Origin of the sequence: Streptomyces sp. CB02261 (genome assembly GCF_001905665.1) — a bacterium.
Classification (GTDB): Bacteria; Actinomycetota; Actinomycetes; order Streptomycetales; family Streptomycetaceae; genus Streptomyces.
The window spans coordinates 1143702-1201372 of the sequence record NZ_LIVX01000001.1 but is presented as its reverse complement, the minus strand read 5'-3'; the positions used below and the strand labels follow the sequence as shown (position 1 = coordinate 1201372).

43 protein-coding genes, 1 other RNA gene and 1 pseudogene (2 of these 45 cut by a window edge) are annotated in these 57671 nt (G+C 72.3%); 29 read left to right on the top strand and 16 right to left on the bottom strand.

Features of this window, described 5'->3' with window-relative positions:
* The 5 genes from mtrB to AMK29_RS05380 form a co-directional block, all read left to right on the top strand.
* Positions 1–1280, top strand: the 3' portion of a protein-coding gene (gene mtrB, locus AMK29_RS05400; protein WP_198942174.1) for an MtrAB system histidine kinase MtrB. The gene continues 709 nt to the left of window position 1, outside the view; only the last 1280 of its 1989 coding nucleotides appear in the window; its start codon lies off the left edge, out of view; its stop codon occupies positions 1278–1280.
* Positions 1281–1398: 118 nt separating this feature from the next.
* Complete coding sequence (locus AMK29_RS05395) at positions 1399–3180, top strand: LpqB family beta-propeller domain-containing protein (RefSeq protein ID WP_107422530.1); 1782 nt, start codon at positions 1399–1401, stop codon at positions 3178–3180.
* Positions 3181–3346: 166 nt separating this feature from the next.
* A complete protein-coding gene (locus AMK29_RS05390; protein WP_073808062.1) occupies positions 3347–4156 on the top strand; it encodes a ComF family protein in 810 nt (269 codons plus the stop codon).
* Between the two features lie 294 nt (positions 4157–4450).
* Positions 4451–5131 (top strand): ribosome hibernation-promoting factor, HPF/YfiA family, encoded by a 681-nt coding sequence (gene hpf, locus AMK29_RS05385; RefSeq protein WP_374423466.1) that lies wholly within the window; start codon positions 4451–4453, stop codon positions 5129–5131.
* 210 nt (positions 5132–5341) lie between these two features.
* Positions 5342–6094 (top strand): response regulator, encoded by a 753-nt coding sequence (locus AMK29_RS05380; RefSeq protein ID WP_073808056.1) that lies wholly within the window; start codon positions 5342–5344, stop codon positions 6092–6094.
* A gap of 16 nt (positions 6095–6110) precedes the next feature.
* Here the strand turns inward: AMK29_RS05380 and AMK29_RS05375 are convergent, their stop codons facing one another.
* Positions 6111–7307 (bottom strand): winged helix-turn-helix domain-containing protein, encoded by a 1197-nt coding sequence (locus AMK29_RS05375; protein WP_073808053.1) that lies wholly within the window; start codon positions 7305–7307, stop codon positions 6111–6113.
* A gap of 109 nt (positions 7308–7416) precedes the next feature.
* Complete coding sequence (locus AMK29_RS05370; RefSeq protein WP_073808050.1) at positions 7417–8004, bottom strand: GNAT family N-acetyltransferase; 588 nt, start codon at positions 8002–8004, stop codon at positions 7417–7419.
* 239 nt (positions 8005–8243) lie between these two features.
* On the opposite strand from AMK29_RS05370, the gene secA reads away from it, so the two are divergent.
* On the top strand, positions 8244–11054 hold the full coding sequence (gene secA, locus AMK29_RS05365) for a preprotein translocase subunit SecA (protein WP_073808047.1): 2811 nt from the start codon (positions 8244–8246) through the stop codon (positions 11052–11054).
* Between the two features lie 168 nt (positions 11055–11222).
* On the opposite strand, the gene AMK29_RS36940 is transcribed toward secA, so the two are convergent.
* Positions 11223–11753: an Rv3235 family protein gene (locus AMK29_RS36940; protein WP_221746305.1), complete on the bottom strand. Its 531-nt coding sequence runs from the start codon at positions 11751–11753 to the stop codon at positions 11223–11225.
* A gap of 276 nt (positions 11754–12029) precedes the next feature.
* Here AMK29_RS36940 and AMK29_RS05355 point away from each other — a divergent pair, with 276 nt between their 5' ends.
* Both AMK29_RS05355 and AMK29_RS05350 read left to right on the top strand, forming a co-directional pair.
* The gene (locus tag AMK29_RS05355) at positions 12030–12536 is read left to right on the top strand and encodes a DUF6912 family protein (protein WP_073808044.1); all 507 of its coding nucleotides are present in this window, start codon (positions 12030–12032) and stop codon (positions 12534–12536) included.
* Between the two features lie 57 nt (positions 12537–12593).
* The gene (locus AMK29_RS05350; RefSeq protein ID WP_073808041.1) at positions 12594–13265 is read left to right on the top strand and encodes an HAD family hydrolase; all 672 of its coding nucleotides are present in this window, start codon (positions 12594–12596) and stop codon (positions 13263–13265) included.
* A 34-nt stretch (positions 13266–13299) separates the two neighbouring features.
* Here AMK29_RS05350 and AMK29_RS05345 read toward each other — a convergent pair whose 3' ends face one another.
* Entirely contained in the window at positions 13300–13854 is a 555-nt protein-coding gene (locus AMK29_RS05345; protein ID WP_073808038.1) for a DJ-1/PfpI family protein, read from the bottom strand.
* A gap of 431 nt (positions 13855–14285) precedes the next feature.
* Between AMK29_RS05345 and AMK29_RS05340 the strand changes: the two genes are divergently transcribed.
* Positions 14286–19256: an NAD-glutamate dehydrogenase gene (locus AMK29_RS05340; protein WP_073808035.1), complete on the top strand. Its 4971-nt coding sequence runs from the start codon at positions 14286–14288 to the stop codon at positions 19254–19256.
* A 59-nt stretch (positions 19257–19315) separates the two neighbouring features.
* Here the strand turns inward: AMK29_RS05340 and AMK29_RS05335 are convergent, their stop codons facing one another.
* The 6 genes and pseudogenes from AMK29_RS05335 to AMK29_RS35500 all read right to left on the bottom strand — a co-directional run bounded on the left by AMK29_RS05335 (position 19316) and on the right by AMK29_RS35500 (position 29180).
* Complete coding sequence (locus AMK29_RS05335) at positions 19316–20755, bottom strand: glycosyltransferase 87 family protein (RefSeq protein WP_443334050.1); 1440 nt, start codon at positions 20753–20755, stop codon at positions 19316–19318.
* 30 nt (positions 20756–20785) lie between these two features.
* Positions 20786–20944: pseudogene (locus AMK29_RS35505) on the bottom strand (ABC transporter ATP-binding protein); the annotation flags it as partial.
* A 14-nt stretch (positions 20945–20958) separates the two neighbouring features.
* On the bottom strand, positions 20959–21834 hold the full coding sequence (locus tag AMK29_RS05330) for a carbohydrate ABC transporter permease (protein WP_073808033.1): 876 nt from the start codon (positions 21832–21834) through the stop codon (positions 20959–20961).
* Positions 21831–23201, bottom strand: a complete 1371-nt coding sequence (locus AMK29_RS05325) for a carbohydrate ABC transporter permease (RefSeq protein ID WP_079196753.1) — start codon at positions 23199–23201, stop codon at positions 21831–21833. The genes AMK29_RS05330 and AMK29_RS05325 overlap by 4 nt, the downstream gene beginning before the upstream one ends.
* Positions 23202–23210: 9 nt before the next feature.
* Positions 23211–24575: an ABC transporter substrate-binding protein gene (locus AMK29_RS05320; protein WP_198942173.1), complete on the bottom strand. Its 1365-nt coding sequence runs from the start codon at positions 24573–24575 to the stop codon at positions 23211–23213.
* Between the two features lie 123 nt (positions 24576–24698).
* Positions 24699–29180: an FtsK/SpoIIIE domain-containing protein gene (locus AMK29_RS35500; protein ID WP_107422519.1), complete on the bottom strand. Its 4482-nt coding sequence runs from the start codon at positions 29178–29180 to the stop codon at positions 24699–24701.
* A 534-nt stretch (positions 29181–29714) separates the two neighbouring features.
* Here AMK29_RS35500 and AMK29_RS05310 point away from each other — a divergent pair.
* The 4 genes from AMK29_RS05310 to AMK29_RS05295 all read left to right on the top strand — a co-directional run bounded on the left by AMK29_RS05310 (position 29715) and on the right by AMK29_RS05295 (position 35194).
* A complete protein-coding gene (locus AMK29_RS05310; protein WP_073808029.1) occupies positions 29715–31460 on the top strand; it encodes a serine/threonine-protein kinase in 1746 nt (581 codons plus the stop codon).
* Positions 31461–31568: 108 nt separating this feature from the next.
* Complete coding sequence (locus AMK29_RS05305; RefSeq protein ID WP_073808027.1) at positions 31569–32813, top strand: serine/threonine-protein kinase; 1245 nt, start codon at positions 31569–31571, stop codon at positions 32811–32813.
* A 60-nt stretch (positions 32814–32873) separates the two neighbouring features.
* A complete protein-coding gene (gene prfB, locus AMK29_RS05300; protein ID WP_073808025.1) occupies positions 32874–33977 on the top strand; it encodes a peptide chain release factor 2 in 1104 nt (367 codons plus the stop codon).
* A 407-nt stretch (positions 33978–34384) separates the two neighbouring features.
* Positions 34385–35194: an LPXTG cell wall anchor domain-containing protein gene (locus AMK29_RS05295; protein WP_443334049.1), complete on the top strand. Its 810-nt coding sequence runs from the start codon at positions 34385–34387 to the stop codon at positions 35192–35194.
* A gap of 118 nt (positions 35195–35312) precedes the next feature.
* On the opposite strand, the gene AMK29_RS05290 is transcribed toward AMK29_RS05295, so the two are convergent.
* Positions 35313–35495, bottom strand: coding sequence for a hypothetical protein (locus AMK29_RS05290; RefSeq protein WP_030209918.1), 183 nt, complete (start codon positions 35493–35495; stop codon positions 35313–35315).
* 237 nt (positions 35496–35732) lie between these two features.
* Here AMK29_RS05290 and ftsE point away from each other — a divergent pair, with 237 nt between their 5' ends.
* The 5 genes from ftsE to ssrA all read left to right on the top strand — a co-directional run bounded on the left by ftsE (position 35733) and on the right by ssrA (position 39689).
* Positions 35733–36422: a cell division ATP-binding protein FtsE gene (gene ftsE / locus AMK29_RS05285; protein WP_053648390.1), complete on the top strand. Its 690-nt coding sequence runs from the start codon at positions 35733–35735 to the stop codon at positions 36420–36422.
* A gap of 29 nt (positions 36423–36451) precedes the next feature.
* Positions 36452–37372: a permease-like cell division protein FtsX gene (gene ftsX / locus AMK29_RS05280; RefSeq protein WP_073808021.1), complete on the top strand. Its 921-nt coding sequence runs from the start codon at positions 36452–36454 to the stop codon at positions 37370–37372.
* A 78-nt stretch (positions 37373–37450) separates the two neighbouring features.
* Positions 37451–38638, top strand: a complete 1188-nt coding sequence (locus AMK29_RS05275) for a S41 family peptidase (protein WP_073808019.1) — start codon at positions 37451–37453, stop codon at positions 38636–38638.
* A gap of 18 nt (positions 38639–38656) precedes the next feature.
* A complete protein-coding gene (smpB, locus tag AMK29_RS05270; protein WP_073808017.1) occupies positions 38657–39196 on the top strand; it encodes an SsrA-binding protein SmpB in 540 nt (179 codons plus the stop codon).
* 100 nt (positions 39197–39296) lie between these two features.
* Positions 39297–39689, top strand: a transfer-messenger RNA (tmRNA) gene (gene ssrA / locus AMK29_RS05265).
* Between the two features lie 95 nt (positions 39690–39784).
* Here the strand turns inward: ssrA and AMK29_RS05260 are convergent.
* Positions 39785–41098 (bottom strand): MFS transporter, encoded by a 1314-nt coding sequence (locus AMK29_RS05260; protein WP_079196752.1) that lies wholly within the window; start codon positions 41096–41098, stop codon positions 39785–39787.
* An 83-nt stretch (positions 41099–41181) separates the two neighbouring features.
* On the opposite strand from AMK29_RS05260, the gene AMK29_RS05255 reads away from it, so the two are divergent.
* The 3 genes from AMK29_RS05255 (at position 41182) to AMK29_RS05245 (ending at position 44891) form a co-directional block, all read left to right on the top strand.
* Positions 41182–42150 carry a LysR family transcriptional regulator gene (locus AMK29_RS05255; RefSeq protein ID WP_073808015.1) on the top strand — a complete coding sequence of 323 codons (969 nt, stop codon included), beginning with the start codon at positions 41182–41184 and terminating at the stop codon, positions 42148–42150.
* Between the two features lie 161 nt (positions 42151–42311).
* Complete coding sequence (locus tag AMK29_RS05250; protein ID WP_073808013.1) at positions 42312–43670, top strand: nitrate/nitrite transporter; 1359 nt, start codon at positions 42312–42314, stop codon at positions 43668–43670.
* Between the two features lie 84 nt (positions 43671–43754).
* Positions 43755–44891 carry a uroporphyrinogen-III synthase gene (locus tag AMK29_RS05245; RefSeq protein ID WP_073808011.1) on the top strand — a complete coding sequence of 379 codons (1137 nt, stop codon included), beginning with the start codon at positions 43755–43757 and terminating at the stop codon, positions 44889–44891.
* 83 nt (positions 44892–44974) lie between these two features.
* Here AMK29_RS05245 and AMK29_RS05240 read toward each other — a convergent pair whose 3' ends face one another.
* From AMK29_RS05240 to AMK29_RS05230, 3 genes are read right to left on the bottom strand one after another with little or no spacing between them, the layout of a single operon-like run.
* Positions 44975–45313, bottom strand: a complete 339-nt coding sequence (locus AMK29_RS05240; protein ID WP_073808008.1) for an STAS domain-containing protein — start codon at positions 45311–45313, stop codon at positions 44975–44977.
* Positions 45310–46584: a PP2C family protein-serine/threonine phosphatase gene (locus tag AMK29_RS05235; protein ID WP_073808005.1), complete on the bottom strand. Its 1275-nt coding sequence runs from the start codon at positions 46582–46584 to the stop codon at positions 45310–45312. The genes AMK29_RS05240 and AMK29_RS05235 overlap by 4 nt, the downstream gene beginning before the upstream one ends.
* Positions 46584–47387, bottom strand: a complete 804-nt coding sequence (locus AMK29_RS05230) for an alpha/beta fold hydrolase (RefSeq protein ID WP_073808004.1) — start codon at positions 47385–47387, stop codon at positions 46584–46586. The genes AMK29_RS05235 and AMK29_RS05230 overlap by 1 nt, the downstream gene beginning before the upstream one ends.
* Positions 47388–47450: 63 nt before the next feature.
* On the opposite strand from AMK29_RS05230, the gene AMK29_RS05225 reads away from it, so the two are divergent.
* The 4 genes from AMK29_RS05225 (at position 47451) to AMK29_RS05210 (ending at position 52801) form a co-directional block, all read left to right on the top strand.
* Positions 47451–47972 carry a GNAT family N-acetyltransferase gene (locus AMK29_RS05225; protein ID WP_073808003.1) on the top strand — a complete coding sequence of 174 codons (522 nt, stop codon included), beginning with the start codon at positions 47451–47453 and terminating at the stop codon, positions 47970–47972.
* 73 nt (positions 47973–48045) lie between these two features.
* Complete coding sequence (locus AMK29_RS05220) at positions 48046–50385, top strand: HelD family protein (protein ID WP_073808002.1); 2340 nt, start codon at positions 48046–48048, stop codon at positions 50383–50385.
* 391 nt (positions 50386–50776) lie between these two features.
* On the top strand, positions 50777–52207 hold the full coding sequence (locus AMK29_RS05215) for an NAD-dependent malic enzyme (protein WP_073808001.1): 1431 nt from the start codon (positions 50777–50779) through the stop codon (positions 52205–52207).
* 312 nt (positions 52208–52519) lie between these two features.
* A complete protein-coding gene (locus AMK29_RS05210; protein WP_015033921.1) occupies positions 52520–52801 on the top strand; it encodes an HU family DNA-binding protein in 282 nt (93 codons plus the stop codon).
* A gap of 185 nt (positions 52802–52986) precedes the next feature.
* On the opposite strand, the gene murA is transcribed toward AMK29_RS05210, so the two are convergent.
* Positions 52987–54333 carry a UDP-N-acetylglucosamine 1-carboxyvinyltransferase gene (gene murA, locus AMK29_RS05205; protein ID WP_030324469.1) on the bottom strand — a complete coding sequence of 449 codons (1347 nt, stop codon included), beginning with the start codon at positions 54331–54333 and terminating at the stop codon, positions 52987–52989.
* Positions 54334–54632: 299 nt separating this feature from the next.
* Here murA and AMK29_RS05200 point away from each other — a divergent pair, with 299 nt between their 5' ends.
* From AMK29_RS05200 to AMK29_RS05185, 4 genes are all read left to right on the top strand, one after another.
* The gene (locus AMK29_RS05200; protein ID WP_073808000.1) at positions 54633–55193 is read left to right on the top strand and encodes a YqgE/AlgH family protein; all 561 of its coding nucleotides are present in this window, start codon (positions 54633–54635) and stop codon (positions 55191–55193) included.
* 30 nt (positions 55194–55223) lie between these two features.
* On the top strand, positions 55224–55511 hold the full coding sequence (locus AMK29_RS05195; RefSeq protein WP_024761666.1) for a DUF3039 domain-containing protein: 288 nt from the start codon (positions 55224–55226) through the stop codon (positions 55509–55511).
* A gap of 244 nt (positions 55512–55755) precedes the next feature.
* A complete protein-coding gene (locus tag AMK29_RS05190) occupies positions 55756–57060 on the top strand; it encodes an extracellular solute-binding protein (RefSeq protein WP_073807998.1) in 1305 nt (434 codons plus the stop codon).
* A gap of 5 nt (positions 57061–57065) precedes the next feature.
* Positions 57066–57671 carry the 5' portion of a carbohydrate ABC transporter permease gene (locus AMK29_RS05185; RefSeq protein WP_073807996.1) on the top strand. Its footprint extends 363 nt past the window's final position, so the window shows 606 of its 969 coding nt (coding positions 1–606); its start codon is at positions 57066–57068; its stop codon lies off the right edge, out of view.

The following is a 57671-nucleotide window of genomic DNA, read 5'->3' as shown; positions in this document are numbered from 1 at the left end:
CCCAGTACGAGCTGTACTACCTGTTTCCGCTGACCCAGGAGGAGGACTCCCTCACCCTGGTCAAGGGCACTCTGGCGACCGCGGGCCTGTTCGTCGTGGTGCTGCTCGGGGCCATCGCCTGGCTCATGGTGCGCCAGGTCGTCACGCCGGTGCGGATGGCCGCCGGGATCGCCGAGCGGCTCTCGGCCGGCCGGCTCCAGGAACGGATGAAGGTCACCGGCGAGGACGACATCGCCCGCCTGGGTGAGGCCTTCAACAAGATGGCGCAGAACCTCCAGCTCAAGATCCAGCAGCTGGAGGAGTTGTCGCGGATGCAGCGGCGGTTCGTCTCGGACGTCTCGCACGAGCTGCGCACCCCGCTCACCACGGTCCGGATGGCCGCCGACGTCATCCACGAGGCACGGGTCGACTTCGACCCCGTGACCGCCCGTTCCGCCGAACTCCTCGGCGATCAGCTCGACCGCTTCGAGTCGCTGCTCTCCGACCTCCTGGAGATCAGCCGCTTCGACGCGGGCGCGGCGGCCCTGGAAGCCGAGCCGATAGACCTGCGGCAGGTCGTGCGCCGGGTGATCGGCGGTGCCGAACCCCTGGCCGAGCGCAAGGGGACCCGGATCGTGGTCGTCGGGGACCAGCAGCCCGTGGTGGCCGAGGCGGATGCACGCCGGGTCGAGCGGGTGCTGCGCAACCTCGTCGTCAACGCCGTCGAGCACGGCGAGGGCCGGGACGTGGTGGTGAAACTGGCCGCCGCGGGCGGAGCCGTCGCCGTCGCGGTGCGCGACTACGGCGTCGGACTGAAGCCGGGCGAGGCGACCCGGGTGTTCAACCGGTTCTGGCGGGCCGATCCCGCGCGGGCGAGGACCACGGGCGGCACCGGCCTCGGGCTGTCCATCGCGGTCGAGGACGCCCGGCTGCACGGTGGCTGGCTCCAGGCCTGGGGCGAGGCCGGTGGCGGCTCGCAGTTCCGGCTCACCCTGCCGCGTACGGCGGACGAGCCGCTGCGGGGCTCCCCGATCCCCCTGGAGCCCGAGGACTCGCGTCGCAACCGGGAGCAGACGGCCGTCGCGCACACGCAGGAGGGCGCACGCCGCACGGCGGTGCCGGCGCAGTCCGTCGGCGACCGGACGCAGCTGTCCGTACCGCCGAGGCTGCCGGTGCCGGCGGCGTCCGTCGACCCGACGGCCCTGCCCGGCAGCGGTGCCCGGGTGGTGGCGCGCGCGGCGACGGACGGCGACGGCGGTAACGGGAACGTGGAGCGGGAGGACGGGACACGTGGGCGTTGACTCCCGAGTGGGGCACGCGGGGTGGGACTTCCGAGAAGGACGGGCGGTACGGGCGCGGAGCACGCGCGTCCTGGTGCTGGCCGCGTGCGGCGGGCTGCTTGCGACCGGCTGCGCGACGATGCCCGACAGCGGCGAGGTGCAGACGGTCAAGGGCGCCAACCAGGGTGACTCGCAGGTGCGGGTCTACGCCGTGGCGCCCCGGGAGAACGCGGACCCGGACGAGATCGTGGACGGCTTCCTCGAAGCCATGACCAGTGACGACCCCGGCTTCGCCACCGCCCGCAAGTACCTGACGAAGCAGGCCGCGCGGACCTGGAAGCCGGAGGAGAGCATCACCGTGCTCACCACCGCGCCCGCCCGCGACGCGGCCGACCGCAATGCCGACCCCGACAACGAGGGCCGCGCCTACCCGCTCTCCGGCCGCAAGATCGCGACCGTGGACGCCCGTCACGCGTACCAGCCGAACAGCCCCGCGCCCTACCTGCAGTCGATCCATGTCGTGCAGCAGCCCGCCGCCGACGGCAAGGGCAAGGAGTGGCGCATCGACAGCCTGCCGCCCGGCCTGGTGCTCGGCGAGGCCGACTTCCTGCGCAACTACCGGTCGGTCAACAAGTACTACTTCGCCTCCGGGGAGGACTGGGTCGTCGCCGACCCCGTCTACATCCGGCAGCGGCAGGACCCCGTCACCCGGATGGACTCGGTGACGCAGACGGTCAAGGCGCTCCTCGAAGGCCCCACGAACTGGCTGAAGCCGGCCGTGGACTCCCGCTTCCCGTCCGGTACGGAGCTGGCGAAGGGCGTCACGACGCTGACGACCGACGACCAGTCCACGCTGAAGGTGCCCCTGAACGCCAGGGCGGACCAGGTCGGCGGCGAGGCGTGTCGGCGGATGGCGGCGCAGCTGCTGTTCACGCTGGGCGACCTGACCTCCGTACGCGTCGAGCAGGTGGAGCTCGTGGGGTCGAAGGGCCAGTCGCTGTGCCGCCTCGGCAAGGGGCAGAAGTCCGAGTTCGCCGCCGTCCGGAACACGGAACGGCAGGAGAACCCGTACTTCGTCGACGACCACAACAGGCTGATGATGCTGATCGTCGGCGCCAAGGAGGCGAACACACCCGTCGAGGTGCCCGGTCCGCTCGGCAAGGGCACGACGCCGCTCCGGTCGGTCGCCGTCGACCGGGGCGAGACCCGCGCCGCCGCCGTCGGGGAGAGCGGCCGGGACCTGTTCGTCTCGTCCATCACCACGGAGCAGGACTCCCTGCCCGCGGTCCTGACCAGCAAGGCCGCCCGACCCGCCGACCGGCTGTCCGCGCCCAGCTGGGACGGTCGGGGCGACCTGTGGGTCGCCGACCGCGATCCCGCCGCGCCGCAGCTGTGGATGGTGCCCGACGGCACCGGTGAGCCCGTCAAGGTGCGGACGCCGTGGCTGGGGGACGACGCCAGGATCGAGTCGCTGCGGGTCTCCGCCGACGGGGTCCGGATCGCTCTGCTCGTCACCCGCGACGGGCGTACGACCCTGCAGATCGGCCGGATCCAGCGGCAGACGACGGGTGAGAACCCGGTCGTCTCGGTGCTCGACCTCCAGCCCGCCGCGCCCCGGATGGAGTCGGTGACGGCCGTCTCCTGGGCCGGGCCGAGCCGGCTCGTGGTCGTCGGCAGGGAAGCCGGCGGGGTCCAGCAGATCCGCTATCTGCAGACGGACGGCTCGACCTCGGCGACCTCGGTGCTCCCCGGTCTGAACGGGGTGACGTCGGTCGCGGCGCCGCACGGCGACTCGGTGCCGCACGACGATTCCGCGCCGGTGGTCGCCGACTCCGGCGACGACGGCATCGTCCGGCTCGCCCCGGGCACGAACTGGCAGCCGGTGGTCAAGGACGGCAGCTCGCCCGTCTACCCGGGATAGCGGGAGCGCGCCGCAGGGTCACCGGGGCAGCGGGCGCGCCCCGAGCCGGAGGACCTGACGTATTCGGGCGCCTCCGCGAGGTCCCTCGGACGCCCCGGCGGAAGCCGGGTTCGCGGGGTTTTCCACAGGGGTGGCCCGGGGGCCGTGCAGGGCGCAGAGTGGAGCCATGCGGGGGTGGTGGCGCGAGATCGCCGGGCTGGTGCTGCCGGTCGCCTGCGGAGGCTGCGGCAGGCCGCGTACGGAGCTGTGCGCCTCCTGCGCGGCCGTCCTGGTCGGGGCGGAGCCGGGGCCGCGCCGGGTGCGGCCCTCGCCCGAACCCGCCGGGCTGCCCGTGGTCCACGCCGTCGCGCCGTACGCCGACGCCGTGCGGGAACTGCTCCTCGCCCACAAGGAACGCGGGGCGCTCGCCCTGGCCCGGCCCCTGGGTGGCGCGCTGGCCCGCGCCGTGGAGGCCGCCGACGGGGGCACAGGCGGCTCTTCACCGGTTCCGCTGTTCCTCGTACCGGTGCCGTCCTCGCGGCGCTCCGTGCGGGCGCGTGGCCATGATCCGACGCGACGGATCGCGCTGGCGGCGGCGGCCCGGCTGCGGTCGGCGGGGCGGCGGGCGCGGGTCGTGCCCGTGCTGCGTCAGCGGCGGTACGTGGCGGACCAGGCGGGTCTCCGGGCACACGGACGGCTCGCGAACCTCTCCGGCGCACTGGAGGTCGCGCCGGGCGGGGGACGGCTGCTGACGACGGGAAAGGTGGTGCTCGTGGACGACCTGATGACCACGGGCGCCTCGCTGGCGGAGGCGGCGCGCGCCCTCGGAGCCGTACACCATCCGTTCGTTCCTGAATTACCGCACGGTTTACCGGGCGGTCCGGCGCAGCATGGATTCGAACAGCGGGCGGCGGCCGTGATCGCATCCTCTCCCGCTTCGTTCGAATTAAACCGGAACTCGTCGGGGAGTTGGATCGTTGCAGGTGGTGAGAGGTGAAAGCACCCGTACGGAGGTATGTCGCGGTAGCGGGTGCCGACACCCGTCCGAAGGGGCTATGTTCGGTTGTGAGGAATGGTGGAAGCCACCGCCTCGACGAATAATGGTTGCGCCTGCAGGACAGGAGTTCAGAGCGAATTAACCTCTTGTCGATGGGGTGGGGATCTTGTCGGCTGGGGAGGAGGAGGTGAAAGTCGCCTAGTCCGAGCTCCGGTAATCCACCGGAGTCTGGTGCAAAGGGAGATGCCCGGCGGCCGAGGAGCCGATCAGGGCGATCCGGGAACGGAGTTCTGCGTGGACATCGTCGTCAAGGGCCGCAAGACCGAGGTGCCCGAGCGGTTCCGCAAGCACGTGGCCGAGAAGCTGAAGCTGGAGAAGATCCAGAAGCTCGACGGCAAGGTGATCAGCCTCGACGTCGAGGTGTCCAAGGAACACAACCCGCGGCAGGCCGACAGGTCCGACCGCGTCGAGATCACCCTCCACTCCCGAGGCCCGGTGATCCGGGCGGAAGCGGCGGCAGGCGACCCGTACGCAGCGCTCGACCTCGCGAGCGACAAGCTCGAGGCGCGACTGCGCAAGCAGCACGACAAGCGGTACACCCGCCGTGGAAACGGCAGGCTTTCGGCGGCGGAGGTCGGGGACGTGGTGCCCGGCGCCGCCCAGCTCAACGGAGACGGCCAGCTCGTCGCCGACGAGTCCGACAAGGTGCCCACCACGATGATGGGCTCGATCGAAGTGCAGGGCGAGGGCCCGCTGGTGGTCCGCGAGAAGACCCACAAGGCCGCCCCCATGACGCTGGACCAGGCGCTCTACGAGATGGAGCTGGTCGGACACGACTTCTATCTCTTCGTCGACTCCGACACCAAGCAGCCGAGCGTCGTCTACCGGCGACACGCCTACGACTACGGCGTCATCCATCTGGAGAGCGACCCGCTCGCCGAGGGCCGCGGCGCAGGCGGCGCGCTCGGCGGCTGACGGCCGGCCCCGCGCACCTCACCCTCCTCGGTCGTCCCTCACGGTGCCCCTGGAGCGCTCTCGGCGCCCCCAGGGGCACCCCCGTGCGTCCGTGGATCACGCCGTCGCCGCCCGGGCATGAAATCATGGCGTGCACGCCAACCGGTGCTCTCCGAGTACCGGTTGGGGACCGGAAACGAATTCAGGCCACGGCCTTCAGGGGGAGGAACGATGGCGGACAGCTTCGGGCCGGTGCTCAGCGGGCGCGAGCACGGTAATGCGGTCCCGGAGGGATCGGATTCGGACAGTGGCACATTCCGCAAGGAGCCCATCCGGGTCCTTGTCGTGGACGACCACGCCCTCTTCCGCCGCGGACTGGAGATCGTCCTCGCGCAGGAGGAGGACATCCAGGTCGTCGGAGAGGCCGGCGACGGGGCGGAGGCGGTCGACAAGGCCGCCGATCTGCTGCCCGACATCGTCCTGATGGACGTACGGATGCCCCGGCGCGGCGGCATCGAGGCGTGCACCTCCATCAAGGAGGTGGCCCCCAGCGCGAAGATCATCATGCTGACGATCAGTGACGAGGAGGCCGACCTCTACGACGCGATCAAGGCGGGCGCCACCGGCTACCTCCTCAAGGAGATCTCCACCGACGAGGTGGCGACGGCCATCCGGGCGGTCGCGGACGGGCAGTCGCAGATCAGCCCCTCGATGGCGTCGAAGCTCCTCACCGAGTTCAAGTCGATGATCCAGCGCACCGACGAGCGCCGGCTCGTGCCCGCGCCCCGGCTGACCGACCGTGAGCTGGAGGTGCTCAAGCTCGTCGCGACCGGGATGAACAACCGGGACATCGCCAAGGAGCTGTTCATCTCGGAGAACACCGTGAAGAACCACGTCCGGAACATCCTGGAGAAGCTCCAGCTCCACTCCCGGATGGAGGCCGTGGTCTACGCGATGCGGGAGAAGATCCTCGAGATCCGCTGACCGCCCCTCCGGGCGCTCAGGCCAGGGCCCGGACCAGCTCCGGCGCCAGGCCGGGGTGGTTCATCCGGTCCGGCACCACCGACACCGCGTCGCAGCCGACCCACGCGGCCGCCTCGCGCAGCGCCGCCGCCACCGCCGGCACGGCCTTCGGGCCGTCCAGCGTCACCTGCCGGGCGACGAGCGTCCTGCCCTCGCGCGCGGGGTCCACGCGGCCGACCAGCCGGCCCCCGGCGAGGACCGGCATCGCGAAGTAGCCGTGCACCCGCTTCTGCTTCGGCACGTAGGCCTCCAGGCGGTGGGTGAAGCCGAAGATCCGCTCCGTGCGGGCCCGCTCCCAGATCAGCGAGTCGAACGGCGAGAGCAGGGTCGTACGGTGCCGGCCCCGGGGCTCCGAGGCCAGCGCCGCCGGGTCCGCCCAGGCGGGCTTCCCCCAGCCCGCCACCGTGACGGGGACCAGCCCCGCTGCCTCGACCACGGCGTCGAACTGCTCGCCCTTGATCCGGTGGTAGTCGGCGATGTCCGCGCGCGTGCCCACCCCCAGCGCCTCCCCGGCCTGCCGCACCAGGCGCCGCACGCACTCGGCGTCGTCCAGGTCGTCGTGGAGGAGGTCCTGCGGGATCGCCCGCTCGGCCAGGTCGTAGACCCGCTTCCAGCCGCGCCGCTCGACCACCACCACCTCGCCGTGCATCAGGGCGCGCTCGACGGCGATCTTGGCGTCGGACCAGTCCCACCACTCGCCCTTGTTCTTGGCGCCGCCCAGCTCGGTCGCCGTCTGCGGCCCCTCGGTGCGCAGCTGGTCGATCACCTTGTCGTACGCGCCCGCCGACAGCTCGTGGTGCCAGTGCGGGCGGTCGCGGTAGGCGCGGCGGCGGAAGGCGAAGTGCGGCCACTCCTCGACGGGCAGGATGCAGGCCGCGTGCGACCAGTACTCGAAGGCGTGGGGCCGTGTCGCGGACGCGCCGCCGGGCGCGCCGGACCAGTAGGCCTGCTCGACCGTCGTACGGCCGACGGCGCCCAGGCGCGCGTACGGAATGAGCTCGTGCGAACGGGCGAGGACGGAGATGGTGTCGAGCTGGACCTGGCCGAGGCCGCGCAGCACCCCGCGCACCCCGGCGCGACGGTCGGGCGCGCCCAGGAAGCCCTGGGCGCGCAACGCGATCCGGCGGGCTTCGTCGGCGGACAGTTCGGCGGCGGGGCGCGGCACAGTCGTCATGCACCGCACCCTAGGCCCCGGCACTGACAACCGGCCCCGGGCCGAACGTCCGGGCCAGGTGGGCAGGTCGGGGGCCGGGGGCCGGGCGGACGCAGGCCCCGGGCGGGCGTCAGGCCTCGGCGGGCTGGTCGCGGGCCGCGAGGTACGGCAGCGGGCTCGGGAGGCCGAAGTCGGAGGGGAGCAGGGCGCCGACCCAGGCGTCCCTGAGCGTGCCCTTGTTGGTGAGGCCGGCGCGCTGGGCGCCCTCCATCACGAAGCCGACGCGCTCGGCCACCGCGCGCGAGCCGGTGTTGCCCACCTCGGCGCGCCACACCAGGCGGGTGCAGCCGAGCGCGGTGAAGGCCCAGTGGGCGAGGGCCCGGACGGTCTCCGTCATGTAGCCGCTGCCCCGGTGCTCCCTGCCCAGCCAGTAGCCGACCTCCCAGACGCCCGTGCCGCGATCGGTCAGGGAGACGGCGGCGAGCAGCGGGCCGCCGGCCAGCGGTTCGACGACGAAGGAGTAGTCGGTGTCCTCGCGCCAGCCGTCGGGCACGAGCCGGTTCAGGAAGAACTCGGCGTCCTGACGCGTGTAGGGGTCGGGGACGACGGTCCAGCGCCGGATGGCAGGGTCCTGACAGATGGCGTACACCGCGTCGGCGTCCTCCGGAACGGGGTTCCGCAGCCGCAGGCGGTCGGTGGTGAGGGTGATCGGCTCCATGACTGGATTGTGGTGAGACCCCGGACCGGAAGCGAACACTTTTCGGATGGGGCGGCACCTTCCGCCCACCTCGTGCGTTCTCTTTCCGGGCGGCAGTACGGCTCCGGCACTGTGGGCCTCCCTTCGCGAGGGCGGTCTCGCTTACGATGGCCGTTGCGGTGGGGACCACCTGCCGTGCCCGCGCTCGCGTCCATGACAAGACCCAGTGCCAGGCCCGACCGGCAAGGAGACCAGCCTCAGTGTCCGTCTTCAACAAGCTCATGCGTGCAGGCGAAGGAAAGATCCTGCGCAAACTGCACCGCATCGCGGACCAGGTCAACTCCATCGAAGAGGACTTCGTCAACCTCTCCGACGCCGAGTTGCGGGCGCTCACCGATGAGTACAAGCAGCGGTACGCCGACGGCGAGAGCCTCGACGACCTGATGCCCGAGGCCTTCGCGACGGTGCGCGAGGCCGCCAAGCGTGTCCTCGGTCAGCGCCACTACGACGTCCAGATCATGGGCGGCGCCGCCCTCCACCTCGGCTACGTCGCCGAGATGAAGACCGGTGAGGGCAAGACCCTCGTCGGCACCCTCCCGGCGTACCTCAACGCGCTCTCCGGCAAGGGCGTCCACCTGATCACGGTGAACGACTACCTGGCCGAGCGCGACTCCGAGCTCATGGGCCGGGTGCACCGCTTCCTCGGCCTGAGCATCGGCTGCATCCTCGCCAACATGACGCCGGCCCAGCGCCGTGAGCAGTACAACTGCGACATCACGTACGGCACGAACAACGAGTTCGGCTTCGACTACCTGCGCGACAACATGGCGTGGTCCAAGGACGAGCTCGTCCAGCGCGGCCACAACTTCGCCTGTGTCGACGAGGTCGACTCCATCCTCGTCGACGAGGCCCGTACGCCGCTGATCATCTCCGGCCCGGCCGACCAGGCGACGAAGTGGTACGGCGACTTCGCCAAGCTCGTCACCCGCCTCTCCAAGGGCGAGCCCGGCAACCAGCTCAAGGGCATCGAGGAGACCGGCGACTACGAGGTCGACGAGAAGAAGCGGACCGTCGCCATCCACGAGGCCGGTGTCGCCAAGGTCGAGGACTGGCTGGGCATCGACAACCTCTACGAGTCGGTGAACACCCCGCTCGTCGGTTACCTGAACAACGCCATCAAGGCGAAGGAACTGTTCAAGAAGGACAAGGACTACGTCGTCATGGACGGCGAAGTCATGATCGTCGACGAGCACACCGGCCGTATCCTCGCCGGCCGCCGCTACAACGAGGGCATGCACCAGGCGATCGAGGCGAAGGAGGGGGTGGCGATCAAGGACGAGAACCAGACCCTCGCCACCATCACCCTGCAGAACTTCTTCCGTCTGTACTCGAAGCTCTCCGGCATGACCGGTACGGCCATGACCGAGGCCGCCGAGTTCCACCAGATCTACAAGCTGGGCGTCGTCCCGATCCCCACGAACAGGCCGATGATCCGCAAGGACCAGTCGGACCTGATCTACCGGACCGAGGTCGCCAAGTTCGCCGCCGTCGTCGACGACATCGCGGAGAAGCACGAGAAGGGTCAGCCGATCCTCGTCGGCACGACCTCCGTCGAGAAGTCCGAGTACCTCTCGCAGCAGCTCTCCAAGCGCGGTGTGCAGCACGAGGTGCTCAACGCCAAGCACCACGAGCGCGAGGCGAGCATCGTCGCCCAGGCCGGCCGCCGCGGCGCGGTCACCGTCGCCACGAACATGGCCGGCCGCGGTACGGACATCAAGCTCGGCGGCAACCCGGACGACCTCGCCGAGGCCGAGCTGCGCCAGGCCGGTCTCGACCCGGTCGAGCACGTCGAGGAGTGGGCCGCCGCCCTCCCCGCCGCCCTTGAGCGCGCCGAGAAGGCCGTGAAGGCGGAGTTCGAGGAGGTCAAGGAGCTCGGCGGGCTGTACGTGCTCGGCACCGAGCGCCACGAGTCGCGCCGCATCGACAACCAGCTGCGCGGTCGTTCCGGCCGTCAGGGCGACCCGGGCGAGTCCCGTTTCTACCTGTCGCTCGGCGACGACCTGATGCGTCTGTTCAAGGCGCAGATGGTCGAGCGCGTGATGGCCATGGCCAACGTGCCGGACGACGTGCCGATCGAGAACAAGATGGTCACCCGTGCCATCGCCTCCGCGCAGTCGCAGGTCGAGACCCAGAACTTCGAGACGCGCAAGAACGTCCTGAAGTACGACGAGGTCCTCAACCGCCAGCGCGAGGTCATCTACGGCGAGCGCCGCCGCGTCCTGGAGGGCGAGGACCTGCACGAGCAGATCAAGCACTTCATGGACGACACGATCGACGACTACATCCGCCAGGAGACCGCCGAGGGCTTCGCGGAGGAGTGGGACCTCGACCGCCTGTGGAACGCCTTCAAGCAGCTCTACCCGGTGAAGGTCACCGTGGAGGAGCTGGAGGACGCGGCCGGGGACCGGGCCGGCATCACCGCCGAGTTCATCGCCGAGTCCATCAAGGGCGACATCCACGAGCAGTACGACGCGCGGGAGAAGCAGCTCGGCTCGGAGATCATGCGTGAGCTGGAGCGGCGCGTGGTCCTCTCGGTCCTGGACCGCAAGTGGCGCGAGCACCTCTACGAGATGGACTACCTCCAGGAGGGCATCGGCCTGCGCGCCATGGCGCAGAAGGACCCGCTGGTCGAGTACCAGCGCGAGGGCTTCGACATGTTCACCGCCATGATGGAGGGCATCAAGGAGGAGTCCGTCGGCTACCTGTTCAACCTGGAGGTCCAGGTCGAGCAGCAGGTCGAGGAGGTCCCGGTGCAGGCGACCGCTCCCTCGCTCGACAAGCAGGACGCCGTGCCGGCCGCCTCCGGGCGTCCGGAGATCCGCGCCAAGGGCCTTGAGGCCCCGCAGCGTCCGGACCGGCTGCACTTCTCCGCGCCGACCGTGGACGGCGACGGCGGTGTCGTCGAGGGCGACTTCGCCTCCGACGACGTGGACGGCGGTGACGGGATGACCCGGGCGGAGCGCCGCAAGGCGCAGAAGAACGCGGGTGGTGGGCGCCGCCGCAAGAAGTGACCTCGCGTCGCTGAGACGGTGGCCTCGGGCCGCTGAGGGGTCGGTCGCCCGTGAGGGCGGCCGGCCCCTTCGCCGTGCCGGGGTCATGCGTGGCGGGGGGTCGGTCGCCCGGGTGGCGGCCGACCCCCTTCGCCGTGCCGGGCGGGTCGCTCCGGGCCGGCTGCCTCGTCATGCGTGGCGGGGTGGCGCGGGGGTGGGGCCGAGGCCGTCGAGTTCGACCGCGGCGCAGCGCCAGCGCCGGTCGGCGCCGCGCTCCAGACGGAAGGCCAGGGCGCGTACGCGGGACCCGGTGGCGATCGTCGCGAAGGCCTCGACCACCGCCCGTCCGGCGTCCACCTGGGCCGAGCAGCGGCGCAGGACGGGGCGGGGTCCGAGGGAGCGCAGGGGCGTCTCCGGGGCGATCCGGACCAGTTGCTCGTACGCCTCGCCGACGGTGTGGCCGAGCATCCAGTGCACCGGCCGCTCCCCGCTGAGCACGGCGAGGAGGCGCTCGGCGAAGACGGTGTGCGGCGGGAGCGCCCGGGGCGCGGTGCGGGGGTGGGTGCCCGCGGGGCCGCGGGGGCGGGAGCCGGCGGGGCCGCCGGGGGCGGAGCGGGGGCGGGGGGTGCGGGGCCGGGTGCTCGCCGAAGCGGGGTGCGGCGGGTGGTGCGGCCCGGCTGTGGTGGGCGTGGGCGTCGCGGTGGCGAGCGTGGTGGTCATGGCGGTCCCCTGTCGTTGCGTAACCGGGTGGTACCGGTCAGTAACTTCCGTTGGGGATCTTGTACGGGCGGGCTCGGAGCCCTCGCAAGGAGACGGCGGCGACCGGGCGACCCGAAAGGGGAATCACCTATCCGGGTGACGCGGTGGAAAATCGGGTCTCCGGGGTCCGGGGAGAACGCCCTACGGGGTGGACGCGGGCCGGTCCCGGCCGGCCACCCCGAAGGGGGACTCCGCACGTATCCTGAGGGCCTCTCCGTCTACGAAAGCGGCCATCCCATGCGCGCGTACGTCCCTCTGACCCTCGCCGGTCTCGCACAGGCGCACAAGGCGGGCGAGCTCGGCCCCGGCCCGCTGACGGCCTACGCCGTCACCCCCGCCCTGCGTGAGTGGTACGTCTCCGACGACATCGAGGAGCTGGAGTACGCGGCGCTCAACCGGGCCGCGTCCGCCTCCCTGCGCCTCCTGGCCGGCGACCCCGGTGTGCCCCGCCGGCGGATCGTCGTCGCCGTCGACGTGGCCGACAAGGACGCCGTCACGGACCCCGATCTGGGGCTCGACCCGGGTTCCGTCGGAGAGGTCCGGATCACGGGCGCCGTGCCGCTGGCCAAGGCGGCCGCGGTGCACGCGGACGCGGACGACGCGGAGGCCGACGTGACGGCCGCCGCCGACGCGCTCGGGGCGGCCGACCAGGGCGACGACGACGCGCAGTTCGTCGTGGACGGCGCCGAGGACCACGAACTGCTGTGGTTCGGGGTGCAGGAGATTCCGGGGCTGCTGGGCTGATCGGCCCGGCTCCGCCGCCGAGTCTTCGCTGTCGGAGCGGCCGGGTACCGTCTCTCCATGGGGAAGCACGACGGCTTGCGCGGCAAGCACCTGGTCTGGGACTGGAACGGAACACTGCTCGACGACACCAGCGCGGTCATCGGAGCGACGAACGCGGCCTTCGCCGAGCTCGGGCTCGAACCGATCACGCTGGAGCGGTACCGCGAGCTGTACACGGTGCCGGTGCCCAAGTTCTACGAGCGGCTCATGGGGCGGCTGCCCACCGACGCCGAGTGGACCCTCATGGACGGCGTCTTCCACCGGCACTACCGCTCGCGCGCCGAGAACTGCGGGCTGACCGCCGGGGCCGCGGAGCTGCTCGCGGCACGGCAGGCGTCCGGCTTCACACAGTCACTCCTGTCCCTCGCGCCGCACAGGGACCTGATCCCGCTGGTCCGCCAGCACGGGATCGCCGAGCGGTTCCTGCGCATGGACGGCCGCGTCGACACCTCGACGGACGGGAAGTCCGGGCACATGGTGCGGCACCTCGCCGCGCTGCGGGGTGTCCCGGCGGACCGGGTCGTCGTCATCGGTGACGCCGCGGACGACGCGCTCGCGGCGGCGCACGTGGGGGCGCGGGCGGTGCTGTACACCGGCGGGTCGCACAGCAGGACCTCGCTGGAGCGGATGGGCGTGCCGGTGGTGGACTCGCTGGAGGAGGCGGTGGCCGTCGCGGAGGAGCTGGTGTAGCTCCCCCGCACCCGCATCGGCCGCCGCCCGCGCCTCAGCCCTTCGCGCGCAGCACCTTCAGGAACTCGCGCATCCAGGTGGGGTGGTCCGGCCAGGCCCGGGAGGAGACCAGGAGGCCGTCGACCACCGCCGCGCTGTCCTGGAACGTCGCCCCCGCCGCCTGCATGTCGAGCTCGAGCGCCGGGTACGCCGTGACCCGGCGGCCCTCCAGGCCGCCGACCGCCGCCGTCAGGAGCGGACCGTGGCAGATCTGGGCCACCGGCTTGTCCGCGTCGAAGAAGGCCTTGAGCACCTTGCGGAGTTCCGGGTCGTTGCGCAGGTACTCGGGCGCCCGGCCGCCCGGGATCACCACCGCCACGTACGCGCCCGGGTCGACCTCCGAGAAGGCCAGGTCGGCGGGCCAGGTGTAGCCGGGCTTCTCGGTGTACGTGTCGAAGCCGGGCTCGAAGTCGTGCACGACGAACCGGAGCTGCTTGCGGGCCGGAGCCGCGATGTCGACCTCGTATCCCTCTTCGAGCAGCCGCTGATAGGGGTACATCACCTCCAGCGACTCCGCCGCGTCCCCGGTCACGATCAGGATCTTCGCCATGGCTCTCCCAGATCACAGATGGTCGGTCTGCCGTGCTGCGCCCATGCTCGGGTACACGCTGCCCGGGGCGGGGCGCTTTGCCAAGAGGACATGTGTCGCTGTCCATAACGTCAAACTTCCACCCCCTCTTTTGTACACATACGGACCATGACGGTGCGGGGGGCGAGGGCGATAGGCTTTTCCCGTGATCAGCGCGATACGCCGCGGGGGCAGCGCAGCCCCCGGCTGCCGCCCGGTCCGCGACAGCGGCCGGGCCGACCGAGCGTTCGCCGATCCTCTCCGTCCGGGCGCGCCGCGCTCTGTGGCCGATAACGACCCGGGCATCTCTCATCCGGGCATAACGTCGTCTTCGACCGGAATCACCGCGTCGAGGCGTTGTGTCCTTTCTTCCACCGACGTCACGCAACGGCGCGCGACAGGAGTCAGAGGACATGCAGACCAAGCTGGACGAAGCCAAGGCCGAGCTGCTCGAGAGGGCCGCCCGGGTAGCTGAGCACAGCCCGGTCGGGGGGCGACTTCCGACGGGCCCGGAGGGTGCTGGGGAGCGCCCCGACCGGGACGCCGTACTGGAGTACCTCCAGCGCTACTACCTCCACACGGCGCCGGAGGACCTCGGCGACCGGGACCCCGTCGACGTGTTCGGTGCCGCGCTCTCGCACTACCGGCTCGCGGAGAACCGCCCGCAGGGCACCGCGAACGTGCGCGTCCACACTCCGACGGTCGAGGAGAACGGCTGGACAAGCAGCCACTCCGTCGTCGAGGTGGTCACCGACGACATGCCGTTCCTCGTCGACTCGGTCACCAACGAGCTGTCCCGCCAGGGCCGCGGCATCCACGTCGTGATCCACCCGCAGGTCCTCGTCCGCCGTGATGTCGCCGGAAAGCTGATCGAGGTCCTCTCGGCCCAGATCCAGGGCGAGCTGCCGCACGACGCGCTGACCGAGTCCTGGATCCACGTCGAGATCGACCGCGAGACCGACCGCGCCGACCTCAAGCAGATCACCGCCGACCTGCTGCGTGTCCTGTCCGACGTCCGCGAGACGGTCGAGGACTGGGACAAGATGCGCGAGGCCGCCCTGCGGATCGCCGAGGGCCTCCCGGCCGAGCCCACAGCCGGCGACCTGCGTCCCACCGAGGTGGAGGAGGCCCGTGAGCTGCTGCGCTGGCTCGCCGACGACCACTTCACCTTCCTCGGCTACCGCGAGTACGAGCTGGTCGACGGTGACGCCCTGTCCGCCGTCCCCGGCACGGGCCTCGGCATCCTGCGCTCCGACCCGCACCACTCGGGCGACGACCAGGGCCACCACGCCCACCCCGTCTCGCCGTCCTTCAGCCGGCTGCCGGCCGACGCCCGCGCCAAGGCGCGTGAGCACAAGCTGCTGATCCTCACGAAGGCCAACAGCCGGGCGACCGTGCACCGCCCCTCGTACCTCGACTACATCGGCGTGAAGAAGTTCGACGCCGCCGGCAACGTCATCGGTGAGCGCCGCTTCCTCGGCCTGTTCTCCTCCGCCGCCTACACCGAGTCCGTCCGCCGCGTCCCCGTCGTCAAGCGCAAGGTCCAGGAGGTCCTGGAGGGCGCCGGCTTCTCGCCGAACAGCCACGACGGCCGCGACCTGCTCCAGATCCTGGAGACGTACCCGCGCGACGAGCTGTTCCAGACCCCGGTCGACCAGCTCCGGTCCATCGTCACCAGCGTCCTGTACCTCCAGGAGCGGCGCCGGCTGCGGCTCTACCTGCGCCAGGACGAGTACGGCCGCTACTACTCGGCCCTCGTCTACCTGCCGCGCGACCGCTACACGACCCGCGTCCGGCTGCGGATCATCGACATCCTGAAGGAGGAGCTCGGCGGCATCAGCGTCGACTTCACCGCCTGGAACACCGAGTCGATCCTGTCCCGGCTGCACTTCGTCGTCCGCGTCAAGCCCGGCACCGAGCTCGCGAAGCTCACCGACTCCGACGTCGAGCGCATCGAGGCCCGGCTCGTCGACGCCGCCCGCTCCTGGTCCGACGGCTTCGCCGAGGCGCTGAACGCCGAGTGCGGCGAGGAGCGCGCCGCCGAGCTGCTCCGCCGCTACGGCAACGCCTTCCCCGAGGGCTACAAGGCCGACCACTCGCCGCGCGCCGCCGTCGCCGACCTCGGCCACCTGGAGGCCCTCGCCCGCACCAGCGGCAAGGACTTCGCGCTCTCCCTCTACGAGCCCGTCGTCGCGGGCCCCGGCGAGCGCCGCTTCAAGATCTACACGACCGGCGACCCGATCTCGCTCTCCGCCGTCCTGCCGGTCCTCAACCGGCTCGGCGTCGAGGTCACCGACGAGCGCCCGTACGAGCTGCGCTGCGCAGACCGCACCCACGCCTGGATCTACGACTTCGGCCTGCGGCTGCCCGCCTCCACCGGCAACGGCGGCGACTCCTTCGGCGACGACGCCCGCGAGCGTTTCCAGGAGGCCTTCGCCGCCACCTGGACCGGTGAGGCCGAGAACGACAACTTCAACTCGCTCGTCCTCTCCGCCGGGCTCAACTGGCGCGAGGCGATGGTGCTCCGCGCCTACGCCAAGTACCTGCGGCAGGCCGGCGCGATGTTCAGCCAGGACTACATGGAGGACACCCTCCGCAACAACGTCCACACCACCCGGCTGCTGGTCTCCCTCTTCGAGGCCCGGATGTCCCCGGAGCGCCAGCGCGCCGGCACCGAGCTGACCGACGCGCTCCTCGAAGAGCTGGACGCCGCCCTCGACCAGGTCGCGAGCCTGGACGAGGACCGGATCCTGCGGTCCTTCCTCACCGTCATCAAGGCCACCCTGCGGACCAACTTCTTCCAGAAGGCCGCCGACGGCTCCCCGCACTCCTACGTGTCGATGAAGTTCGACCCGCAGGCCATCCCCGACCTCCCGGCGCCCCGCCCCGCCTTCGAGATCTGGGTGTACTCCCCGCGTGTCGAGGGCGTCCACCTGCGCTTCGGCAAGGTCGCCCGAGGCGGACTGCGCTGGTCCGACCGCCGTGAGGACTTCCGTACGGAGATCCTCGGCCTGGTCAAGGCGCAGATGGTGAAGAACACCGTCATCGTGCCGGTCGGCGCCAAGGGCGGCTTCGTCGCCAAGCAGCTCCCGGACCCGTCCGTCGACCGTGACGCCTGGATGGCCGAGGGCATCGCCTCGTACAAGACCTTCATCTCGGCGCTGCTCGACATCACCGACAACCTGGTCGCGGGCGAGGTCGTGCCGCCGGTCGACGTCGTCCGCCACGACGAGGACGACACCTACCTCGTGGTCGCCGCCGACAAGGGCACCGCGACCTTCTCCGACATCGCCAACGGCGTCGCGGAGTCGTACGGCTTCTGGCTCGGTGACGCCTTCGCCTCCGGCGGCTCCGCCGGCTACGACCACAAGGGCATGGGCATCACCGCCCGCGGCGCCTGGGAGTCGGTCAAGCGCCACTTCCGCGAGCTGGGCCACGACACCCAGACCGAGGACTTCACGGTCGTCGGCGTCGGCGACATGTCCGGCGACGTCTTCGGCAACGGCATGCTGCTCTCCGAGCACATCCGCCTGGTCGCCGCCTTCGACCACCGCCACATCTTCATCGACCCGAACCCGGACGCGGCCGTCTCCTACGCCGAGCGCCGCCGCCTCTTCGAGCTGCCCCGCTCGTCCTGGGCCGACTACGACACCTCGCTGCTCTCCGCGGGCGGCGGCGTCCACCCCCGCAGTGCCAAGTCGATCCCGGTCAACGCGCAGGTCAGGGCCGCTCTCGGCATCGAGGACGGCGTCACCAAGATGACCCCGGCCGACCTGATGAAGGCGGTCCTCCAGGCCCCCGTCGACCTGCTGTGGAACGGCGGCATCGGGACGTACGTCAAGTCCTCCGTCGAGTCCAACGCCGACGTCGGCGACAAGGCCAACGACGCCATCCGCGTCGACGGCCACGACGTGCGCGCCAAGGTCATCGGCGAGGGCGGCAACCTCGGCGCGACCCAGCTGGGCCGCATCGAGTTCGCCCGCTCCGGCGGCCCCGAGGGCCACGGCGGCAAGGTCAACACCGACGCCATCGACAACAGCGCCGGCGTCGACACCTCCGACCACGAGGTCAACATCAAGATCCTGCTCAACGGGCTCGTCGCCGAGGGCGACATGACCGTCAAGCAGCGCAACAAGATCCTCGCGGAGATGACCGACGAGGTCGGCACGCTCGTCCTGCGCAACAACTACGCGCAGAACACGGCTCTGGCCAACGCCGTCGCGCAGTCGCCCTCGCTCCTCCACGCCCACCAGCGGTACATGCGCCGCCTGGGCCGCGACGGAGCCCTCGACCGCTCGCTGGAGTTCCTGCCCAACGACCGCCAGATCCGCGAACTGCTCAACAACGGCAGGGGGCTGAGCCAGCCGGAGCTCGCCGTCCTCCTGGCGTACACCAAGATCACGGTGGCCGACGAGCTCATCGGTACGGGGCTGCCCGACGACCCGTACCTGCGCGGGCTGCTCCACGCGTACTTCCCGACGCTGCTGCGCGAGAAGTTCGCCGAGGCCGTCGACAACCACCCCCTGCGCCGCGAGATCGTCACCACGATCCTCGTCAACGACACCGTCAACACCGGCGGCTCGACCTTCCTGCACCGCCTCCGCGAGGAGACGGGCGCGTCGATCGAGGAGATCGTCCGGGCCCAGACCGCCGCCCGGGTCGTCTTCCGGCTCAGCCAGGTCTGGGACGCCGTCGAGGCGCTCGACAACCAGGTGCCGGCCGACGTCCAGACCCGGATGCGGCTGCACTCCCGCCGGCTCGTCGAGCGCGGCACCCGCTGGCTGCTCAACAACCGGCCGCAGCCGCTCCAGCTCACCGAGACCATCGACTTCTTCGCCGAGCGCGTCGACGAGGTCTGGGAGCAGCTGCCGTCGCTGCTGCGCGGTGCGGACCTGGAGTGGTACCAGTCGATCCTGGACGAGCTGACCACCTTCGGTGTGCCGGAGCACCTCGCGCTGCGGGTCGCCGGCTTCTCCTCCGCCTTCCCGATCCTCGACGTCGTCGCGATCGCGGACCGGGCGGGCATGGCGCCGCTGGCGGTGGCCGAGGTCTACTACGACCTGGCCGACCGGCTGCGGATCACCGACCTGATGGACCGGATCATCGAACTGCCGCGCAGCGACCGGTGGCAGTCGATGGCCCGTGCCTCGATCCGTGAGGACCTGTTCGCGGCGCACGCGGCGCTGACGGCGGACGTCCTGTCGGCGGGCGACGACACGGCGAGCCCGGAGGAGCGGTTCAAGGCCTGGGAGGAGCGGAACGCGGCGATCCTGAGCCGCGCCCGGACGACCCTGGAGGAGATCCAGGTCTCCGACACCTTCGACCTGGCGAACCTGTCGGTGGCGATGCGGACCATGCGCACGCTGCTCCGTTCGCACAGCTAGTGAGGTGAGAGCGAAGGGCCCCGCCGGTCTTCCGGCGGGGCCCTTCGTCCTTCCGTCCCTCACTCCGTGGGCGCGGTGACCGTGGAGGTCCACAGGCGGCGGGCGGCGAGCAGGGCGGCCGCGAGCAGCAGGCTGTTGCGGAGCACCATGACGGCGAGCCCCTGGGTGGTGCCGGCGATGACCTCGTCGTAGAGGACGGGGTACGCGAGCGAGCTGAGCGCGGCCGCGGGGAGCAGCAGCAGCGCCACCGGGCGCATCACGGTCTGCCGGGACGTCAGGCAGACGGCGGCGAGCCCGAGCAGCCAGATCATGTACTGGGGGCTGATCACCCGGCTGGTGGCGGTGAACAGCAGGACGGCGGCGAAGGCCGCGTCGAGCGGGGTGGCGGGCGTCCAGCGGTCGGCGCGGACCCGCCACAGGAGCAGCCAGCCGAGGGCGAGGACGGTGAGCAGCAGGGCGAGGTGGCCGAGCGTGGAGACGTACGGGCCGACGTACTCGAAGGCCCCGTAACGGAACTCGACCCTGCCGGGCCAGGTGCCGCCTGCCCCGGCGAGCGCGAGGACCGTGCCGAAGAGGGATTCGATCTGGATGCCGCGGCCGCCCTGCTGGCGCAGGAAGCCGAGGGGTCCGGAGAAGAACAGCGCGAGGGTGGCGAGGAGGGCGAGCGCGGCGACGGCCGCGGCGGTCCAGGCCTCCCGGGCGGTACGGCCACGGGGGGTGCCGATCAGGGTGAGCACCGGCCAGACCTTGACCATCGCGCCGATGCCCGCGAGCGCTCCGCCGAGCCGGCGGGTGGCGGTGGAGCGGGCGCCCAGGGCCAGCAGGGCGAGAACGGCGAGGGCGGTGGTCTGGACGTCGTAGCGGGCGAGCGGCAGGTGCAGGAGGAGCGGCAGGCCGCAGACCCAGACCCAGGCGCCGTGGGTGAGGCGGGCGCTGTCGGCGCGGGCGAGGGCGAGGGTGATGACCGCGTCGGCGAGGAGGCTGAGGGCGACGAACGCCTGGAAGTACGTCAGCCAGGGGAGGAGCCCCGGCGACATGATCACGAGCCCCGCGCCGGGCGGGTACTGCCAGGTGGCGTCGCCGATCGGGAAGGTGCCGTGCGCGAACTGCGCGTACCAGTGGTGGTAGAGGTCCACCTCGCGGCCGACCCCGCCGATGCCGAGGGTGTCGCGGGCGAGCAGCAGGAGCATGCCGACGCGGGTCAGGAGCCAGACGGAGGCGAGGGCGAGGTAGGGGCCGCTGCCGACGGTGACGAAGGTGGCGGAGGTGAACGTGTCCGAGTCGAAGGGGGACCCGGTGAGGGAGGGGGGCTCCGTGCCGGCGCGGGGCGGGGAGGCGGTGCCGGTTCCGGCCCCGGGCGTGGGCCCGGGCCCGGGCGCGGCTGCGGCCTCGGTTCCGGCCCCGGGCGTGGATCCGGACGCGGGCGCGGCTGCGGTTCCGGGGTCCGTGCCGGGCGGGGGGTCGGTCCCGGGTGGCGACTGAGTGTGATCGTTCGTCATCCCTCCGTACTGTAGACCTCTTTGTCCTGATTACCCCTTTTCCTTCGCTCCTGTCCTGGTGAACTCCTCGTACGCCGCGACGACCTCGTCCGCCGGACCGTCCTTCCGCAGCGTGCCGGACTCCAGCCACAGCGCCCGCTCGCAGGTCTCCGTGATGGTGGTGTTCGCGTGGCTGACCACGAAGACCGACTGATCCGGCGGGCCTACTTCACCGCACCCGCCATCACCCCGGACGCGAACTGGCGCTGGAACGCGAAGAACACCACCAGTGGCACCACCATCGACACGAAGGCGCCCGGCGCCAGCACGTCCACGTTGTTGCCGAACTGCCGCACCTGCTGCTGGAGCGCCACCGTGATCGGAGGCGACTGCGAGTCAGCGAAGATCAGCGCGATCAGCATGTCGTTCCAGACCCACAGGAACTGGAAGATCCCCAGCGAGGCGATCGCGGGACCGCCGAGCGGCAGCACCACCCGGGTGAAGAGGCGGATCTCGCCCGCCCCGTCCAGGCGCGCCGCCTCCAGCAGCTCGCGCGGGATCTCCGCGAAGAAGTTCCGCAGCAGGAAGATCGCGAACGGAAGCCCGAAGGCCGTGTGGAAGAGGACCACCCCGAGCGTCGTCTCGAAGAGCCCCACCGCCCCGAAGAGCTTCGACACCGGGACCAGGGCGACCTGCACCGGCACCACGAGCAGCGCGACCACGCCCAGGAACCACCAGTCCCGGCCCGGGAACTCCAGCCACGCGAACGCGTACCCGGCGAACGAGCCGATCACGAGCACCAGCAGGGTGGCCGGGACCGTGATCAGGACGGTGGAGCCCAGGGAGCCGGTGATCGTGTCGTTCGCGAGGAGATGGGTGTAGTTCTCGGTGGTCAGCCGCGCCGGGGCCGTGAACACCTGCCACCAGCCGCTCGCCGCGATGTCGGACGGCGAGCGCAGCGAGGAGAGCAGCAGCCCCACCGTCGGCAGCAGCCAGAACAGCCCGGCCAGGACGAGGAACACGCGCACCGCGCCCCCGGCGGCGCGGGCGGCGACCCGCGCGACGAGGGGGCGGGACGACCGGACGTCGGGGGAACTCATCGGCGGGCCTCCCGGCGCAGGCGGCGGATGTTGAAGACCATCACCGGCACCACCAGGAGCAGCAGCAGCACGGCGATGGCCGAGCCGACCCCGAGATCGGCGTCCGTACCGAAGGACGAGCGGTACAACTGGAGCGCGAGCACGTTCGCGTCGTCCTGGGCGGAGCCCGGCGCGATGACGAAGACCAGGTCGAAGACCTTGAGCACGTTGATCATCAGGGTGACGAGGACGACCGCGAGGACCGGGGCGAGCAGCGGCACCGTGATCCGGCGGAACACCTGCCACTCGTTCGCCCCGTCCACCCGCGCCGCTTCGAGCAGCTCGCGCGGCACGGCGGCCAGCCCGGCGCCGATCAGCACCATCGCGAACCCGGCCCACATCCACACGTACGCCCCGATGACCGCCGGGGTCACGAGCGACGGCCCCAGCCACTCCACGCCGTTGTACTGCTCCCGGAAGTTGCTCGCGGGCAGCCGCAGGACGGCTCCGTCGACACGGTCGGCGGGCAGCGTGAACGTGCCGTCCGCGGCGGCTGTGGCCCTGGCGACCACCGTGCCGTCCCGTACGGCCTCGATCCGCAGCCCCGCCAGGCCCAGTTCCGCCGGGTCGACGGCGTTCGGCCGCCCGCCGCCGCCCCGGGTGAAGTCCAGCCACGCCGTGCCGACGACGGTCCCCGGCGACGGCGCGCTCTCGCGGGCCGGCCGGGCCTCCTCCGGCATCTGCCCCGGCGCCACCCCGACCAGCGGCAGCCGCACCGGCTCCCCGGCCCGCACCGGCTCCTTCGTGACGAACGCGCCCCCGCCCGCCGGTTCCAGCGGGTGGACGGGCAGCGGCCGGGCCCGGGGGAAGCCGGACGACTCGGCGAAGGTGTCGTGGACCCCGACCCAGACGGCGTTGGCGACCCCGCGGTCCGGGTCCTGCTCGTAGACGAGCCGGAAGATGATCCCGGCGGCGAGCATCGAGATCGCCATCGGCATGAAGACGACCAGCTTGAACGCCGTGCCCCAGCGCACCCGTTCCGTGAGCACGGCGAAGACCAGTCCGAGGGCGGTCGCCACGGCGGGGGCGAGCACCAGCCAGATCAGGTTGTTGCGGACGGCGGTGCGGAGCGACTCGTCGGTGACGAGGGCGATGTAGTTGTCCAGGCCGACGAAGGAGTCGCCGGAGCGGTCGAAGAGCGAGCGCTGGACGGAGTACCCGATCGGGTAGACGACGAGCGCGCCGAGCAGCAGCAGGGCGGGCAGCAGGAACCCCGCCGCCACCGTCCTGCGCCTGCCGTTGCCGCTCCTGCCGTTGCCGCCCCTGGCGGCGACGCTCGTGACGCCGCCGCTCGTGACGCCGCCGCGGTCGCGGATGGTCCTCGGCATGCCGGGGCCTCAGCCCTTCGCCGCGGCCCGGTACGCCTTCGCCGCGTCCGCCTCCAGACGTGCCTGCGTCCCCGCGATGTCCTTCGGGTTCTTCAGGAAGTCCTGGAGCGCCTTCCACTCGCCCTTGCCCGGCGTCCCGCCGAAGGACTGCGGCATCTGGTCCGACATGTCGAAGCGGAAGGCGTCACCGGCGCCGATGAGCGCCTTCGCGATCTCGCGCTGGACGTCGTTCGGGTACGCCGCCGGGTCCAGGTTCTTGTTCGGGGAGAGGAAGCCGCCCTCGGCCGCCCAGATCTTCGCCGCGTCCGGGGAGGCGAGGAAGGCGAGCAGCGCCTGCGCGCCCTTGGTGTCCTTCAGGGCCACGGCCGCGTCGCCGGCCGTCACCACCGGGCTGGAGCCCGCGCCGACGGTGGGGAACGGGAAGACCTTCGCGTCCGTACCGATCTTCGCCTTCGTCTGCGCGATGTTCACCGCGGCGAAGTCGCCCTCGAAGACCATCGCCCCCTTGGGCTGGTCGCCGCCGGTGAAGGTCTGGGTGACCGAGACCGGGTACTCCGTCTGCAGCGCGCCGCTCGTCCCGCCGGCGAGCAGCGCCGGCTTGCCGAAGAGTTCGGCGAGCGTGGTCAGGGCCGCGGTGACCGACGGATCGGTCCACTTGATCGTGTGCTTCGCCAGCTGGTCGTACTTGGCCGGGCCGGCCTGGGAGAGGTAGACGTTCTCGAACCAGTCGGTGAGGGTCCAGCCGTCCGCGCCGCCGACCGAGACCGGGGTGACGCCGGAGGCCGAGATCGTCTCGGCCGTGCTGAGGAACTCCTTCCAGGTCTTCGGCTCGGTGGCGCCCGCGTTCTCGAAGACGGCGGCGTTGTACCAGACCAGGGACTTGTTGGCGGCCTTGAAGTAGACCCCGTACTGGGTGCCGTCGACCGCGCCGAGCTCCTGCCAGCCGCGGGAGTAGTTCGCCGCCAGCTGGGCCTTGACCTCCGGGCCGACCGGCTTGAGCCACTTCTGGGCGGCGGCCTGCTGGATCGCGCCGACCTGCGGGAGCATCGCCACGTCGGGCGGCGAACCGCCCGCGATCTTCGTGCCGAGGAAGTTCACGATCGGGTCCTGGGCCGGCACGAAGGTGACGGTCGCTCCCGTGCGCTTCTCGAACTCCCGCAGAACCTTCGTGAAGTTCTCCTGCTCCGGTCCCGTCCAGACGGCGGCGACCTCGATCTTCTCGCCCTTGAGGGGGAGCGCGCCGCCACTGGGCGCGGTGTCCCCCGGTTTCTTCTCGGCCCCGCCGCCGCCGCACGCCGCGAGGGCGAGTGCGGCGAGCGCGGCGAACGCCGTCATGCTCACTGCGGCCTTGCGTGGACGAAGAGTTGTACGCATCGCTGCCCCGTCTCTCCTGTGCGCGTCGCTGTCCCGTGCCGACAGGTCTACGCCGGGTGGCGGGGCCCCGCAATACCGCCTTCCGTGTCAAGCGGGCGATCGTGACGGCCTCGTGACGTGGCGTCAGCCGTGGGGCGAGGGGGTCAGCGGGGGCACGGGAGTCGCCTCGACCGAGCGGGCGGCCCGGTCGAGCGCGCTCGCCAGGAGCGCCAGATCCGTCGGCCCGTTGCCCAGCTCGCGGACCGGGCGGCGGGTGGGCGGATCGCCCATGCGCTCCCACTCCAGCGGCACGACCGTCGGGCGGAGCGTCGCCGTCCGGGGGATCCGGCCGGTGACGCGGCCCGCCTGGAAGGGGGTGACCCGGCCGTCCGGATGCCCGAGGCGCCCGCGTCCGGCCGCCGGCACGTCGGGCCCGGCGGTCACCGGGGGCGCGTCGAGCACGATCCGCAGCCGGGCTCCGTGCGCCAGCTCCGTGTCGGCGGTCCGGTCCGGGCGCGCGGAGGTCGCGACGAGGTGCACGCCGAGCCGCTCGCCGTTGCGCGCGACCGCCTCCAGGGCCCGCACGACCGAGCCCGCGGCGGGCCGGCCGGAGGCGCCGAGCGCGGGGGCGACCAGGGCGTCGAAGTCGTCGACGAGGACGACGAGCCGGGGAAGGTGGGCGGGGCCCCCTGCCCTGGCCTGCGGCTCGCCGGTGGCGGGACGGGGAATCCGGCCGCCGGCCTCGTCCCCGGCCGCCCGGGAGCTCCGGCCCCCGGAATCCTCCCCGGCGGGGCGGGGCACGCGCCCGCTCGGACGCTCGGTGAGGTCGCCGTCGCCCGTCCGCAGGGTGCGGCTGCTCGGGCGGTCGTCGAGCGCACCGCCGTCCCGCCGCGGCAACCGGCCACTGGGCGAGTCGGCCAGAAGGGCGTCGGGCCGCGCCCGGACACCGGACCGCCCGTCGAGGGAGCCGTCTCCGGGGCGGGGTACGCGTCCGCTGGGGTGGTCGGTGAGGTCGCCGGCTGCGGGGCGGGGGACGCGTCCGCTGGAGGGGCCGCCGAGGTCCTCGGCTCCGGGGCGGGGGCTGCGTCCGCCGGGGTGGCCGCCGCGGTCCTCGGCTCCCGGCCGGGATACGCGTTCGCCGGAGTGGTCCGTGAGGCCGCCGGTCCGCGCGCGGGGGGCGCGGCCGCTCGGCTGGTCGCCGAGGTCGCCGTCGCCCGTGCGGAGCGTACGACTGCTGGGACGGGCCCCGAGGTCGCCCCCGGGGTACGCGGTCCGGCCGCTCGGACGGGCCCCGAGATCGTCGCCGCCCGGGTACGAAGTGCGGCTGCCGGGGCGGTTGTCGTGGTCGCCGGGGTACGGGGTTCGGCCGCTGGGACGGGAGTCGAGGTCGCCGGGGTACGGGGTTCGGCCGCTGGCGCGGCTGTCGAGGTCGCCCGGGTGCGAAGTCCGCCCGCTGGCGCGGCTGTCGAGGTCGCCGGGGTAGGGGTTTCGGCCGCTGGGGCGGGAGTCGAGGTCGCCCGGGTACGAAGTCCTGCCGCTGGCGCGGCTGTCGAGGTCGCCCGTGCGGGGAGTGCGGCTGCTGGGGCGGTTGTCGACGTCGCCGGGGTACGGGGTTCGGCCGCCGGGGCGGTTGTCGTGGTCGCCGGGGTAGGGGGTTCGGCCGCTGGCTCGGGAGTCGAGGTCGCCCGGGTGCGAAGTCCGCCCGCTGGCGCGGCTGTCGAGGTCGCCCGTGCGGGAAGTGCGGCTGCTCGGTCGCCTGTCGAGGTCGCCGGGGTACGGAGTACGGCCGCTGGCGCGGTGGTCGACGTCGCCCGGGTACGGGGTTCGGCCGCTGGGGCGGGAGTCGTCGGCCGGGTGCGCGGTCCGGGCGCCGGGGCGGTCGTCCAGGTCGCCGGGGTAGGGCGTTCTGCCGGTGTCCCGCTCCTCGGGGGGTGTGGGGCGGCCGTTCGCCCGGCCTTCGGGGGTGCCGTACGTGATCCGGCCGCTGGGGCGGCCGCCGAGGTCGTCCGCGCGTCCGCCGCGGCTTCTCGGGAGGGCGCCGATCGTGCCGTCGCCCGTGCGCAGCGTGCGGCCGCTGGTCCGGCCGTCGACGTCGTCGGCGTCCTGGAGCCGGACGGTCGCGCGGGCCCCCTGGGGCACGGACTCCGCCGCGCTCGGGGCGCGCTGGCCGATCAGCCGGTCGTTCCCGCGCGTGCCCCGGCGGTCGGCGAAGTGGCCGTCGCCGATGAGCTCCGCCCGGCGCTTCAGCTCCGCGCCGAGCGCCTGCGCGAACTCCCGCATCCGCACCGGGTCCGAGGCGACCAGGTGCTCGGTGACGTGCGGCAGCTCCGTACAGGCCGCGAGTCCTTCGCCGCGCTCACCGCCCGCCCCGTCCACCAGGAGCAGGCCGAGCCGGTCGGGGCGCCCGCCGGCCGCGAGCGAGGCGGCGATCGAGCGGAGGAGCTCCGTCCGGCCGCTTCCCGCGGGGCCCTCGATCAGCAGGTGCGGGCCCTCCCGGGTGAGGTCCACCGCGAGCGGGCCGCGCGGACCGGCGCCCAGCACCGCCGTACCGTCACCGGCGGAGGCCCAGCGGGCCATCAGGGAGGCGGGGGTGGCGCGGGCGAGTCCGAGCTCGTCAAGGAGCCGTGCCGACGGGGGCAGGGCGGCGGCACGGGCCCCCGGGACCGCCGTCGTGTCCGTACGCAGGGGGGCCAGCGCGCGCCCGAACCGCTCGGCCCACGCGACGGACACCGCGTCGACCACGCCGACGGTGCCATGGCCCGCGACCCGGCCGCCGGCGGTCCGCAGCAGCCGCAGCGCCGTCGCCACGTCGCCGCTGAGGAGCACGGCGGCTCCGCACTCGCGGAACGCGAGCGACGCGGCGCAGGCGGTCTCGTAGGTGGCGGCCACCGGCGAGACCGGGGAGGCCGAGGGCGCCTCGGCGAGGCACAGGAGGTGGATACCGGCGGCCGCACCCGCTCCGGCCAGCCGCGCCACCGTCTCGCGGAGCGCCGCCGAACCCGGGTCGCCGTCGACGACCACGACCGTACGCGGTCCCTCGTGGCGGGCTGCGGCCTCGGCGACGGACGCGCGGTCGGCGCTGGGCCAGCCGGGGCCGAGCGGGCCGTCGTCGAGCCTTCGGGTCAGCTCCGCCGTACGGGCCTGGGCCTGCTCGCGGTCGTACGCCAGGAGCAGGCGGCAGTCCTGGCCGTGGGCCGGCCGGACGTGCGGGAGCCAGCCGAGCCAGCCCCAGGCACGGCGCCGCTCGTCGAGCGAGCGGTTCCGGTCGGCGCTGATCAGCACGATCTCCAGGTCGGAGGGGGAGTGCAGGGCGGCGAGCTGGGCGACCACCGACCGGGTGAGTCCGGCGAGCCGGTCGGCGGGGCCCGCGAGGCCGAGGGAGCCGGCCTCGCGCAGTCCCACGGTGACGGGCACGCCGGAGAGCTCCGCGCGGTCCGTCGTGCCGAGCCGGACCACCAGGGACTCGGGGTGGTCCTCGTCGCGCTCCCAGAGCCGGGGGCCGGGGCCGAGGGCGGTGAGCAGGAGGGTGGCCGGGTCGGGCCAGGTGTCGGCCGCGGGGCCGGGCGCGGGCACGCCGTCCCGCGCGCGGGTGCCGGGCCGGGCGCCGGCGTGGGTGTCCGGGGCGGTGCGGGGGCCCGCGGCGGACGCCGGGAGCTCCTCGCGGCCGCCCGCCAGACGTCTGGCCCAGGCGCCGAGCCCGCGCCTGCCACCCGCGCGCGTGGGGGCGGTCGGGGCCTCGCCCCGGGTCTGCCGGGCCCCGTCGGCGGCGGGGTCCTCCGGTCCGTCGCCGAGGTCACCCGGGGGAGCGGCGTCGTACGGGTCGGCGTACGCCTCCGAGGCCGCGCCGCCGTACAGGGCACCGCCCGCGCCGCCGTGGGTGGCGTCGTCCGTGGGAAGGCCGGGAGCCGCGCCGGGCACGCCCGCGTGCGCCGGCCGGTCGGTCCGAGCCGTCCCGTCCGGGCCGCCCGCTCCGCACGCGATCCGCAGATGGCCCTCGCCGTCCGGGGCCGTCGCCCTCGCGTCCGTACCGCGCAGGTCGTCGCCCGCGCCGGTCAGGCGGAGGGCCGACTCGCCGAGCCGCAGCAGCGCGCCCGGCGCGAACCGCACCGGGCGGTCGCCGACCGGCTCGCCGTCGAGGGTCGTGCCGTTCGTCGAGCCGCGGTCGGCGACCGTGACCCGGCCGTCCTCGCCGACGGTCACCACGCAGTGGGCACGGGAGACGTCCGGGTCGTCGAGCGGAACGTCGGCGTCGACGGAACGGCCGATTCTGATCGGTCCGCCGTGCAGCAGGTGCACCCCGCCCGCGTCCGGACCCGCCACCACGTGCAGCCGGGCGGAGGCCTTCTCGCCGACGCGGTCGTCCGGTCCAGGGACCTGGAGCGAGAGCACGGCGCCGTCGACCAGCGGCGGCTCGCCGAGGACGGTGCGACGGGGGTCGAGCCGCTCCGCGCCCGCGTAGAGCACGGTCGTGCCGGAGGCGGAGGTGTCGGGGCCCGTGACGGCCGCGGCGAGATTCGATGCCACGGCGGCGAGGGCCGTCCCGGCGGGGGCCGTGACGAGCACGTCGCAGGCGCGCCCGGTGCCGTGGCCGGCGTACGGCGCGAGGACGGTCAGCCGGATCTGCATCGCCGTCAGCGGTCCCTTCTGCGCGACATGCCCGGCAGGGGGACCGCCCTGTGACTCCCCCCACCCGGCACGGACGCGTCGTCCGGTACAGGTCGGCACGGCGCGGGGGCTCCCGACCCCTCGACGCGACGTGCTGGAGGCATCCTCGCACCTGCCACCGACAGCCCGCCCCCGGGTCGGCCGGAAGTGATCTTGATTGGTCGGCTGTGGACGTAAAAATGCCTGGTTGAGCATGCCATCGGAAGGTGCCCGGCAACCGTCGCGGTCTCAGGAGCGTCTTCTTCCGGACAGGTGGCCGGTCGTTCCAGGACGGGAACCGGGACCGTCTCGGCGCCCCGGCGCCCGGGCTCCCACCCCGAGGAACACCCGGTGACTCCGCCGACCGGCATCGGAATCGCCCTGTGGACGACCCGCCGGTACCCCGTTCGGCGGCACTAAAGTGGGTCGGACACCCGGACGGGTCACAACAGAGGACAGGGACCCCGGGGACATCACCGGAGCAGCCCCGACCACGGACAGCAGGGAGCGCGTGACGTGCGGCCTATCGGCAGCAAGTACCTGCTCGAGGAGCCGCTCGGCCGCGGCGCCACGGGCACCGTCTGGCGAGCCCGCCAGCGGGAGACGGCGGGCGCCGAGGCGGCCGTGCCCGGCCAGCCCGGTGAGACCGTGGCGATCAAGGTCCTCAAGGAGGAGCTGGCCAACGACGCGGACATCGTGATGCGCTTCCTGCGCGAGCGGTCCGTGCTGCTCCGGCTCACCCACCCGAACATCGTCCGCACCCGCGACCTGGTGGTCGAGGGCGACGTCCTCGCGCTCGTCATGGACCTCGTCGACGGTCCCGACCTGCACCGGTACATCAGGGACAGCGGCCCGCTCACCCCGGTCGCCGCCGCTCTCCTGACCGCCCAGATCGCCGACGCGCTCGCCGCGAGCCACGCCGACGGCGTCGTGCACCGCGACCTCAAGCCGGCCAACGTGCTGCTCGCCGAGCAGGGCGGCCAGATGCACCCGATGCTCACCGACTTCGGCATCGCGCGCCTCGCGGACTCCCCGGGCCTGACCCGGACCCACGAATTCGTCGGCACGCCCGCGTACGTGGCGCCCGAGTCCGCCGAGGGCCGCCCGCAGACCTCCGCCGTCGACATCTACGGCGCGGGCATCCTCCTCTACGAGCTGGTCACGGGCCGGCCCCCGTTCGCGGGCGGCACCGCCCTCGAGGTCCTCCACCGGCACCTCAGCGAGGAGCCCCGCCGCCCCTCGACCGTGCCGGGCCCGCTGTGGACGGTGATAGAGCGCTGCCTCAGCAAGGACCCGGACCGGCGTCCGAGCGCCGTCAACCTGGCCCGCGGTCTGCGCGCGGTCGCCGCCGGCATCGGCGTGCACGCCACGCCCGCCCAGATCGAGGCGGCGGACGGCGTGGGAGCGCTGCTCGCGCCGGACCCCGCGCCCGCGCCCGTCCCCGAGACGCCGGGGGCCGCGGACCCCACCCAGGTGCTGCCCAGCGGCGCCGGGGCGCCGCGGTTCGACCCCGCGGGCGCGACCAGCGTCATGCCGACCAGCGGACCGGCGGGCGCCGCCGATCCCACGGCCGTCATGCCGCCCGTGCCGCCGGGGCCGCCGCAGTCCGGGCAGGGGGCGCAGTCCGAGGAGCCGCACCCCTGGCAGAGCCAGCTGCGCGCCGCCCGCGACCGCAACGAGCAGACGCAGGTGCAGTACCTGGACCCGAGCCAGGACCCGCTGCGCCGGCGCCCGCAGCGGCAGCCGCAGCAGCCGCAGCAGCCGCCGCAGGACCGGCAGCAGCCGGGGGCGTACGGGCAGCAGCAGCCGCCGCAGCCGTACCAGCAGCAGCGGCCCCCGCAGCGGCCCGCCCCCCAGCCGTACCAGCAGCAGGCGCAGCACCAGCCGCAGCACCAGCCCCAGCAGTACGCGCCGCCGCCCGCCCCGCAGCAGTACGCGCAGCCCCAGCAGCAGTACACCCCGCCGCAGCCGCCGCCCCAGGCCCCGGCGCCACGCCGCGAGCCGCGCCCGCCGCGTCAGCGCAGCGCCAACCCGGTGCGGATCCCCGGCCTCGGCTGCCTCAAGGGCTGCCTGGTCATGATCGTCCTGTTCGTGGTCGCGGGCTGGCTCGTCTGGGAGCTGACCCCGCTCCAGGACTGGATCGCCGAGGGCAAGAGCTACTGGCAGGCCATCGGCGACGGCATCTCGACGGTCACCGACTGGATCTCCTCGATCGGCGAGAGCACCGGCTCCGGGGGTACTACCGGCGGTACGGGGCAGTAATACTGCCGATTTATCGACTTCCGAGGGGTGATTTCCCTTCGGAAGTGACGACCGGCGGCTGCGGACGCGTAACTTTGCTCGCGAACCGCAGCCGCTGAGGGAGCAGTCTTGGCACGGAACATCGGCAGCCGCTACACCACCCACCAGATCCTCGGGCGGGGCAGTGCAGGAACGGTGTGGCTCGGCGAGGGGCCCGAGGGTCCCGTCGCCGTCAAACTGCTGCGCGAGGACCTGGCCTCCGACCAGGAGCTCGTCGGCCGTTTCGTCCAGGAGCGCACCGCCCTGCTCGGCCTCGACCACCCCCGGGTGGTCCAGGTCCGCGACCTCGTCGTCGACGGCAACGACCTGGCCCTCGTGATGGACCTCGTGCGGGGCACCGACCTGCGCACCCGCCTCGACCGGGAACGGCGGCTCGCCCCCGAGGCCGCCGTCGCGATCACCGCCGACGTCGCCGACGCCCTCGCCGCCGCGCACGCCGCCGGGGTCGTCCACCGGGACGTCAAGCCCGAGAACATCCTGCTCGACATGGAGGGCCCGCTAGGCCCCGGCGGCGCCCACCCCGCCCTGCTCACCGACTTCGGCGTCGCCAAGCTGATCGACACCCCCGGCCGGACCAAGGCCACCCGGATCATCGGCACCCCCGACTACCTCGCCCCCGAGATCGTCGAGGGCCTCCCGCCGCGCGCCGCCGTCGACATCTACGCCCTCGCGACGGTCCTGTACGAGCTGCTCGCCGGCTTCACCCCCTTCGGCGGCGGCCACCCCGGCGCCGTCCTGCGCCGCCACGTCACCGAGACCGTCGTCCCGCTGCCCGGCATCCCCGAGGAGCTGTGGCAGCTGATCGTCCAGTGCCTGGCGAAGGCCCCGGCCTCCCGGCTGCGCGCCTCCGAGCTCGCCGCCCGCCTCAAGGACGTCCTGCCGCTGCTCAAGGGCATGCCGCCGCTCGACGTCGACGAGCTGGACCCGGAGGAGACGGCACCGGCGACGGAACCGGAGCCGGAGGCGTACGCCACCGGTACGGCCGCCGGTGAGCCCGGCCCGCGCCGGGCCGCCGTCCCCCTCGTCCCCGGCGCCTCGGCCGACTCCAACCGCGACACCCACACCTCCATGCGGGTCCCGGCCCCCGACGAGCTCTCGGGCGGTCCCCTCGGCACCGCGAGGGCCCCGCGTCCCGCCGGCGCCCGCCGCCCCGGCTCGGCCCGCCACAAGGCGGAGGCGGTCCGCAAGCGCCGGATCACCCTGGCCGTCGCCGCGGTCGTCGTCGCGGGCGCGCTGGGCACCGGCGGCTACCTGGTGGCCTCCGGGGACGCGGACACCCCGCCGCAGGACTCGAAGCAGTCCTCCGTGCCGTAGCCGCCCCCGCCGCGGTGGCCAAAGGTTCGGCTCCTCGCCCGGAGCCGTTACGCTGGACGCGTGGCAGTCGTCGATGTATCAGAAGAGCTGAAGTCCCTCTCCTCGACCATGGGGTCGATCGAGGCCGTCCTGGACCTCGAGAAGCTGAGGGCCGACATCGCCGTGCTCGAGGAGCAGGCCGCGGCCCCGTCCCTGTGGGACGACCCGGAGGCGGCGCAGAAGATCACGAGCAAGCTTTCGCACCTCCAGGCCGAGGTCCGCAAGGCCGAGACCCTGCGCGGGCGCATCGACGACCTCGCGGTGCTCTTCGAGCTCGCGGAGGAGATGGACGACCCGGACACCCTCGCCGAGGCCGAGACGGAGCTGACCTCCGTCCGCAAGGCCCTCGACGAGATGGAGGTCCGCACCCTCCTCTCCGGCGAGTACGACGAGCGCGAGGCCCTGGTCAACATCCGCGCGGAGGCGGGCGGCGTCGACGCCTCCGACTTCGCCGAGCGGCTCCAGCGCATGTACCTGCGCTGGGCGGAGCGCCACGGCTACTCGACCGAGATCTACGAGACCTCGTACGCGGAAGAGGCCGGCATCAAGTCGACCACCTTCGTGGTGAAGGCGCCGTACGCCTACGGCACCCTCTCCGTCGAGCAGGGCACCCACCGCCTGGTCCGCATCTCGCCCTTCGACAACCAGGGCCGCCGCCAGACCTCCTTCGCCGGTGTCGAGATCCTGCCGGTCGTCGAGTCCTCCGACCACGTCGAGATCGACGAGTCGGAGCTGCGCATCGACGTCTACCGCGCCTCGGGCCCCGGCGGCCAGGGCGTCAACACGACCGACTCGGCCGTGCGCATCACGCACCTCCCGACCGGCATCGTGGTCTCCTGCCAGAACGAGCGCTCGCAGATCCAGAACAAGGCGAGCGCCATGAACGTCCTCCAGGCCAAGCTCCTCGAGCGTCAGCGCCAGGAGGAGCGGGCCAAGATGGACGCCCTCAAGGACAGCGGCAGCTCCTGGGGCAACCAGATGCGCTCGTACGTCCTCCACCCGTACCAGATGGTCAAGGACCTCCGTACGGAGTTCGAGGTCGGCAACCCGCAGTCCGTCCTGGACGGCGAGATCGACGGCTTCCTCGAGGCGGGCATCCGCTGGCGCAAGCAGCAGGAGAAGTAGCCCCACGGCAGTACGCGTTCGGGCCCCGCACCCTCGGTGCGGGGCCCGTCGCCGTTCCGGCCCGGGTGTTTCTCCGGTCTCCGGATTCGCTGACGCAAGCGGAATCGGGGTGGGTCGGGAGCTTTGTCGACAAGGGAACTGGTGCTGTGGAGCCCGGAGTTCAGGGTTTACGTCACAGTTGCATCGTCGCATGTGGGGCAGTCGGTGATCTTTCGGGCATCGCACGCGCAACGACCTTGACGCTTCATCGGAAACTCGGAAGGGTGACGTACTGGCATGCGCATTTCTGGGGCGCGCGTGCGAACGGGGGCCGGTTCCAGTCGTGACGCCACCCCTGCTGTGCGGGCCCCGAGCGCTGCCCCATGACGAGATGGACTACTGGGGGTAGCACCTAGATGACCAGACAAATGCGAGTGCGCTTCGTGCGCATCGCGGCCGGCGCCATGATCGCCGCAGGCGCTTCGCTGACCGCGGCGGGTGCCGCGCAGGCCTTCGGTAACCCTGACGAGCCGCCCGTCTGCCTTCCCGAGAACGTCGGCTGCGAGGAGCCGCCGGTGGACCCGCCGGTGGACCCGCCCGTCGACCCGCCCGTCGACCCGCCGGTGGACCCGCCCGTGGACCCGCCGGTGGACCCGCCGGTCGACCCGCCGGTGGACCCGCCGGTCGACCCGCCGGTGGACCCGCCCGTGGACCCGCCCGTGGACCCGCCGGTCGACCCGCCCGTGGACCCGCCGGTGGACCCGCCGGTCGACCCGCCGGTGGACCCGCCCGTCGAGCCGCCCGTCGAGCCGGGCGACGGCGATGACAACGGCAACGGGAACGGCAACGGCAACGGAACCGGCAACGGGAACGGGAACGGAACCGGCAACGGAACCGGCAACGGAACCGGCAACGGGAACGGGAACGGAACCGGCAACGGTTCCACCACGCCCGGTACGCCGGACGCCACCGACGGCGGCTCCAGCGACTCCGGTGACGCCGGCACCTGCACCGTCGACCTCGACGGCGCCGAGTGCGTGGACGGTGGCAACAACAACACCGACACCAACAACGCCGGCTCGCAGCCCGTGCAGCAGGGCCAGGCGAAGGAGGAGCTCGCCGAGACCGGTGCGGCCGAGACCTCGTTCCTGGTCATCGGTGCCGCGACCATGATCGCCGGTGGCATCGGCTTCCGTATGCTGCCGCGTCTCGTCGCCGGCGGCCGTGCCGCCGTCTGACCGATCCGCGTACGCGCACGCCGCACGCGCATGACGCCCAGCGCATGAAGAAGGGCCGGGGGATTCTCCCCGGCCCTTCCTCGTGCTTTCCGGCTCGTGTGGTCGTCGCGCGGCCCGGCTAGGCCGTACGGACCGCCGCGAGCAGCGCGATCGCGGCCAGCAGGGCGATCGCCAGCGTCAGCAGCATCGCGGGCGAGAGACCCTGCGGGGTCAGACGCTCCCGGTTCGCGCGGCAGACGGGGCAACGGCCCTCGGCGACCGGGGCCGCGCAGTTGGCGCACACCAGTCGGTCGTAGGTCATGCGCTCTCCTCCTCCCGCACTGGGGGCTCCATCAGGACAACGCCCGGAGGTGCCCGGACGTTCCCCCTACCACTGTGCCAGCTCGTCGGCGTTTCGGCGCGCCCCACCGGATCGTCCCTGTTCTATCCCGATGGGCGAAAAGGATAAAGCGCGCAAGCCAGGACCGCGACTGCGCGGGGTCACCCCGTTCGCGTAAGGTCACGCACACCTACTCCCGGCCGACCGTGGTGTGCATCCGTGATCCGATTCGACAACGTCTCCAAGTCCTATCCGAAGCAGAACCGCCCCGCGCTCCGGGATGTCTCCCTGGAGATCGAGAAGGGGGAGTTCGTCTTCCTCGTCGGTTCCTCCGGCTCCGGTAAGTCGACTTTTCTGCGGCTGCTCCTCCGCGAGGAGCGCGCCAGCCAAGGCCAGGTGCACGTCCTCGGCAAGGACCTGGCCCGCCTGTCCAACTGGAAGGTGCCGCACATGCGGCGTCAGCTCGGCACCGTCTTCCAGGACTTCCGCCTGCTGCCCAACAAGACCGTCGCCCAGAACGTGGCCTTCGCCCAGGAGGTCATCGGCAAGCCGCGCGGCGAGATCCGCAAGGCCGTGCCGCAGGTGCTCGACCTGGTCGGGCTCGGGGGCAAGGAGGACCGGATGCCGGGCGAGCTGTCCGGTGGTGAGCAGCAGCGCGTCGCCATCGCCCGCGCCTTCGTCAACCGGCCGATGCTGCTGATCGCCGACGAGCCCACCGGCAACCTCGACCCCCAGACCTCGGTCGGCATCATGAAGCTGCTCGACCGCATCAACAGGACAGGGACCACCGTCGTCATGGCGACCCACGACCAGAACATCGTCGACCAGATGCGCAAGCGCGTCATAGAGCTCGAGAAGGGCCGCCTGGTCCGCGACCAGGCGCGCGGCGTCTACGGATACCAGCACTGAGCCTGTAGCGAGTAGGAGAAAGCAGACCCATGCGCGCTCAGTTCGTGCTCTCCGAGATCGGTGTCGGTCTCCGGCGCAATCTCACGATGACCTTCGCCGTCATCGTCTCCGTGGCCCTCTCGCTCGCCCTCTTCGGCGGCGCGCTGCTCATGCGCGAGCAGGTCAGCACGATGAAGGACTACTGGTACGACAAGGTCAACGTCTCCATCTACCTCTGCAACAAGGCCGACGCGTCGGCCGCGGCGGGCAAGTGCGCCAAGGGCGCGGTCACGGCCCAGCAGAAGGAGCAGATCAAGGCCGACCTGCAGAAGATGGACATCGTCGAGACCGTCTACTACGAGTCGGCCGACGAGGCGTTCAAGCACTACAAGGAGGAGTACAGCGACACCGCCATCGCCTCCGTCATCACGCCGGACCAGATGCCGGAGTCGTTCCGGGTCAAGCTCAAGGACCCGGAGAAGTACAAGGTGGTCGCCACCGCCTTCGCGGGCCGCGAGGGCGTCGAGTCGGTGCAGGACCAACGGAACATCCTGCAGAACCTCTTCGACCTCATGAACGGCATGAACATCGCCGCCCTCGGCGTCATGGGCCTGATGCTCGTCATCGCGCTGATGCTGATCGTCAACACCGTCCGCGTCTCGGCCTTCAGCCGCCGCCGTGAGACCGGCATCATGCGGCTCGTCGGCGCCTCCAGCTTCTACATCCAGATGCCGTTCATCATGGAGGCCGCGTTCGCGGGACTCCTGGGCGGCGCGGTCGCCTGTGTGCTGCTGCTCGTCGGCCGGTACTTCCTGATCGACCACGGCATCGCCCTCGCGGAGAAGATGCAGCTGGTCAACTTCATCGGCTGGGACGCGGTCTTCGCCAAGCTGCCGCTCGTCATCGCGATCGGGCTCCTCATGCCGGCCGTGGCCGCTTTCATCGCGCTGCGCAAGTACCTGAAGGTGTGAGAAGAGACCACTGACGACGGATGGCGTCGTACGGCCAAAGCCCGTGCGGCGCCATCGTCTTGTCCTAGAGTGGGCGGCATGTCGGCCGACACCGGACATCTCTGTATCCGGCCCCGCGGAGTGCTCCGTGGGGCCGTTCTGACGTTGGTCTTCGCCGGGATCCTCGCCACGGCCGCCGCCACCGGGTCCCTGCCCCGGCAGGACGCGGCGGGCGAGCCGGCCGGCGCGGCCACACGCGCGGGGCAGCGGCCCCCGGCCGGCGCGCCCGTCGACCGCGCCGCCCTGAACCGCGCCGCCGCCGCGGCCATGGCCGACGGGAAGTCGGGCAAGCAGGCCGCGGAGGAGTTCGTCAGCCGCAGCGGCGACCGCTGGGGCGCGGTGTACGACAAGAAGGAGTACGCCGAGTTCGAGCAGGCCCTCGACGGCACGTACACCGGCGTCGGGCTGTCCGCGGGCCGGGCCGGCGAGGACCGCGTCCGGGTGACCCGGGTGCAGCCCGGCGGCCCCGCCGAGCGGGCCGGGCTCCGGCCCGGCGACCGGCTCGTCTCCGTCGACGGGCGCACCGTCGACGGGCTCTCGGTCTCGGAGGTCGTCGCCCTGCTCCGCGGCGACGGGGTGCCCGGCTCGGCCGTCGCCCTCCGGGTCGAGCGCGGCCGCGCCGCCTGGACGCAGACCCTGCGCAGGGCCCGGCTCGCCACGGATCCGGTGACCGTCCGCCGCCTGGACGACGGGACCTTACTGATCAGGGTCGCCGCCTTCACCAAGGGCGCGGGCACGCGCGTGCGTGACGCCGTACGGGCCGCCCCGGCCGGTGCCGGTGTCCTCCTTGACCTGCGGGGCAACGCGGGCGGCCTGGTCGCGGAGGCCGCCGTGGCCGCCTCCGCCTTCCTCGACGGCGGTCTGGTCGCCACGTACGACGTGGAGGGCGAGCAGCGGGCCGTGTACGCGGAGGGCGGCGGCGACACCGGCCGGCCCCTGGTGGCGCTGATCGACGGCGGCACCATGAGCGCGGCGGAGCTGCTCACCGGCGCCCTCCAGGACCGGGGCCGGGCGGTCACGGTCGGGTCGCGCACCTTCGGCAAGGGCGCGGTCCAGATGCCGAGCGCCCTGCCGGACGGTTCCGTCGCCGAGCTGACCGTCGGCCACTACCGGACGCCGGCCGGGCACGCGGTGGACGGCCGGGGCATCACCCCCGACCTGGCGGCCGGGGAACGGGCCGAGGAACGGGCGAAGACGGTATTGAGTGGCCTCGGAGGGGGCTCGTAGTGCGAAAATGACCGCACTATGGCAAAGGGACTCGTGAACGTGCAGGGCAAGCCTGCCAAGAAGAACCAGGACAAGGCGCCCGAGCGCAAGCTCATCGCGCAGAACAAGAAGGCGCGCCACGACTACCACATCGTCGACACGTACGAGTGCGGTGTGGTCCTCATGGGCACCGAGGTGAAGTCGCTGCGGATGGGCCGCGCCTCGCTGGTCGACGGCTTCGTGCAGATCGACAACCACGAGGCGTGGCTGCACAACATCCATGTGCCCGAGTACATGCAGGGCAGCTGGACCAACCACTCGGCGAAGCGGAAGCGGAAGCTGCTGCTGCACCGCGAGGAGATCGACAAGCTGGAGTCGAAGTCGCAGGAGACCGGTCACACGATCGTGCCCCTCGCGCTCTACTTCCTGAACGGCCGGGTCAAGGTCGAGATCGCGCTCGCCAAGGGCAAGAAGGAGTTCGACAAGCGGCAGACCCTGCGGGAGAAGCAGGACACCCGTGAGACCAACCGGGCCATCGCGGCGGCCAAGCGCAGGCAGCGCGCCGCCAAGATCGCGTAGCGGCGCGGCAGCGGGTAATACGCTGGCGACAGCGGCCGTCGGTCACGTACGATGGGCCGTGCACACCTCGCAAGGGGCGTGCGCTTTGAAAAATGAACATGGGGATGATCGGTTTCGACAGCGGATACCGATGCAGAGGAAGCGTGTCGAGGAAGCGGCAATGATCTCGTTAACCATATGTCGCAACCAATAATCGCCAACTCCAAGAGCGATAACTCCCGCTTCGCCCTCGCTGCCTAATTTTAGGTAACGACAAGAAGCCTCTGTGAGGAGCGTCAGCCCGGGGGTGGTCCCGACCCGGATCCTGGCGTCATTTAGGGATCTAAACCTCTCACCCCGGTCACGGGGGTTGGAGGGAAATCAAACAGTGACTGAGCCCGTCGGAGACTTGTCCGCGTGATCTCCGGGGCTGAGAAACTCGTAGCGGACTGCACACGGAGAAGCTCTGTTTCCGTACCGTTGGACGCGGGTTCGATTCCCGCCATCTCCACCGAGCGTCCGAGGGGCTTGCCCGCTCGGACACCTCATCCCATGTGGGCGAAGGCCCGGCAGTCGTCAGACTGCCGGGCCTTCGTCATGCCCGCGTCCTCATGCCCGCGTCCTCGTCGCGCACAGCGCCAGGGCCAGGCTCGCCGCCGCGACCGGGATCAGGAAGCCGAAGGCGGGGAACGGGGCGTGGTCGGCGGCCCAGCCCCCGGTGGCGGAGCCGGCCGCGATGCCGCCGAGGAGGGCGGTCACGGCGAGGGTCAGGCCCTCGTTGAGCTGGGACGGCGGCGTCATGCGCTGGACCAGCCCCATGCCCGTCACCATCGTCGGAGCCGTCGCCATGCCCGCGAGCAGGAGACCGGCGGCGAGGGCGAGCAGCGAACCGGTCGAGGCGGCCAGCAGGGGCAGCGTCATCAGGGCGGCCATCGCGGTCAGACAGGTGCGCAGCCGTACGGTGCGGTGGGAGCGGCCGTAGAGGAGGCCCGCGGCGCAGGATCCGGCGGCCTGGAGGGCGAGGACGGGGCCGGCGACGGGCCCGTCCACGTACGCGAGGGTGACCACCTCCATGGACCCGAAGACCGCCCCGGTGGCGAGGAAGACCGCGAGGAGGGGGAGCATGCCGGGGGCCCGCAGCGGAGATCCGGCGGTGGTGCGCGGCGCGACCGGCGGTTCGGTGGAGCGCTGGGCGGCGAAGACCAGGACCCCGCCGAGGAAGAGGGTGGCGGCGACGAGGGTGCCCGCCTCGGGGAAGAGGGTCGAGCAGAGGAGCGCGGCGACGACCGGGCCGAGCATGAAGCAGAGCTCGTCGACGGCCTGTTCGAAGGCGTTGGCGGTGTGGAGGGCGTCGCGGTCGCCCCGGAAGAGGTGGGCCCAGCGGGCCCGTGACATGCCGCCCGTGTTGGGGCTCGTGGCGGTGAGGGCGGTCGTGGCGAAGAGGGCCCAGACGGGCGCCCGCTCGTGGACGCAGAGCAGCAGGGTCAGATGGCCCAGGACCGCGTAGGCGGTGGCGGGGACGGCGATCCGCGCCTGGCCGTACCGGTCGACGAGCCGGGCGATCCAGGGGGCGGTGAGGGCCCCGGCGCCGGTGCCGGTGGCGATGACGGCACCGGCCAGCGCGTACGAGTCGTAGGCCGCCGCGATCATGATGACGGCGCTGACGCCGAACATGCCCATGGGCAGCCGGGCGATCAGATTGCCGGCCGTGAAGGCGCGGGTGCCGGGGACGGCGAAGAGGCGGAGGTAGGGGCTGCGGGTGGCGGCGGGCGGCCGTGGGCGGTCGGCGGCGGGCCGCTTCTCGCGCGCGTGGGGGACGGCGGGCGGGCCTGCGCGGTGGCCGGGGGTGGTCGGCGGTCGTTCGGCGTGGCGGGGGGCGGGGGCCGGGCCCGCCGGGGTCGGGGGGAGCTCCGGTAGCGGCATGGATCAAGGCTCGCGGGCGCGGGCCGGGCGGGTCCAACACCTGTTCGGTGGCCATTCACGCGCCTGTGTTGTTAAATGCCGCGGTGTCCGCCACCCCGTCCTCGTACGACATCGACCCCCGCCTCGTGCGCGCCTTCACCGCCGTCGCCGAGGAACTGCACTTCACCCGCGCCGCGGCCCGCCTCTACGTCGCCCAGCAGGCCCTCAGCCGCGACATCCGGCGCCTGGAGCGCGAGCTGGGCGCGGAACTCTTCGTACGGACCACCCGGCAGGTCGCCCTCACTCCGGACGGGGAGCGCCTCCTGCCGTACGCGCGACGGGTGCTGGCCGCCCACGACGAGCTGACCGACGCCTTCCGCGCCGCGCCCCGGCCCCTCCTCGTCGACCTCAACAGCCCGGGTCTCGCCCAGGAGCGCGTCCTGCGCCGGGCCCGTGAACTCGCCCCGGAGCAGGAACTGATGGCCCGCTACGAGAGCGGGCTCACCGGCGCGGTCCGGGACATCCTCGCCGGCCGGCTCGACACCTCCTTCGGCCGGTACGGCGGGCTCGAAGCGGGGCTGCGGGCCCGGCTCGACTCCCAGTTCGTACGGTACGAGCGGATGGCGGTGATCCTCCCCGAGGACCATCCGCTGGCCGGCCTGCCCGAGGTGCCGCTCGCGGGCCTCGCCGGGGAACGGGTCTACGCGGGCGCGGGGAACGACCGCACCCCGGAGTGGACCGACCTCGCCGCCCGCCTCTTCGCCGGGCGCGGCATCGAGGTCGCCCCGCCCGCGCCGCTCGCGGTCGGCCACGAGGAGTTCCGCCGCATCATGGCCAAGCACCGCAACCCGGTGCTCGCCGTCGTCGACTTCCCGCCCATGCCGGGCTGTGTCCTGCGACCGCTCACCGACCCCGTACCCCTGTCACCCGTGAGCCTGGTGTGGCGCAAGGGGCTGCGTCATCCCGGTCTCGACGCCCTGCGGACCGCCGCGGCGGAGCTCGGCGCGGCGGAGGGTTGGCTGGAACGGCCCCCCGGCTCCTGGCTGCCGGAAGCCGAGCCGGGGCTGGCCTGAGCGGCCCGCAGGCGCTCACAGTGGGTGTCCGCGCCGGGTGAGAGCAAGGTTCCGTTCCCGTCACCTCTCGGCATCGGGCCGAAACGCGGCCTCTCTAGCCTCTGTGGCAGGTGGACCGGGGCTGTGGACGCCCCAGGACCCGACACCCGCGGAGGTACGACATGGGCGGCGGCCGGTGGATCGAGCAGTGGGAGCCGGAGGACGAGACCTTCTGGCGCGAGAAAGGGGAGCGGATCGCACGACGGAACCTGATCTTCTCCGTCCTCTCCGAGCACATCGGCTTCTCGATCTGGAGCCTGTGGTCGGTCATGGTGCTCTTCATGGGGCCGCAGTACGGCATCGACCCGGCCGGGAAGTTCTTCCTGATCGCGACCGCGACCTTCGTCGGCGCGCTGATCCGGATCCCGTACACCTTCGCCGTCGCCCGCTTCGGCGGCCGTAACTGGACCATCTTCAGCGCCCTGATGCTCCTGCTGCCCACCGGCCTCGCCTTCGCGGTGATGGAGCCCGGCACCTCGTACACCACCTTCGTCGTGGTGGCGGCGCTCACCGGCGTCGGCGGCGGCAACTTCGCCTCCTCGATGACCAACATCAACGCCTTCTTCCCGCTGCGGAAGAAGGGCTGGGCGCTCGGACTCAACGCGGGCGGCGGCAACATCGGCGTCCCCGTCGTCCAGCTCGTCGGCCTTCTCGTCATCGGCACCGCGGGCGCCATGCACCCGAGGATCGTGCTCGGCGTCTACCTCCCCCTGATCGTGGTCGCCGCCGTGTGCTCCGCCCTCTTCATGGACAACCTCGCCCCCGTCAAGAACGACACCGGGGCCGCGAAGGAGGCCGTGCGGGCCCGCCACACCTGGATCATGGCCTTCCTGTACATCGGCTGCTTCGGCTCCTTCATCGGCTACAGCTTCGCCTTCGGCCTCGTGCTCCAGACCCAGTTCGGACGCACCCCGCTCCAGGCGGCCTCCCTCACCTTCATCGGCCCGCTGCTCGGCTCGCTGATCCGGCCCATCGGCGGCTCCCTCGCCGACCGGCACGGCGGCGCCCGCATCACCCTGGGGACCTTCGCCGCGATGGCCGCCGCGACCGGAGTGGTGATCTACGCCTCCGTGACCGAGTCGCTCGCCGTCTTCCTCGTCGGCTTCATCGCCCTCTTCGCCCTCAGCGGCCTCGGCAACGGCTCCACCTTCAAGATGATCCCGGCGATCTTCCTCGCCCAGGGCCACCGCAAGGGGCTCTCGGGCGACACGGCGGAGGCCTACGGCCGGCGTCTCTCCGGGGCCGCCATGGGCATCATCGGGGCGGTCGGCGCGCTCGGCGGACTCGGCATCAACCTCGCCTTCCGCCAGTCCTTCCAGACCGCCGGGACCGGCACCGGGGCCTTCATCGGCTTCCTGGCCTTCTACGCGGCCTGCATGGCCGTCACCTGGGCGGTATACCTTCGGCGCCCCACCGCCGTCCCCGCGACCGCCGAGGCGGTCACCGAGGCGGAGCCCCGGACCGGTTACGCGAAGGTGTGATGTCGGATGCCCGGCGCGGACCGTAACGACCAGGAAATACAGGCGAACCGAGTCTGTCACGCGTCCCCGTCAGGCTCTGGCCCCATGGACGAGCAAGAACACGGCCCCCTCGCCGGCTTCACCGTCGGCGTCACCGCGGCCCGACGCGCGGACGAACTCATCGCGCTGCTGCGCCGGCGCGGTGCCGCCGTCGTCCACGGCCCCGCCCTGCGGATCGTGCCGCTCGCGGACGACACCGAACTCCTCGCCGCCACCAAGGAACTCCTCGACCACGCCCCGGACGTCGTCGTCGCCACCACGGCGATCGGCTTCCGGGGGTGGGTCGAGGCGGCCGAGGGCTGGGGACACGGCGAGGAGCTCCTCGCCGTCCTGCGGGACGTCGAACTCCTCGCCCGGGGACCCAAGGTCAAGGGGGCCGTACGGGCCGCCGGACTCACCGAGTCCTGGTCGCCCAGCTCGGAGTCCATGGCCGAGGTCCTCGACCGCCTCCTCGCCGAAGGCGTCGCCGGGCGCCGGATCGCGCTCCAGCTGCACGGGGAGCCGCTGCCCGGCTTCGTGGAGGCGCTCACCGTCGCCGGGGCCGAGGTCGTCGGCGTCCCCGTCTACCGCTGGATGCCGCCGGAGGACACCGGCCCGCTCGACCGGCTGCTCGACGCGACCCTCGCGGGCGGCCTGGACGCCGTCACCTTCACCAGCGCCCCGGCGGCTGCGTCGCTGCTCTCCCGGGCCGAGGAGAAGGGCGTACGGGACGCGCTCGTCGCCGTGCTGCGGCACGAGGTGCTCGCGGTGTGCGTCGGGTCCGTGACGGCGCTGCCGCTCCAGGCCGAGGGCATCGACACGTACCAGCCGGAGCGGTTCCGGCTCGGGCCGCTCGTCCAGCTGCTCTGCAAGGAGCTGCCCGCCCGCTCGCGGGTCCTGCCGGTGGCGGGGCACCGGGTGGAGGTCCGCGGCCACGCCGTCCTCGTCGACGGCGCCCTGCGGCCCGTACCGCCCGCCGGAATGGCCCTCCTCGGCCTGCTCGCCCGCCGGCCCGGCTGGGTGGTCTCCCGGGCCGACCTGCTGCGGGCCCTGCCCGGCGCGGGCCGGGACGAGCACGCGGTGGAGACGGCGATGGCGCGCCTGCGGACGGCGCTGGGGACGCCGAAGCTCATCCAGACGGTGGTGAAGCGGGGGTACCGGCTGGCCCTTGATCCCTCGGCGGACGCGAAGTACGACGACTGACGCCTGGTACGACGACCGACTCCACGTACGACGACTCGCGCGGCGTACGACGACCGAGGGCGGGCCCGGCCGGGGCGCCGCTCTCAGGGCCGGGTGGCGGACTCGCTGTCGGGGTGGAGGGTGAAGACCTGGTCGAGACCCACGATGTTCAGGATGCGAAGGGTGCGCGCGGGCACGGCGGCGAGGGCGATGTCCGCCCCGGCGGCGAGGGCGAGCGCGCGGGCGGCGAGCAGGGCGGTGATGCCGCTGGAGTCGCAGAACTCCATGCCCCCCAGGTCGAGCACGAGGCGCAGACCCGGCCGGAGGGTGACGCCGGCGACCGTCTCCCGCAGCTGCGTGGCGGTCGTGTAGTCGAGTTCGCCGACGACCTGCAGGACCGGGCCGGTCGCGGCCTCGCGGATGATGATTCTCAGCGGTGTCATTCCGGGCTCTTGGTCGTAGGCACGCCGAGGGCGAGCAGGGCGGTGTCGTCGTCCAGACCCTCGCCGAAGCCGTCCAGCAGGGCGGTCAGGGCCTCGATGACCTCGTGGGGCGGTCTGCCCGCGTGGCGGGTGACGAAGGCGCGCAGGGCCTCGTCCCCGTACAGCTCGGCACGGCCGCGGCCGGTGCGGGCCTCGGTGAGGCCGTCGGTGTAGAGCAGGAACGTGTCACCGGGGGCCAGGGTGGTGGTGGCGGTGGCGAAGGGCGCGGTGGGCAGGATGCCCACGAGGAGACCGCCCGGGGTCGGCAGGAAGTCCGCGGTGCCGTCGCCCCGCAGGACGAGGGCCGACGGGTGGCCGCCCGAGGCGATGCGGACGGCGGCGCGCCCGGTGGCCGGGTCGGGCTCGATGACCCCGACGACGGCGGTGCAGTACCGCGGGTCGCCGCCGCTGTAGCGCTCGTGGAGCACGGTGTTGAGCGTCGAGAGCGCGGCCACCGGGTCGGGGTCGTGCAGGAGGGCGGCGCGCAGGGTGTAGCGGGTCAGCGAGGTGACCGCCGCGGCCTGGGGGCCCTTGCCGCAGACGTCGCCCAGGAAGAAGGCGAAGCGTCCGCCGCCGAGGGGGATGACGTCGTAGAAGTCGCCGCCCAGCCGGTCGGGGGAGGCCGTGCGGTAGTGGGCGGCCGTCTCCACCCCGGGGATCGGCGGCAGGGTGTCGGGCAGCAGCGACGCCTGGAGCACGGCGAGGGCGTCCTGCAGCCGGGCGCGGTCGGCCTCCGCCTCCCGGTGGGCCTGCTCGGCGGCCTTCTGGGCCCGCAGGAGTTCCTCTTCGTAGGCGCGGCGGTCGCGGGCGTCGAAGACGGTGGTGCGGATCAGCAGCGGTTCGCCGGAGGCGCCGTACTTGACCGCCGAGGAGATCAGGACCGGCAGGCGGCCGCCGTCGGCGTGCCGCATCTCCAGGGCGATGCCGCCGATCTCGCCCTGCATGCGCAGCAGCGGCGCGAAGTGGGTCTCGTGGTATAGCTTGCCGCCCACGGTCAGCAGGTCGGTGAACCGCATGCGGCCGATCACGGCCTCCCGCTCCAGACCGAGCCAGCCCAGGAGCGTGGCGTTGATCTTCGCGATGGTGCCGTCCAGCATCGTCGACAGGTACCCGCACGGGGCGCTCTCGTACAGCTCCTCGGCGCTGTCCTCGAGGAGGGCGGTGAACGCGATGTTCGAGGCCTCGTCGCCGCCGGTGCCGTGGGGCTCGGGCTGCTGCCCGACGCGGCACATCACCGCAGCTCCGCCAGGAAGCGGGTGATCGCGTCGTTGGTGGCCTCCGGCGCGGACAGGTGGGGGCAGTGGCCGGTGGCGTTCAGCGTCACCAGGGTCGAGCCGGGGATCGCCCGGTGGACGAAGGCGCCGACCTCCGGGGGTGCGATGACGTCCTGGGCGCAGTCCAGGACCAGCGTCGGCACCTCCACGCCCTTCAGGTCGTCCCGCGAGTCCGACAGGAACGTGGTCCGGGCGAAGACGCGCGCCATGTCGGGGTCGGTGGCGCAGAAGCTGTTGGTCAGCTCGTCGCCGAGCTCGGGCCGCTCCGCGTTCCCCATGATCGCCGGAGCCATGACCGCCGACCAGCCCAGGTAGTTCGACTCCAGGGACGCCAGCAGCTCGTCGATGTCCTCGGCGCTGAACCCGCCGCGGTACCCCTCGTCGTCGATGTACCGCGGCGAGGGCGCGACCATCACCAGGGCCCCGATGCGCTCCGGAACCAGACCGACCGCCAGTGCGCCGATCATCGCGCTGACCGAGTGCCCCACGAACACCGCGTCGCGCAGGTCGAGGGCCTCGCACACCTCCGCCACGTCCCGGGCGTAGCCGTCCAGGGAGGCGTACCGCTCCGGGGAGAACGCGGACAGATCGGACCGTCCCGAGCCCACGTAGTCGAACAGGACCACCTTGTGGTCCGCCTCCAGCGCCGGAACCGTCAGCCGCCACATGTTCTGATCACAACCGAACCCATGAGCCAGCACCACGGCGGGTCCGTCAGGGTTGCCGGTCACCGTGACGTTGTTCCTGCGCTCGATATCCATACCGCAACTGTCTCAGACCCGTGCAACCGCTCCCGCGCGGTCGGAGCTGGCTAGCGTACGGGGGTGACCGTCGACGCCCTCCGCATCCGACCCGCCGTCCCCGGCGACGCCGCCGCGCTCGCCCGTGCCCTGCTGCGCAACCGGGACCACATGAAGCCCTGGGAGCCCCGCCGTCCCGAGCGGTACTACACCACCGAGGGCCAGGCCGAGCGGCTCCGGGACGGTGGGGTGCGGTGGCTCGGCGTCGACGGGGAGCTGATCGTCGGGGCCGTCACCCTCTCCGGGATCGTCCTGGGGCCCTTCCGCAGCGCCTCCATGGGCTACTGGGTCGACCGGGACCGCACCGGTCGCGGTCTCGCCACCGCGCTCGTCGAGGAGGCCTGCAGGGGCGCCCGGGAGGAACTGGGGCTGCACCGGATCCAGGCCGGGACCGTCCTGCGCAACCACGCCTCCCAGCGGGTCCTGGCCAAGAGCGGGTTCGAGCGGATCGGTACCGCCCCCCGCTACCTCCACATCGACGGCGCGTGGCGCGACCATCACCTCTTCCAGCGGATCCTGCACGACGATCCGCCGCCCAGGAGTTGATCGCGCCTGACACGGCGCCTTCGAGTGGCGTACGCTCGACGGCTGCCCAGTGCACGTCAGAAGGGGGCCTTAGGTGGCCGCGCAGGAAGCCGTGGACACGGTCAGAGACCGTGAGATCGGTGTCGAGCAGGAACATCTGGATCACGTCTACCGCCGGCTGGAGGAGAAGATCCACGAGGCGGAGTTCCTGATGAACGACGCCGCCCAGCGGGGCCAGGTCGGCACGCCCGGCGCCCTCGCCGAGCGCGACGCCCAGGTCTTCCGTGCCGGCATCCACCTCAACCGGCTCAACAACGAGTTCGAGGACTTCCTCTTCGGGCGGATCGACCTCCTCCACGGGAAGGACGGCAAGAAGGGGCCCGACGGCGCCTTCACCTCCGTCGAGCCCGCCGAGGACGCCGTCCGCCCCGACCGGACGGCCGAGATCGGCGAGACCCTCCACATCGGCCGGATCGGCGTCCTGGACTCCGACTACGCGCCGCTGGTCATCGACTGGCGGGCGCCCGCCGCCGCGCCCTTCTACCGGTCCACCCCGGTCGACCCCGGCCGGGTCGTGCGCCGCCGCGTCATCCGCTCCAAGGGCCGCCAGGTCCTCGGCGTGGAGGACGACCTGATGCGCCCCGAGCTCCGGGCCACCCTCGGCGGGCGCGAGCTGCCCGTGATCGGCGACGGCGCTCTCATGGCCGCCCTCGGCCAGGCCCGCAGCCACACCATGCGGGACATCGTCTCCTCCATCCAGGCGGAGCAGGACCTCGTCATCCGAGCGCCCGCCGCCTCCGTGACGTACGTGGAGGGCGGCCCCGGCACCGGCAAGACCGCCGTCGCCCTGCACCGGGCCGCGTACCTCCTCTACCAGGACCGGAGGCGGTACGCGGGAGGCATCCTGATCGTCTCCCCGACCCCGCTCCTCGTCTCGTACACCGAGGGCGTCCTGCCCTCCCTCGGCGAGGAGGGCCAGGTCGCGATCCGGGCCGTGGGCTCGCTGGTAGACGGCGCCGAGGCCACCGCGTACGACGAGCCGGCCGTCGCCCGGATCAAGGGCTCCTCCCGGATGCTCCACGTGCTGCGCAAGGCGGCCCGCGGCGCACTGGAGACCCCGGCCCCCGGGGGCCGGCGCGGGCAGCTCGCCCTGGGCGAGGAGGAGCGGGCCGGGACGCCCGACCGGCTCCGTGTCGTCGCCTTCGGCCGCCGTCTGGAGCTGGAGGCCGACGAGCTGCGGCGCATCCGCCACAACGTCCTCGGCGGCACCGCCCCGGTCAACCTGCTCCGTCCCCGCGCCCGCCGGCTGCTCCTCGACGCGCTGTACGCCAAGTCCGGCGCCGTCGGCCGGCACAGCGACCCCGAGCTCGCCGCCGAGCTGCGCTCCTCCTTCGACGAGGACGTCTCCACGGAGGACTCCTTCCTCTCCTTCCTCGACGCCTGGTGGCCCGAACTGACCCCGCGCGGGGTCCTCGACGCGATGGCGGACGAGCGGCGGCTCGGCCGCTGGGCCCGCCGCATCCTCAACCAGGGCGAGGTGCGGCGGCTCGCCCGCTCCCTGCGCCGCAAGGAGCTGTCCGTCCACGACGTGGCCCTCCTCGACGAGCTGGGCACCCTCCTCGGCGCCCCGGCGCGCCCGAAGAAGCGCCGGGAGTACGACCCGCTGGACCAGCTCACGGGCCTGGAGGAGCTGATGCCCGTACGGGAGGAGACGCAGCGCGAGCGGGCCGAGCGGCTCGCGGCGGAGCGCACCGAGTACGCGCACGTGATCGTCGACGAGGCGCAGGACCTCACGCCCATGCAGTGGCGGATGGTGGGGCGGCGCGGCCGGCACGCCACCTGGACGGTCGTCGGCGACCCGGCGCAGTCCTCCTGGTCGGACCCGGACGAGGCCGCGGAGGCCCGTGACGAGGCCCTCGGCTCCCGGCCGCGGCGCCGCTTCGAGCTGACCGTGAACTACCGGAACCCGGCCGAGATCGCCGAGCTGGCCGCCAAGGTGCTGGCCCTCGCCATGCCCGGCAAGGAGTCGCCGCGAGCGGTCCGCTCGACGGGTGTCGAGCCGCGGTTCGTGGCCGTGCCGGAGCAGGCGGCCGACACCGGTCTGGCCGAAACCGTACGGTCCGAGGCGCGGCTGCTCCTGGACCGGGTGGAGGGCACCGTCGGTGTCGTCGTCGCCATGAACCGGCGCGCGGAGGCGGCGCGCTGGCTCGCCGACCTGGGCGACCGGGTGGTGGCCCTCGGCTCCCTGGAGGCGAAGGGCTTGGAGTACGACGCCACGGTGGTCGTCTCTCCGGCGGAGATCGCGGACGAGTCACCGGCCGGCCTGCGCGTGCTGTACGTGGCCCTCACCCGGGCGACGCAGCAGCTCACGGTCGTCGCGGGGGCGGGCGACATGCCCGACGGGGCGGGGGTGCCGGACCTGCTCCGGGACTGAGCCGCCGCCAGGAACCGGAGGCCGATTTCCGGTCAACCTGTGGCGCTGGAATCACCAAGCAGGGTGGTTTGTTAGCCTTGTCGTGGCACCGGCTCGATCCAAGCCCCCGGGCCCAACCTTCGTCCCTCAGAGGGACCACTTGCCGCGAGGCGAGCATGGCGGGTCGGTGCCACCTAGTGCATTGCTACGAAGTCGAGGTCCCCGTCACCCCTGGTGACGGGGACCTCTTCTGTTTCCCCACGGGTTCTCGTATGGTGGAAACTACTTTCCGAAAACAATATGACCGCATTACCTGCTACCGGCTGGTAGGTGCGACCATCGGAGGGCGCCGCCGGGCAACCAGCCGGGGCGGCGTAGCAACGAAGCTCAGGGAAAGCAGAGGAACTCGGCCATGGCAACGGCGCCCAGCGTCTCGTACTCGATGACGGTCCGGCTGGAGGTTCCCGCGAGCGGAACCGCGGTCTCGCAGCTGACCACGGCGGTGGAGTCCCACGGCGGGTCCGTCACCGGCCTCGACGTGACCGCCTCCGGCCACGAGAAGCTCCGCATCGACGTCACCATCGCCGCGACGTCCACCGCGCACGCCGACGAGATCGTCGAGCAGCTGCGCACCATCGAGGGCGTGACGCTCGGCAAGGTCTCCGACCGTACGTTCCTGATGCACCTCGGCGGCAAGATCGAGATGGCGTCCAAGCACCCCATCCGCAACCGTGACGACCTCTCCATGATCTACACCCCGGGCGTGGCCCGGGTGTGCATGGCGATCGCCGAGAACCCCGAGGACGCCCGTCGCCTCACCATCAAGCGGAACTCGGTCGCGGTCGTCACCGACGGCTCCGCCGTCCTCGGCCTCGGCAACATCGGCCCGATGGCCTCCCTGCCCGTCATGGAGGGCAAGGCGGCCCTCTTCAAGCGCTTCGCGGGCATCGACGCCTGGCCGATCTGCCTCGACACGCAGGACACCGACGAGATCGTCGCGATCGTCAAGGCCATCGCCCCCGGCTTCGCGGGCATCAACCTGGAGGACATCTCGGCGCCCCGCTGCTTCGAGATCGAGGCCCGGCTGCGCGAGGCCCTCGACATCCCCGTCTTCCACGACGACCAGCACGGCACCGCCATCGTCGTCCTCGCCGCCCTCACCAACGCGCTGCGCGTGGTGAACAAGAGCGTCGGTGACGTACGGGTCGTCATGTCCGGGGCCGGCGCGGCCGGTACGGCCATCCTGAAGCTGCTGATCGCGGCGGGTGTCAAGCACGCCGTCGTCGCCGACATCCAGGGCGTCGTGCACGCGGGCCGCGAGGACCTCGTGGAGGCCCCGGCGGACTCGCCGCTGCGCTGGATCGCCGACAACACCAACCCCGAGGGTGTCACCGGCACCCTCAAGCAGGCCGTCGTCGGCGCGGACGTCTTCATCGGCGTGTCGGCCCCGAACCTGCTGGGCGCCGAGGACGTCGCCGCCATGGCGGAGGGCGCGATCGTGTTCGCGCTCGCGAACCCGGACCCGGAGGTCGACCCGGCCGCCGCCCGGCAGACGGCCGCCGTCGTCGCCACCGGCCGCTCGGACTTCCCGAACCAGATCAACAACGTGCTGGTCTTCCCGGGTGTCTTCCGCGGCCTGCTGGACGCCCAGTCCCGTACGGTCAACACGGAGATGATGCTCGCTGCCGCCACGGCCCTCGCGGACGTCGTCACCGAGGACGAGCTGAACCCGAACTACATCATCCCGTCGGTCTTCAACGACAAGGTCGCCGGCGCGGTCGCCGGAGCGGTCCGCAACGCGGCGAAGGCCGCGGGCGGCGGCTCGGCGGCGACCGGCCGCTGACGGCGCGTCGCGATTCGCGGAGCCGTAAACCCGCCTTTAGGGTGGCTTTTCGGCTCCGCTTCGTTTTCGCGGAGTCGACAGAACGTCACCACCAGGGGGCTCTGGCGCTTTTCGTGTGACCCCAGGGGGTGCCGGATTGGCGTTCCCGCCGCTGGTGGGGGCAGGATGCGTGTTTGGGCGCGAGGGTCTGTCATTAGACCCGGGTCCGGGGACTGTCCGAAGGCCCTGGCAGCATCGGCTTCGCTGTACCCAATCACGCGGCTTCCGCCGCGTGGCACGCCTCACAGGCAAGAAGAACACGGGAGTAACAACATGAACCGCAGTGAGCTGGTGGCCGCCCTGGCCGACCGCGCCGAGGTGACCCGCAAGGACGCCGACGCCGTGCTGGCCGCTCTCGCCGAGACCGTCGGTGAGGTCGTCGCCAAGGGCGACGAGAAGGTCACCATCCCCGGCTTCCTGACCTTCGAGCGCACCCACCGTGCCGCTCGCACCGCTCGTAACCCGCAGACCGGCGACCCGATCGACATCCCGGCCGGCTACAGCGTCAAGGTCTCCGCGGGCTCGAAGCTCAAGGAAGCCGCCAAGGGCAAGTAAGGCAGTCTGTAGGCGCAGAAAGGGCGGCCACCCTGTCAGGGGGTGGCCGCCCTTTCGTATGGCCCGTACGAGCCCCTACGAGGCCGTGAGGGGCCTGGACCAGCCCGTGCGGGGCCTGTCCGAGGCCGCAAAGGGGCCTGTACGGGCCTCCCGGCCGCGTACAGGCCCCTTCTGGCCTTGCAGCCCTACACCAGCGCGCTGCCCGGCAGCTCGACCTTGGCGCCCAGCTCGACGAGCTTCTCCATGAAGTTCTCGTAGCCGCGGTTGATCAGCTCGATGCCGTGCACGCGGGAGGTGCCCTGGGCCGCCAGCGCCGCGATCAGGTACGAGAAGCCGCCGCGCAGGTCGGGGATGACCAGGTCGGCGCCCTGGAGCCGGGTCGGGCCCGACACGACCGCGGAGTGCAGGAAGTTCCGCTGGCCGAAGCGGCAGTCGGAACCGCCGAGGCACTCGCGGTACAGCTGGATGTGCGCACCCATCTGGTTCAGCGCGGAGGTGAAGCCGAGCCGCGACTCGTACACCGTCTCGTGGACGATGGACAGGCCGGAGGCCTGCGTCAGGGCCACGACCAGCGGCTGCTGCCAGTCGGTCTGGAAGCCGGGGTGGACGTCCGTCTCCAGGTGGATCGCGTTGAGCGAGCCGCCCGGGTGCCAGAAGCGGATGCCCTCGTCGTCGATCTCGAAGGCGCCGCCGACCTTCCGGTACGTGTTCAGGAAGGTCATCATCGAGCGCTGCTGGGCGCCGCGCACGTAGATGTTGCCCTCGGTCGCCAGCGCCGCCGACGCCCAGGAGGCCGCCTCCAGGCGGTCCGGGAGCGCCCGGTGGGTGTAGCCGTCGAGGCGGTCGACACCGGTGATCCGGATGGTCCGGTCGGTGTCCATGGAGATGATCGCGCCCATCTTCTGCAGGACGCAGATCAGGTCCTCGATCTCGGGCTCCACGGCGGCGTTCGACAGCTCGGTGACGCCCTCGGCGAGCACGGCCGTGAGCAGCACCTGCTCGGTCGAGCCGACCGAGGGGTACGGCAGCCGGATCTTGCAGCCGCGAAGGCGCTGGGGCGCCTCCAGGTACTGCCCGTCCGCCCGCTTCTCGATGGTCGCGCCGAACTGGCGGAGCACGTCGAAGTGGAAGTCGATCGGCCGGCCGCCGATGTCGCAGCCGCCGAGGCCCGGGATGAAGGCGTGGCCGAGGCGGTGCAGCAGCGGGCCGCAGAAGAGGATCGGGATGCGCGACGAGCCGGCGTGGGCATCGATGTCGGCGACGTTCGCGGATTCGACGTGCGTCGGGTCGAGGACGAGCTCGCCGGGCTCCTCACCCGGACGGACCGTCACACCGTGGAGCTGGAGCAGTCCGCGCACGACGCGGACGTCACGGATGTCGGGAACGTTGCGCAGGCGGCTCGGCCCGCTGCCGAGCAGGGCGGCGACCATCGCCTTGGGCACGAGGTTCTTCGCGCCGCGGACGCGGATCTCGCCCTCCAGCGGGGTTCCGCCATGGACGAGCAGTACATCATGGCTGTCTGTGCCGGTCATGAATCTCGCGTTCCGGAGTGGGGTCGGTCGGGTGGCCAGTGAAAAGGGTAAGGGGCTATGAGACCTCTCTTGTGTGCTCCGGGGGGCCTGTCAGATGTAATGAATTCGGCACAACACCCTCTGTTCCCGTGATCTTGCGGAGCGTCACCGTCCGCTTCCTCGGGCGAGCCGCCCCGGGGTCGCCTCCGGGCCGTGGCGGTCACCGAGCTGATCTGCGGCGCTCGTCGACTTCCCGCCATCCCGTCCCTCCGTACCCCGACAACGCCCACGAACGCCGAAGATGCGGGATCATGTGTCGCATGACCGAGGTGTCCTCGCTCACAGGACGGCTGCTCGTCGCCACCCCCGCGCTGGCGGACCCCAATTTCGACCGCGCGGTGGTCCTGCTGCTCGACCACGACGACGAGGGCTCCCTCGGCGTGGTCCTCAACCGTCCGACGCCGGTGACCGTCGGCGACATCCTCGCCCCCTGGGCCGGGCTCGCCGGTGAGCCGGACGTCGTCTTCCAGGGCGGCCCCGTCTCGCTCGACGCGGCCCTCGGGCTCGCCGTGATCCCCGGCGACGAGGGGCCCCTCGGCTGGCGGCGGGTGCACGGGGCGATCGGTCTCGTCGACCTGGAGACCCCGCCCGAGCTGCTCGGACCGGCCCTCGGCTCGCTGCGGATCTTCGCGGGGTACGCGGGCTGGGGCCCCGGCCAGCTGGAGACCGAGCTCGGCGACGGCGCCTGGTACGTGGTCGAGTCCGAGCCCGGTGACGTCTCCTCGCCGCAGCCCGAGACGCTCTGGCGGCAGGTGCTCCGGAGGCAGCGCGGGGACCTCGCGATGATCGCCACCTACCCCGACGACCCGTCCCTCAACTGAGGGCCCCGGCTTTCAGTACCCTTGGCGGTTATGAGCACTCTCGAGCCCGAGCGCGGGGCAGGTACGGGGACCCTCGTCGAGCCGACGCCGCAGGTGTCCCACGGTGACGGCGACCACGAGCGCTACGCCCATTACGTCCAGAAGGACAAGATCATGGCGAGCGCCCTCGACGGCACGCCCGTCGTCGCGCTGTGCGGAAAGGTCTGGGTGCCGGGGCGTGACCCCAAGAAGTACCCGGTCTGTCCGATGTGCAAGGAGATCTACGAATCCATGGGCGCCGGCGGCGGCGACAAGGACAAGGGCGGCAAGGACAAGTAGCGGCCACTTCCTGACGTCGGGGACGGCCCCCGTCGTACGTACCTCGGTACGTACGACGGGGGCCGTTCCGCGTTTCCGGGGCGAGGAGCGCCGTTGCGCGGAGTGCTTCCGCCGGTCACGGGACGGTCGAAGTGGTCGAGACCTCTTGTCGGCTCACCGGAAGCGCGCCTAACCTCACGCGTGTTGTGCAGAACGAAACACCCATTGCACATGATGCAACGCACGCATTCGGAGGGGATCCGTCATGAAGCTTCCTGCCCGCGTCACCACCGCGGCCGCCGCACTCCTGCTCGCAGGTCTCACCGCCACCGCCTGCGCTCCCCAGACGTCCGACGGCAAGGCCACGACGGACGAGAAGACCGGCACCCTGCGCGTCTGGCTCTTCCAGGAGGTCAGCAACACGCCCAAGGAGCAGGTCGTCGAGAAGGCCGTCGCCGCCTTCGAGAAGAGCCACCGGGGCACGCGCGTCGACGTCGAGTACATCCCCGTCGAGACCCGCGCCCAACGCGTCAAGGCCGCCTTCAACGACCCCGCGTCCGCCCCCGACCTCATCGAGTACGGCAACACCGACACCGCCGGATACGTCAAGGACGGCGGACTCGCCGACATCAGCGCCGAGTTCGCCGCCTGGGACGAGGCCGAGGACACCGACCCCACCGCGAAACAGTCCGTCACCGTCGACGGGAAGGTCTACGGCGCCCCGCTCTTCGTCGGCGTCCGCGCCCTCTACTACCGCACCGACGTCTTCCGGGAACTCGGCCTCACCGCCCCCAAGAGCCAGGCCGAACTCGTCTCCACCGCCAGGAAGATACGCAAGGCGAAGCCCGAGCTGTACGGCATCGCCGTCGGCGGCGCCTACACCTACGGCGCCATGCCCTTCGTCTGGGCGGCGGGCGGCGAACTCGCCACCGCGAACGGCGACTCGTACAAGGCCGCCGTCAACAGCGAGGCCGCCCGCAAGGGCATCGCCACGTACACCTCGCTCTTCGGCGACGACAACTGCCCGGCCGCCAAGTGCGCCCAGATGGGCGGCAACGCCACCGTCACCGCCTTCGCCTCCGGCAAGGCCGCCATGGCCATCGGCGGCGACTTCAGCCACGCCGCCGTCGAGGCCGGCACCGTCAAGGGCAGGTACGCCGTCGTCCCGCTGCCCGGCACCACCCCCGGCTCCATCGCCCCCGCCTTCGCCGGCGGCAACAACATCGGCGTCCTCAGGAGCACCTCGCACCGCACCCTCGCCGTCGACCTCCTCAAGTCCCTGACCGGCAAGGAGACCCAGGGCCGGCTCTTCGACGCGATGGGCTTCCTCCCCACCTACACCGACGTCCGGGCCGACGCCGCACGGCGCCAGCCCTTCGTGAAGCCCTTCATCGACACCCTCGACGCCGGCACCAGGTTCGTCCCCGCGTCCCCCGGCTGGGGCCGGATCGACGCCTCCCTCGTCCTGCCCACGATGTTCCAGGAGATCGTCAGCGGCCGTAAGGACGTCAAGGCGGCCGCCGACGACGCCGCCGAGAAGATGGACGCGGCCTTCGCGCCGGCGGGCTGACACGCATGACGACCCAGCTCACCGAGAAGCACACCGGGACCGGCCCGGCCGCGAAGCCCACCCCCGCCGCCCCGGCCGCACGGCGCGCCGGCGTCCGGGGGCACCGCCCCTGGACCCCCTGGCTCTACCTCCTGCCCGCCCTCGCCGTCATCGGCGGACTCCTCGTCTACCCCGTCTACCAGCTCGGCCTGATCTCCTTCCTGGAGTACACCCAGGCCCAGGTCAGCGGCGGCGAACCCACCTCCTTCAAGGGCTTCGGCAACTACACAACCCTCTTCGCCGACCCCCAGTTCCGGCACGTCCTCCTCGCCACCGTCGTCTTCGCCGCCGCCTGCGTGGTCACCACGCTCGCCGTCGGCTGCGCCCTCGCCGTCCTCCTCACGCGCGTGCGTGCCCTGCCCCGGCTCGTCCTGATGCTGGCCGCGCTCGGCGCCTGGGCCACCCCCGCCGTGACCGGCTCCACCGTGTGGGTCTTCCTCTTCGACCCCGACTTCGGCCCCGTCAACAGGCTGCTCGGGCTCGGCGACTTCTCCTGGACGTACGGGCGGTACAGCGCCTTCGCCCTCGTCCTCCTCGAAGTCGTCTGGTGTTCCTTCCCGTTCGTGATGGTC

Bases quoted from the DNA above. Each gene is read 5' to 3' on its own strand.
- AMK29_RS05395 (WP_107422530.1), top strand. From the start codon at position 1,399: ATGCCCGACAGCGGCGAGGTGCAGACGGTCAAGGGCGCCAACCAGGGT.
- AMK29_RS05390 (WP_073808062.1), top strand. From the start codon at position 3,347: ATGCGGGGGTGGTGGCGCGAGATCGCCGGGCTGGTGCTGCCGGTCGCC.
- AMK29_RS05380 (WP_073808056.1), top strand. From the start codon at position 5,342: ATGGCGGACAGCTTCGGGCCGGTGCTCAGCGGGCGCGAGCACGGTAAT.
- AMK29_RS05375 (WP_073808053.1), bottom strand. From the start codon at position 7,307: ATGACGACTGTGCCGCGCCCCGCCGCCGAACTGTCCGCCGACGAAGCC.
- AMK29_RS05370 (WP_073808050.1), bottom strand. From the start codon at position 8,004: ATGGAGCCGATCACCCTCACCACCGACCGCCTGCGGCTGCGGAACCCC.
- AMK29_RS36940 (WP_221746305.1), bottom strand. From the start codon at position 11,753: ATGACCACCACGCTCGCCACCGCGACGCCCACGCCCACCACAGCCGGG.
- AMK29_RS05355 (WP_073808044.1), top strand. From the start codon at position 12,030: ATGCGCGCGTACGTCCCTCTGACCCTCGCCGGTCTCGCACAGGCGCAC.
- AMK29_RS05350 (WP_073808041.1), top strand. From the start codon at position 12,594: ATGGGGAAGCACGACGGCTTGCGCGGCAAGCACCTGGTCTGGGACTGG.
- AMK29_RS05345 (WP_073808038.1), bottom strand. From the start codon at position 13,854: ATGGCGAAGATCCTGATCGTGACCGGGGACGCGGCGGAGTCGCTGGAG.
- AMK29_RS05340 (WP_073808035.1), top strand. From the start codon at position 14,286: ATGCAGACCAAGCTGGACGAAGCCAAGGCCGAGCTGCTCGAGAGGGCC.
- AMK29_RS05335 (WP_443334050.1), bottom strand. From the start codon at position 20,755: ATGACGAACGATCACACTCAGTCGCCACCCGGGACCGACCCCCCGCCC.
- AMK29_RS05330 (WP_073808033.1), bottom strand. From the start codon at position 21,834: ATGAGTTCCCCCGACGTCCGGTCGTCCCGCCCCCTCGTCGCGCGGGTC.
- AMK29_RS05325 (WP_079196753.1), bottom strand. From the start codon at position 23,201: ATGCCGAGGACCATCCGCGACCGCGGCGGCGTCACGAGCGGCGGCGTC.
- AMK29_RS05320 (WP_198942173.1), bottom strand. From the start codon at position 24,575: ATGCGTACAACTCTTCGTCCACGCAAGGCCGCAGTGAGCATGACGGCG.
- AMK29_RS35500 (WP_107422519.1), bottom strand. From the start codon at position 29,180: ATGCAGATCCGGCTGACCGTCCTCGCGCCGTACGCCGGCCACGGCACC.
- AMK29_RS05295 (WP_443334049.1), top strand. From the start codon at position 34,385: ATGCGAGTGCGCTTCGTGCGCATCGCGGCCGGCGCCATGATCGCCGCA.
- AMK29_RS05290 (WP_030209918.1), bottom strand. From the start codon at position 35,495: ATGACCTACGACCGACTGGTGTGCGCCAACTGCGCGGCCCCGGTCGCC.
- ftsX (WP_073808021.1), top strand. From the start codon at position 36,452: ATGCGCGCTCAGTTCGTGCTCTCCGAGATCGGTGTCGGTCTCCGGCGC.
- AMK29_RS05275 (WP_073808019.1), top strand. From the start codon at position 37,451: ATGTCGGCCGACACCGGACATCTCTGTATCCGGCCCCGCGGAGTGCTC.
- smpB (WP_073808017.1), top strand. From the start codon at position 38,657: ATGGCAAAGGGACTCGTGAACGTGCAGGGCAAGCCTGCCAAGAAGAAC.
- AMK29_RS05260 (WP_079196752.1), bottom strand. From the start codon at position 41,098: ATGCCGCTACCGGAGCTCCCCCCGACCCCGGCGGGCCCGGCCCCCGCC.
- AMK29_RS05250 (WP_073808013.1), top strand. From the start codon at position 42,312: ATGGGCGGCGGCCGGTGGATCGAGCAGTGGGAGCCGGAGGACGAGACC.
- AMK29_RS05245 (WP_073808011.1), top strand. From the start codon at position 43,755: ATGGACGAGCAAGAACACGGCCCCCTCGCCGGCTTCACCGTCGGCGTC.
- AMK29_RS05240 (WP_073808008.1), bottom strand. From the start codon at position 45,313: ATGACACCGCTGAGAATCATCATCCGCGAGGCCGCGACCGGCCCGGTC.
- AMK29_RS05235 (WP_073808005.1), bottom strand. From the start codon at position 46,584: ATGTGCCGCGTCGGGCAGCAGCCCGAGCCCCACGGCACCGGCGGCGAC.
- AMK29_RS05230 (WP_073808004.1), bottom strand. From the start codon at position 47,387: ATGGATATCGAGCGCAGGAACAACGTCACGGTGACCGGCAACCCTGAC.
- AMK29_RS05215 (WP_073808001.1), top strand. From the start codon at position 50,777: ATGGCAACGGCGCCCAGCGTCTCGTACTCGATGACGGTCCGGCTGGAG.
- AMK29_RS05210 (WP_015033921.1), top strand. From the start codon at position 52,520: ATGAACCGCAGTGAGCTGGTGGCCGCCCTGGCCGACCGCGCCGAGGTG.
- murA (WP_030324469.1), bottom strand. From the start codon at position 54,333: ATGACCGGCACAGACAGCCATGATGTACTGCTCGTCCATGGCGGAACC.
- AMK29_RS05200 (WP_073808000.1), top strand. From the start codon at position 54,633: ATGACCGAGGTGTCCTCGCTCACAGGACGGCTGCTCGTCGCCACCCCC.
- AMK29_RS05195 (WP_024761666.1), top strand. From the start codon at position 55,224: ATGAGCACTCTCGAGCCCGAGCGCGGGGCAGGTACGGGGACCCTCGTC.
- AMK29_RS05190 (WP_073807998.1), top strand. From the start codon at position 55,756: ATGAAGCTTCCTGCCCGCGTCACCACCGCGGCCGCCGCACTCCTGCTC.